This is a genomic window from Dawidia cretensis, from assembly GCF_018598175.1.
GTDB classification, from domain to species: Bacteria; Bacteroidota; Bacteroidia; order Cytophagales; family Cyclobacteriaceae; genus Ohtaekwangia; species Ohtaekwangia cretensis.
This window is the reverse complement of sequence record NZ_JAHESE010000036.1, coordinates 1-57,671: the sequence shown is the minus strand read 5'-3', so window position 1 is coordinate 57,671 and position 57,671 is coordinate 1. Positions and strand designations below refer to the sequence as shown.

Annotated in this window: 44 protein-coding genes (1 of these 44 running past the window's edge); 19 read left to right on the top strand and 25 right to left on the bottom strand. The window is 53.6% G+C overall.

Annotated elements, in window-relative coordinates:
- The 6 genes from KK062_RS25220 to KK062_RS25195 form a co-directional block, all read left to right on the top strand.
- Positions 1-113, top strand: the final stretch of a protein-coding gene (locus KK062_RS25220) for an ArsR/SmtB family transcription factor (RefSeq protein WP_254087149.1). 211 nt of this gene lie to the left of the window's left edge; the window shows 113 of its 324 coding nt (coding positions 212-324); its start codon lies off the left edge, out of view; the stop codon is at positions 111-113.
- Position 114: 1 nt separating this feature from the next.
- Positions 115-582 (top strand): SRPBCC family protein, encoded by a 468-nt coding sequence (locus KK062_RS25215; protein ID WP_254087148.1) that lies wholly within the window; start codon positions 115-117, stop codon positions 580-582.
- Positions 583-589: 7 nt separating this feature from the next.
- On the top strand, positions 590-994 hold the full coding sequence (locus tag KK062_RS25210; RefSeq protein WP_254087147.1) for a DoxX family protein: 405 nt from the start codon (positions 590-592) through the stop codon (positions 992-994).
- 4 nt (positions 995-998) lie between these two features.
- Positions 999-1,574 (top strand): YdeI/OmpD-associated family protein, encoded by a 576-nt coding sequence (locus tag KK062_RS25205; RefSeq protein ID WP_254087146.1) that lies wholly within the window; start codon positions 999-1,001, stop codon positions 1,572-1,574.
- 11 nt (positions 1,575-1,585) lie between these two features.
- Positions 1,586-2,167 carry a DUF4256 domain-containing protein gene (locus KK062_RS25200; protein ID WP_254087145.1) on the top strand — a complete coding sequence of 194 codons (582 nt, stop codon included), beginning with the start codon at positions 1,586-1,588 and terminating at the stop codon, positions 2,165-2,167.
- Positions 2,168-2,257: 90 nt separating this feature from the next.
- Complete coding sequence (locus KK062_RS25195) at positions 2,258-3,826, top strand: family 43 glycosylhydrolase (protein WP_254087144.1); 1,569 nt, start codon at positions 2,258-2,260, stop codon at positions 3,824-3,826.
- A gap of 170 nt (positions 3,827-3,996) precedes the next feature.
- Here the strand turns inward: KK062_RS25195 and katG are convergent, their stop codons facing one another.
- The 3 genes from katG to KK062_RS25180 form a co-directional block, all read right to left on the bottom strand.
- The gene (gene katG / locus KK062_RS25190) at positions 3,997-6,240 is read right to left on the bottom strand and encodes a catalase/peroxidase HPI (protein ID WP_254087143.1); all 2,244 of its coding nucleotides are present in this window, start codon (positions 6,238-6,240) and stop codon (positions 3,997-3,999) included.
- Positions 6,241-6,621: 381 nt separating this feature from the next.
- Positions 6,622-8,784 (bottom strand): xanthine dehydrogenase family protein molybdopterin-binding subunit, encoded by a 2,163-nt coding sequence (locus KK062_RS25185; protein WP_254087142.1) that lies wholly within the window; start codon positions 8,782-8,784, stop codon positions 6,622-6,624.
- A 259-nt stretch (positions 8,785-9,043) separates the two neighbouring features.
- Positions 9,044-9,253, bottom strand: a complete 210-nt coding sequence (locus tag KK062_RS25180; protein WP_254087141.1) for a hypothetical protein — start codon at positions 9,251-9,253, stop codon at positions 9,044-9,046.
- A gap of 49 nt (positions 9,254-9,302) precedes the next feature.
- Between KK062_RS25180 and KK062_RS25175 the strand changes: the two genes are divergently transcribed.
- Positions 9,303-10,943 carry a WD40/YVTN/BNR-like repeat-containing protein gene (locus KK062_RS25175; protein WP_254087140.1) on the top strand — a complete coding sequence of 547 codons (1,641 nt, stop codon included), beginning with the start codon at positions 9,303-9,305 and terminating at the stop codon, positions 10,941-10,943.
- A gap of 14 nt (positions 10,944-10,957) precedes the next feature.
- Here the strand turns inward: KK062_RS25175 and KK062_RS25170 are convergent, their stop codons facing one another.
- A complete protein-coding gene (locus KK062_RS25170; RefSeq protein WP_254087139.1) occupies positions 10,958-12,898 on the bottom strand; it encodes a tetratricopeptide repeat protein in 1,941 nt (646 codons plus the stop codon).
- 70 nt (positions 12,899-12,968) lie between these two features.
- A complete protein-coding gene (locus KK062_RS25165; RefSeq protein WP_254087138.1) occupies positions 12,969-13,271 on the bottom strand; it encodes a YciI family protein in 303 nt (100 codons plus the stop codon).
- A gap of 109 nt (positions 13,272-13,380) precedes the next feature.
- On the opposite strand from KK062_RS25165, the gene KK062_RS25160 reads away from it, so the two are divergent.
- On the top strand, positions 13,381-14,511 hold the full coding sequence (locus tag KK062_RS25160; RefSeq protein ID WP_254087137.1) for an MBL fold metallo-hydrolase: 1,131 nt from the start codon (positions 13,381-13,383) through the stop codon (positions 14,509-14,511).
- A 69-nt stretch (positions 14,512-14,580) separates the two neighbouring features.
- Here the strand turns inward: KK062_RS25160 and KK062_RS25155 are convergent, their stop codons facing one another.
- The 4 genes from KK062_RS25155 to KK062_RS25140 all read right to left on the bottom strand — a co-directional run bounded on the left by KK062_RS25155 (position 14,581) and on the right by KK062_RS25140 (position 20,935).
- On the bottom strand, positions 14,581-16,008 hold the full coding sequence (locus KK062_RS25155) for a TolC family protein (protein WP_254087136.1): 1,428 nt from the start codon (positions 16,006-16,008) through the stop codon (positions 14,581-14,583).
- A gap of 1 nt (position 16,009) precedes the next feature.
- On the bottom strand, positions 16,010-19,219 hold the full coding sequence (locus tag KK062_RS25150) for an efflux RND transporter permease subunit (protein WP_254087135.1): 3,210 nt from the start codon (positions 19,217-19,219) through the stop codon (positions 16,010-16,012).
- Positions 19,220-19,242: 23 nt separating this feature from the next.
- Positions 19,243-20,322: an efflux RND transporter periplasmic adaptor subunit gene (locus KK062_RS25145; protein WP_254087134.1), complete on the bottom strand. Its 1,080-nt coding sequence runs from the start codon at positions 20,320-20,322 to the stop codon at positions 19,243-19,245.
- Between the two features lie 172 nt (positions 20,323-20,494).
- A complete protein-coding gene (locus KK062_RS25140) occupies positions 20,495-20,935 on the bottom strand; it encodes a hypothetical protein (RefSeq protein ID WP_254087133.1) in 441 nt (146 codons plus the stop codon).
- 296 nt (positions 20,936-21,231) lie between these two features.
- Here KK062_RS25140 and KK062_RS25135 point away from each other — a divergent pair, with 296 nt between their 5' ends.
- Complete coding sequence (locus KK062_RS25135; protein ID WP_254087132.1) at positions 21,232-21,684, top strand: hypothetical protein; 453 nt, start codon at positions 21,232-21,234, stop codon at positions 21,682-21,684.
- A gap of 132 nt (positions 21,685-21,816) precedes the next feature.
- On the opposite strand, the gene KK062_RS25130 is transcribed toward KK062_RS25135, so the two are convergent.
- Together KK062_RS25130 and KK062_RS25125 are read right to left on the bottom strand one after the other, a co-directional pair.
- On the bottom strand, positions 21,817-22,518 hold the full coding sequence (locus KK062_RS25130) for a DNA-3-methyladenine glycosylase family protein (RefSeq protein WP_254087131.1): 702 nt from the start codon (positions 22,516-22,518) through the stop codon (positions 21,817-21,819).
- Positions 22,506-22,994: a methylated-DNA--[protein]-cysteine S-methyltransferase gene (locus KK062_RS25125; RefSeq protein WP_254087130.1), complete on the bottom strand. Its 489-nt coding sequence runs from the start codon at positions 22,992-22,994 to the stop codon at positions 22,506-22,508. Before KK062_RS25125 ends, KK062_RS25130 begins: the two co-directional genes overlap by 13 nt.
- A 159-nt stretch (positions 22,995-23,153) precedes the next feature.
- On the opposite strand from KK062_RS25125, the gene KK062_RS25120 reads away from it, so the two are divergent.
- From KK062_RS25120 to KK062_RS25105, 4 genes are all read left to right on the top strand, one after another.
- The gene (locus tag KK062_RS25120; protein ID WP_254087129.1) at positions 23,154-23,672 is read left to right on the top strand and encodes a DinB family protein; all 519 of its coding nucleotides are present in this window, start codon (positions 23,154-23,156) and stop codon (positions 23,670-23,672) included.
- 262 nt (positions 23,673-23,934) lie between these two features.
- Positions 23,935-24,639 carry a carbohydrate-binding family 9-like protein gene (locus tag KK062_RS25115; RefSeq protein WP_254087128.1) on the top strand — a complete coding sequence of 235 codons (705 nt, stop codon included), beginning with the start codon at positions 23,935-23,937 and terminating at the stop codon, positions 24,637-24,639.
- A 145-nt stretch (positions 24,640-24,784) separates the two neighbouring features.
- Entirely contained in the window at positions 24,785-25,909 is a 1,125-nt protein-coding gene (locus KK062_RS25110; protein ID WP_254087127.1) for a Gfo/Idh/MocA family protein, read from the top strand.
- Between the two features lie 229 nt (positions 25,910-26,138).
- Positions 26,139-27,935 (top strand): right-handed parallel beta-helix repeat-containing protein, encoded by a 1,797-nt coding sequence (locus KK062_RS25105; RefSeq protein ID WP_254087126.1) that lies wholly within the window; start codon positions 26,139-26,141, stop codon positions 27,933-27,935.
- On the opposite strand, the gene KK062_RS25100 is transcribed toward KK062_RS25105, so the two are convergent.
- The 5 genes from KK062_RS25100 to KK062_RS25080 form a co-directional block, all read right to left on the bottom strand.
- Positions 27,932-28,696 (bottom strand): LytR/AlgR family response regulator transcription factor, encoded by a 765-nt coding sequence (locus tag KK062_RS25100; protein ID WP_254087125.1) that lies wholly within the window; start codon positions 28,694-28,696, stop codon positions 27,932-27,934. The two genes, KK062_RS25105 and KK062_RS25100, sit on opposite strands and share 4 nt — an antisense overlap.
- Positions 28,693-29,703, bottom strand: a complete 1,011-nt coding sequence (locus KK062_RS25095; protein ID WP_254087124.1) for a sensor histidine kinase — start codon at positions 29,701-29,703, stop codon at positions 28,693-28,695. Before KK062_RS25095 ends, KK062_RS25100 begins: the two co-directional genes overlap by 4 nt.
- Positions 29,704-29,742: 39 nt before the next feature.
- Entirely contained in the window at positions 29,743-29,940 is a 198-nt protein-coding gene (locus KK062_RS25090) for a hypothetical protein (protein ID WP_254087123.1), read from the bottom strand.
- Between the two features lie 123 nt (positions 29,941-30,063).
- Positions 30,064-31,101 carry a glycerophosphodiester phosphodiesterase gene (locus tag KK062_RS25085; protein WP_254087122.1) on the bottom strand — a complete coding sequence of 346 codons (1,038 nt, stop codon included), beginning with the start codon at positions 31,099-31,101 and terminating at the stop codon, positions 30,064-30,066.
- 80 nt (positions 31,102-31,181) lie between these two features.
- Positions 31,182-33,260, bottom strand: a complete 2,079-nt coding sequence (locus tag KK062_RS25080) for a helix-turn-helix domain-containing protein (RefSeq protein WP_254087121.1) — start codon at positions 33,258-33,260, stop codon at positions 31,182-31,184.
- Positions 33,261-33,454: 194 nt separating this feature from the next.
- Here KK062_RS25080 and KK062_RS25075 point away from each other — a divergent pair, with 194 nt between their 5' ends.
- The 3 genes from KK062_RS25075 to KK062_RS25065 all read left to right on the top strand — a co-directional run bounded on the left by KK062_RS25075 (position 33,455) and on the right by KK062_RS25065 (position 37,325).
- Positions 33,455-34,045 carry an ankyrin repeat domain-containing protein gene (locus tag KK062_RS25075; protein ID WP_254087120.1) on the top strand — a complete coding sequence of 197 codons (591 nt, stop codon included), beginning with the start codon at positions 33,455-33,457 and terminating at the stop codon, positions 34,043-34,045.
- A 21-nt stretch (positions 34,046-34,066) separates the two neighbouring features.
- Positions 34,067-35,119, top strand: coding sequence for an acyltransferase family protein (locus tag KK062_RS25070; protein ID WP_254087119.1), 1,053 nt, complete (start codon positions 34,067-34,069; stop codon positions 35,117-35,119).
- 124 nt (positions 35,120-35,243) lie between these two features.
- On the top strand, positions 35,244-37,325 hold the full coding sequence (locus KK062_RS25065; RefSeq protein ID WP_254087118.1) for a TerD family protein: 2,082 nt from the start codon (positions 35,244-35,246) through the stop codon (positions 37,323-37,325).
- 143 nt (positions 37,326-37,468) lie between these two features.
- Here the strand turns inward: KK062_RS25065 and KK062_RS25060 are convergent, their stop codons facing one another.
- The 3 genes from KK062_RS25060 to KK062_RS25050 form a co-directional block, all read right to left on the bottom strand.
- Complete coding sequence (locus tag KK062_RS25060; protein WP_254087117.1) at positions 37,469-40,063, bottom strand: T9SS type A sorting domain-containing protein; 2,595 nt, start codon at positions 40,061-40,063, stop codon at positions 37,469-37,471.
- Positions 40,064-40,419: 356 nt separating this feature from the next.
- Positions 40,420-42,090, bottom strand: coding sequence for a M1 family metallopeptidase (locus tag KK062_RS25055; RefSeq protein ID WP_254087116.1), 1,671 nt, complete (start codon positions 42,088-42,090; stop codon positions 40,420-40,422).
- Between the two features lie 168 nt (positions 42,091-42,258).
- Positions 42,259-44,682, bottom strand: a complete 2,424-nt coding sequence (locus tag KK062_RS25050) for an alpha-L-arabinofuranosidase family protein (protein WP_254087115.1) — start codon at positions 44,680-44,682, stop codon at positions 42,259-42,261.
- 350 nt (positions 44,683-45,032) lie between these two features.
- Between KK062_RS25050 and KK062_RS25045 the strand changes: the two genes are divergently transcribed.
- On the top strand, positions 45,033-45,920 hold the full coding sequence (locus KK062_RS25045) for an AraC family transcriptional regulator (RefSeq protein ID WP_254087114.1): 888 nt from the start codon (positions 45,033-45,035) through the stop codon (positions 45,918-45,920).
- Between the two features lie 13 nt (positions 45,921-45,933).
- Here the strand turns inward: KK062_RS25045 and KK062_RS25040 are convergent, their stop codons facing one another.
- Together KK062_RS25040 and KK062_RS25035 are read right to left on the bottom strand one after the other, a co-directional pair.
- A complete protein-coding gene (locus KK062_RS25040; RefSeq protein WP_254087113.1) occupies positions 45,934-48,336 on the bottom strand; it encodes a glycoside hydrolase family 127 protein in 2,403 nt (800 codons plus the stop codon).
- A gap of 35 nt (positions 48,337-48,371) precedes the next feature.
- Positions 48,372-50,771: a glycoside hydrolase family 127 protein gene (locus KK062_RS25035; protein WP_254087112.1), complete on the bottom strand. Its 2,400-nt coding sequence runs from the start codon at positions 50,769-50,771 to the stop codon at positions 48,372-48,374.
- A gap of 242 nt (positions 50,772-51,013) precedes the next feature.
- Between KK062_RS25035 and KK062_RS25030 the strand changes: the two genes are divergently transcribed.
- Positions 51,014-51,619 carry a type IV toxin-antitoxin system AbiEi family antitoxin domain-containing protein gene (locus KK062_RS25030; RefSeq protein ID WP_254087111.1) on the top strand — a complete coding sequence of 202 codons (606 nt, stop codon included), beginning with the start codon at positions 51,014-51,016 and terminating at the stop codon, positions 51,617-51,619.
- Complete coding sequence (locus tag KK062_RS25025; protein ID WP_254087110.1) at positions 51,616-52,533, top strand: nucleotidyl transferase AbiEii/AbiGii toxin family protein; 918 nt, start codon at positions 51,616-51,618, stop codon at positions 52,531-52,533. The genes KK062_RS25030 and KK062_RS25025 overlap by 4 nt, the downstream gene beginning before the upstream one ends.
- Before the next feature lie 123 nt (positions 52,534-52,656).
- Here KK062_RS25025 and KK062_RS25020 read toward each other — a convergent pair whose 3' ends face one another.
- The 4 genes from KK062_RS25020 to KK062_RS25005 are packed head-to-tail and all read right to left on the bottom strand — an operon-like array spanning position 52,657 to position 57,365.
- The gene (locus KK062_RS25020) at positions 52,657-53,904 is read right to left on the bottom strand and encodes an NAD(P)/FAD-dependent oxidoreductase (RefSeq protein ID WP_254087109.1); all 1,248 of its coding nucleotides are present in this window, start codon (positions 53,902-53,904) and stop codon (positions 52,657-52,659) included.
- 17 nt (positions 53,905-53,921) lie between these two features.
- The gene (locus KK062_RS25015; protein ID WP_254087108.1) at positions 53,922-54,926 is read right to left on the bottom strand and encodes a 4-hydroxyproline epimerase; all 1,005 of its coding nucleotides are present in this window, start codon (positions 54,924-54,926) and stop codon (positions 53,922-53,924) included.
- Positions 54,927-54,954: 28 nt separating this feature from the next.
- Positions 54,955-56,433, bottom strand: coding sequence for an aldehyde dehydrogenase (NADP(+)) (locus KK062_RS25010; protein ID WP_254087107.1), 1,479 nt, complete (start codon positions 56,431-56,433; stop codon positions 54,955-54,957).
- Positions 56,430-57,365: a dihydrodipicolinate synthase family protein gene (locus KK062_RS25005; protein ID WP_254087158.1), complete on the bottom strand. Its 936-nt coding sequence runs from the start codon at positions 57,363-57,365 to the stop codon at positions 56,430-56,432. Before KK062_RS25005 ends, KK062_RS25010 begins: the two co-directional genes overlap by 4 nt.
- Between the last annotated feature and the right edge of the window lie 306 nt (positions 57,366-57,671).

The following is a 57,671-nucleotide window of genomic DNA, read 5'->3' as shown; positions in this document are numbered from 1 at the left end:
ATCCGAAAAAAATGAAAGAGATCGCAGCGTTCATCGAACCTTACCGCGACCTGTGGGAAGACCGATTTCAAAAACTCGAGTCCATCATGAAAAAATATAAACCCAAGAAATAATATGGAACGCAAAACACAGGTCCGGGCCGGAAACGGCCAGCAGGATATCATCATCACCCGCGAATTTGACTTGCCGGTTGCGTTGCTTTTTAAAGCCTATGAAGACCCGGAGATCGTTGCGCAGTGGATGGGCACGAAAGTAATCAAGCTGGAAAACAAAAAGCATGGCGGCTACCAGTTCGAGACGAGCGATCCGCAGGGCAACGTTGTATTCCGCGCCAACGGCGTTATTCATTCTTTTGTCCCGGACAAAAACATCACGCGCACGTTTGAAATGGAGAATGCGTCGTTTGGTGCGCAGCTGGAGTTCCTGGATTTTGAAGCGCTGACCGACGACACCAGCAAGCTGACGATACAAAGTATATTTCGTTCGAATACGGCGCGCGATGAGCAACTCAAACTGCCGTTTGCGTTCGGGCTGAACATGGCGCATGACCGATTACAAGAAATTGTCAGTATCCTAAAATAACATCCTTATGTCAAAACGAAACAAGATCATTTATTGGATTGCCACGCTCTGGCTTTGCCTGGGTATGGTGGCTACCGGCATTACACAATTGATGCAGATGCCCTCCGACGGCGCATTGTCACCACCCGGTGTGTATGGCATTACGCAATTAGGCTACCCGGTATATTTTCTGACGATCATCGGCGTTTGGAAAATTTTGGGTGTGATCGCCATGCTTGTTCCAAAATTTGCTTTACTGAAGGAATGGACTTATGCAGGTTTTGTTTTCCTGTTGACAGGCGCGCTATATTCACATATTGCCACAAGCCATGTACTGGCTGAGTTGTTCCCGTCGGCATTGTTGCTGGCCCTGACCGTACTGTCGTGGTACTTCCGACCGGCCAGTAGGAAGGTTATAACCGCTAACGCATAACGTTATGAATCCGAAGGTTGATTTCTTTTTTAGTAAAGGGCAATGGCAGGAAGAGACCCGGCTGTTGCGCGAGATCGCACTGAGCTGCGGACTGAACGAAGAGCTGAAGTGGGGTGTGCCGTGTTACACGCTGGAGAAAAAGAATGTCGTATTGATCCACTCCTTTAAAGAATACTGTGCGGTGCTGTTTTTTAAGGGTGCTTTGATGAAGGACCCAAAAAACATTCTGATTCAACAAACCGAAAACGTTCAGGCGGCGCGCCAGGCACGGTTTACCAACGCCAGCGAAATAACGAAGCTGAAAAGCGCGTTGAAAGCGTATATCAAGGAAGCCATAGCCCTGGAAAAATCCGGGCAGAAGGTGGAATTGAAAAAGACTACCGAGTTTACCATGCCGGAAGAATTCCGGTCAAAGCTTCAGGGCAGTCCGGGTCTCAAGAAAGCGTTTGCTGCCTTGACGCCGGGCCGGCAACGTGGCTACCTGCTCTACTTTTCGTCGGCCAAACAAGCCAAGACCCGCGAAGCCCGTGTGGAAAAATATATACCCAAGATTCTGGATGGATTCGGATTAGAAGATTAACATCATACGCCATGGCAAAAACAAAAAAACAAAGCAGCGAACAATCGCTTTCGGCGGAGCAAACGGAGGAGCTCATGGATGTGCTGCAAAAACGGTTTGAGAAAAACATGAAGCGCCACAAGGGCATTGCCTGGGCAGATGTGCAAGCACGGTTGGAGGCCCACCCCGCCAGGCTGTGGTCGCTGGATGAAATGGAGACTACGGGTGGGGAGCCTGACGTGGTGGGCTACGACAAAAAGACGGGCGAGTACATTTTTTACGATTGCTCGGCCGAGACCCCGAAAGGTCGCAGAAGCCTTTGTTACGATCGGGAAGCACTGGATTCCCGGAAGGAACACAAGCCCGCCAACAGCGCGCTGGACATGGCCGAAGAAATGGGCATTGAGATCCTGACGGAAGAGGAATACCGGGCATTGCAAAAACTGGGAGAGTTCGATTTGAAAACGTCCAGTTGGATTTACACGCCGGAGCCGATCCGGAAACTGAAGGGTGCGCTCTTTTGCGACCGCCGCTACGACCACGTTTTTGTGTACCACAACGGTGCCGAGTCATATTACGCGGCACGTGGTTTCCGGGGTCTGGTGCGGGTTTGACGCCGTTTACTCCATTCGTCGGGTGTTTTTGTCGTTTCAACGGTGCGTCAGGCATGATAATTATGTTATCTTCGCGAACTATCCATGGCCATGACCCCTGCACCCAGCACCTCATTCCCGACGGTATACATCGTATTGTTGTTGCTTTGCCTTGCCGTGCCTGTCATGGGCCAGCGCCTGGTCATGCCAGGGGATTTTCCCGATCCGTCGGTCGTTCAGATCGGCGACACCTATTGGGCTTCCACCTCGTCGGCAAACTGGGCGCCAGCATTTCCCCTGCTGGCATCCAAAGACCTGGAGTCGTGGGAATTCCGCGGACACATATTTCCGCAACTCCCGGAATGGGCCGATTCCTACTTTCAGGCACCCGAGATCACGTATGACAGCACGGGTGTTTATGTTTATTATACGGCCCGCAAACGCGGTGGCAACCTGTGTGTAGGCATTGCCCGCGCCGATAGTCCCGAAGGCCCATATCAGGACCTGGGTCCCATTATGTGCCAGGACGCCGGTTCGATCGACGCCTTTCCGGTACGCGACAACGACGGTACGTTGTACCTGGTCTGGAAGGAGCATGGTAACAGCATCGGCAAGCCCACTCCCATATGGGCCGCCAGGCTCACGCCTGAGCGCACCGGCATAGTCGGTGAGCCTTTCAAACTTTTTCAGAACGACGCTCCGTGGGAAAAAAGCCTGGTGGAAGGTGTGTCGATCACCCGCCATGGAAAATATCTCTATGCTTTCTATACGGCGGCTAATTGCCAGGGCCGCGATTGCGTGTATGCCACCGGCATTGCCCGCGCGCGAAACCTGCATGGACCGTGGCAAAAGTATCGCGCCAACCCAGTACTGGAAGCCGGCGCGCGTTGGAAGGGACCGGGGCACGGCACCCCCGTAGAACGCAACGGCCATTATTACTTTCTGCACGATGCACACGACGATGCCAACACCGCCTTTACAGGCCGCCAGGGTGTACTGTCGGAGTTTACCTATACCAACGACGGCTGGCTGCGCTTCGAATCGCAGGACGGCCGCGACGCTCCCATTCCTGCCCGCCTGGTGGACACGTTTGACGGTGGCAACCTGGCGCCGCAGTGGAGTTACTCCGCTTTTCAGAAACCACAATACAACGTGGGCGAAGGTACGCTGACGTTGAACAGCATCCCGTCGCCGTGTGGCGCCTACGTGGCTCAGAAACTTTATACCACGGACCTGGAAGCCGAGGTGACCATGAAGCCCACGGCCTGCACGGCCGAGTCGGGCATTGCGTTGGTCAGCGACGACCTCAACATGCTGCGCGCGACATTGGTGGGCAGTAAGGTGTCGTTGTGGAAGATCTCCAAAGGTCATCACCCTATATTGTTGGCCGAGAGGTTCATCCGTAAAACCGACAGCGTGATCGTACGCATCGTGGTGCGTGATGGCCGCGAAGCCATCGTTACCTATAGCACCAACGGCACTCAATTCCACAAGCTCAACACCGACCCTGCGTCGCTAACGTTCCTCCAAAGCCGCGATCGCGCCATCCGCGTGGCCCTCGTGGCCATTGGCGATACGGACCGCCGGGCGTGCTTCGAGCACTTTACGACGCGCGTGCGCAAGCCGGAGGACCAACAACACATCGCACGGTCAGGGCCGTTCCGCAGACGAGAGAGGTAAAAATTACCCATATCGGGTATTGCTATAAAACAGGAGAGGTTGCCATCGGGCGACCTCTCTTTTATTTTTATGTTAATCTTTTCCGCACCCCTCCATCAGACAGGCTACCGGTCAAATGAAAGAGGCCGCCTCATATATGAGCCGGCCTCTTTACATCTATACACTAAATCTTAGTCCTGCAGGTCGAAGCGATCAAGGTTCATAACCTTGGTCCAAACGGTAACGAAGTCCTGCACAAATTTGTCCTGGGCGTCCGCGCAAGCATATACCTCGGCGATGGCGCGCAGCTCGGAGTTAGAACCGAAGATGAGGTCGGCGCGGGTGCCGGTCCACTTTACGGCGCCAGTTCTGCGGTCGCGGCCTTCGAATACGTTTTGGGAATCGGAGGTCGCGCTCCACGTAGTGGCGAAGTCGATCAGGTTTACAAAGAAGTCGTTGGTGAGCGTCTCCGGAGCTTTGGTGAAGACGCCATGTTTCGACTTGTCGTAGTTGGTATTCAGTACACGCAGGCCACCGATGAGCACCGTCAACTCGGGTGCGGTCAGCGTCAACAGCTGGGCCCTGTCGACCAGCATGGCTTCGGCGGCCGCCGTGTGATGAGTCTTCAGATAATTGCGAAAGCCATCGGCCGCAGGCTCCATGATCTCAAATGACTCGACGTCGGTTTGCTCTTGCGAGGCGTCGACGCGGCCCGGCGTAAAGGGAACCTTCACATCGCGGCCACCATTCTTCGCAGCCTTCTCTACACCCACACTTCCCGCCAGCACGATGAGGTCGGCGAGCGATACACCTTTGCCACCGGACTGCGCGCCATTGAATTCTTTCTGTATACCTTCCAGTGCTTTCAGTACTTTGCTAAGTTGTGCAGGGTTGTTCACTTCCCAATCTTTCTGCGGCGCGAGACGAACACGTGCGCCGTTGGCACCACCGCGTTTGTCTGAACCGCGGAATGTCGAGGCAGACGCCCAGGCAGTTGATACCAACTCTGATACGGAAAGTCCTGAAGCGAGTATTTTACTCTTCAACGCGGCGATGTCGTTGTCGTCGATGAGCTTGTGTGTCACTTCCGGAAGAGGATCTTGCCAGAGCAATACTTCGGCAGGTACTTCTGCGCCAAGGTAACGTGCACGCGGGCCCATGTCGCGGTGGGTAAGTTTATACCAGGCGCGCGCGAAGGCATCGGCAAACGCATCGGGGTTTTCGAAGAAGCGCCGGGAGATCTTTTCGTAGATCGGATCAACGCGCAGCGCCAGGTCGGTCGTAAGCATGGTGGGCGCGTGGCGCAACGACTTATCGTGTGCGTCGGGTACGGAGCCGGCACCGCCGCCATTCTTCGGTTTCCACTGGTGTGCGCCGGCAGGGCTCTTGCTCAGCTCCCACTCGAAGCCAAAGAGATTCTCGAAAAAGTTGTTGCTCCACTTCGTCGGTGTTGTTGTCCAGGCACCTTCCAGGCCGCTGGTGATGGTGTGTACGCCATGGCCATTGCCGAAAGAGTTTTTCCAGCCCGTGCTTTGCTCTTCGATGGACGCACCGGCAGGCTCTGCTGCTACATATTTACCGGGATCGCTGGCGCCGTGCGTTTTGCCGAACGAGTGACCACCGGCAATGAGGGCAACAGTTTCTTCGTCGTTCATCGCCATGCGACCAAAGGTCTCGCGAATGTCGCGTGCAGATGCAAGCGGATCAGGATTGCCATTGGGACCCTCGGGGTTTACATAGATCAGACCCATTTGTACCGCGCCGAGCGGTGCTTCCAGCTCGCGGCTTTTGGTATAGCGCTCGTCGCCCAACCATTTGGTCTCCGAGCCCCAGTATACTTCTTCCTGAGGTTCCCATACATCTTCGCGTCCACCGGCATAGCCGAAGGTTTTGAAGCCCATCGACTCGAGCGCGCAGTTGCCCGCCAGGATCATGAGATCAGCCCAGGAGATCTTTTTGCCGTACTTCTGCTTAATAGGCCACAGCAGCAAACGCGCCTTGTCCAGGTTGGCGTTGTCGGGCCAGCTGTTGAGGGGAGCGAAGCGCTGTTGACCGGCACCCGCGCCACCACGGCCGTCGCCAACGCGATAGGTACCCGCACTGTGCCACGCCATGCGGATAAAAAACGGACCATAGTGACCGTAGTCGGCGGGCCACCAATCTTGTGACGTGGTCATCAAGTCAAAGATGTCTTTCTTGACAGCCTTCAGATCCAGAGACTTAAATTCTTTTGCATAGTCGAAGCTCTCCCCCATCGGGTTCGAAAGCGAGGAGTGCTGACGAAGGATGCTCAGCTTCAACTGATTGGGCCACCAGTCGCGGTTTCGCGTACCGCCCCCGGCAGTTTGTTTTAGTGCCCCATGGTGAAATGGACATGTTGCTTCACTGTCATTGACATTCAGTGACTTCTGTCCTGTTGCGGTGTTGTTTTCCATGTTTTATGGTTAATTGTTTGGTGATACACGTTTATGCTGTGGGCCAAAGGTTCATAGTTCGGCGACATAGATCAAATCGATTGTCTTTATCGATACATAGTCTGTGTCTATAACCCATGTTTTGTCTCTATTAAGCGGCTGATTGTCTTTACCCCAGGAAAATAACAGGAATGTGTGGCAAGTGTTATGATATGCGTCAGGGGTCGTGGGTCTGAGGCGGCGAAAAGGCCCCTGCGGGGCACTCGGCAGTCTAAGACTGCATACAGTTTACGTCACAAGTACCGCACCTCCGCTAACGCCCGGCGCTAATACCTTGCGCCAGCAATACAGATATCTGGCGAGCGTTAAGTATGCGCCAGACACGTACCGTGCACGTTATGATTATACTTCGTCGAGTTTGAACGGCAGTGTGCGTATCCGCTTTCCAGTGAGGTCAAAGATGGCATTGCACAACGCTGGCGCCAGGGCGGGTAAGGCGGGCTCTCCTACGCCGCCGGCCTTTTCGTCGTTCTCCATGATATGGACTTCGATGGCGGGGATTTCGCCGATGCGGGGCATGGGGTAGGTGTTAAAGTTCCTTTCGACCGCTTTGCCTTCTTTGAAGTGTGTGGCATGTGTGATGGCAGCGCCCAGGCCCATAATGATGCTGCCCTCTACCTGCGCGCGAATGATATCCGGGTTTACATACCAACCACAGTCGATCACGGCATACACTTTATCGATCTTTACTTTGTTGTCGGGCCGACGCGACACACGTACCACTTGCCCGACGATACCGGCAAAGGCATCTGTGATCGCCACACCCCAGCCTTCATTTTTATGCCGCATGTTCCACTGGCTGATGGCGGCCAATTTTTCCATCAACGCCCGGTAGCGCGGCGATACACAATGTTTTTGGCGGAACGCCAGGGGGTCTTGCGCTGCCAGGTGCGCCAGCTCATCTATAAAACTTTCGCCGGCGAAGGCGTCGACGTTGGCAATGGGCGCACGCCACCACATGGTGGGAATGGGCGACTTGATGGGTATACCTCCAAAGCTATAGTGCGGTATCGTTTTATAGTAATCGGTACTCAGGCCGGCGAGCCCGCCTGAGTTTGTAGAGACGGGTTGCGGCGTGGCAATGTTGTCTTCCCCCTGCCCGATATACTGCGATGACGAAACCACCTGAAGTGCAAAGATATTTTTCTGCGCGTCGATACCACCACGGCAACGATGCATGGCACCTGCGCGAAAAGGCCCGCCGGTCATGTCGTCTTCGCGGGTCCATACGACCTGTACGGGCGCCTTCACAGCGTGCGAAAGAAGCGCGGCTTCCATGGGGTAGTCGGGGAAGGCTTTTCGTCCAAACCCGCCGCCAAGGAAAGTCATATTGACCTTTACGTTTTCTTTTGGAATGTTCAGGCGGTCACTCAGGTCGGCTTGGATCCAGTTGGCTTCCTGTATAGGTCCCCAGATCTCGACACTGTTCGCTTTTACATCAGCCGTACAGTTGAGCGGCTCCATGCAGCTGTGCGATTGATAGGGCGTTTCATAGATGGCCTCGATGGACGCGGCGGCACCCTTCAACGCCGTCTCGAACGCCTCCGACGGCAGCGGCCGCGTAAGCTCGTCGCGCATACGGGCGGTGATCTGCTCGGAGTCGAGGTGGTCGAAGCCTTCATCGTTCCATTCTACCTTCAATTGCTTGCGGCCTTGCATGGCCGTCCATAACGAGTCGGCTATCACTGCGACACCTTCATATAGCAGTCCGAAGACCGCGCGCTGCACGGTGACTACATGCTTCACACCGGGTATTGCCCGCGTCGCGGTATCATCAAAGCTTTTTACTTTACCCCGGAACCGGGGACTGCGCTCAACCACGGCATAGAGCATGCCAGGCAGTTTTTTATCCAGGCCAAAGATCGCGCTTCCATTAACCTTGGCCGGTATATCTTTTCGCCGAAGCGATTTGCCAATGACGGTATAGTCTTTTCGATTTTTAAGCGTAAGCCGCTCCGGCGGCGACAGCTGTGCTGCGTCTTGTACGAGGGCACCGTAGCTCAGCTTTCTGCCCGTGGGGCGATGCACGACGGTGCCACCCTTAGCCTGGCACTCGCTGGCGGGTACCTTCCATTGTTTGGACGCGGCTTCTACCAGCATCTCGCGGGCGGAGGCGCCGACGCGTAATAGTTGCTCATACCATCCCCGGATGGAGAAGCTTCCCTCCTGCGGCTGGGGGCCATATTGCTGCGGATTGGCTTGTGCGTATTGAATCGTTACTTCGTCGAGGTTTACCTCCAATTCTTCTGCAACGATCTGCGGAATTGCCTGCCAGGTACCCTGCCCCATTTCAGAGCGATGGCAAAAGATTGTGACCTTGCCGGCGCCGTCTATTGAGATCCAGGCCATGAGCTGCGTAGACGCGGATGCCGCGCCTTCCAGGCGAACGACTTCCCGGGCGTTTCCGGCCGTAGTAGGCCAATAACAGCCGAGCGTCAACGCCGCGCCAGACAAGCCGGCTTGTCGTAGAAATGTTCTCCTGGAAATGTCGGTCCGTGGCTTCATGGCGCTCGAATCTTCTTTAATACTACAAAATAAAAGGCCCTTCTGAGTGCATTCAACACCGAAAGCCTGGTTCGACCTACAAAAAGTTAGGTTTGGCATATGAAATGCAGGCACTCTCTGCATCCTACTACCGGATTGTTTTATTTTACCTTCTGAAGCCGTCTATGAAGCACCTTGTCTACTTTTTTTTCTTCCTATCCATTCTATTGGAGATTCCTGCCCTTGCACAACAGTCAATGGCTCCGCTCAAGCTCGAAAGCTACGCCTTTACATAGGACGTAACCCCGGATGAAAAGTACATCATCGGCACGCGTGCGGGCGAAGTAGCCATCGCCGACTCGCTCACCGGCTGTTGGAGAAGCTGTCCACCAGCAGCCGTCGGCGGCATCCTGCCGTCGGCACGCATACACCAGATCAACTTCTTTACGGCCACTACCGGCATTCTTTCCGGGAACAATGACAACGTCATCTATCGCACCGCAGATGCCGGCAAAAGTTGGCAGAAAGTAGATTTTGGATTGAACGGCTGGGTGGACGGAACGTGGAGCCTCGACAACGGAGAAGCGTGGATGAGTGTGTCGGGGCAAGGCATTGTTTATACCGCCGATTACGGCATCACCTGGCAGCATTTACCTATTGTGGAAACCAAACAGCAGCGGTATTCAGCACTCTACTTCAATACAAAAAAAGAAGGCATCGTCGGTTCACTCTGGAACCTGATTGGCTATACCGACGACAACTGCCGCCACTGGCAACGTATGCCTACCCCGCTGGACCAGAAGGCTTATACCAAAACCAACCGAAGCGCCCGTCCGGAGATTAACGACATCGCGATCTTCCGGGACTACTTTCTGGTGACACAGGAGAGCATGGTCTTCTTCACACATCGTGACTCCATTTATTGGAAGGCACTGCCCGGGTATGTTGGCTTTAATACCGACGCCAACAACGATGTGCTTTATCTGATCAAGGATAATAACCGGGTCGTACGGGCGGATGATCACCTCGAAGCCATCCATCAATACCCGAAAGCATCGATTCCGCAGGCGCGTTTCTGCCGCAACGGAAGCCTGTTCACGACGAACGGCCGCGAGGTCGTGCAATACAAGAATGACAATAGCTTGCGGGTCGCGCCAATGACGTCCGATAAGCTGGCCCGTGTTGCCCCTGTTATCTTTGGCTACTATGAAATGGGACAGTTTGCCGTAGCGGAAAATAAAATCTACCAAGCACCCCTCTCCGCCGACGGACGGGAATCCAATGATTGGGAAGAAGTTCTGACGTTGCCCTTCACGGTAAAAGACCCTGAAAAACTGTCTTACCTATCTCCCGACGAGCTACTGTACCGCGTTTCCGACGATTCTTTGTGTTATTACAACATCAAGACCGAAACGGTAGACATAGCCTCGTTGTCTGCCCTGTTCGCGAAGCTGGAAACGAACGGCGTGACATCCATTACCTTCAGCCAGGGATCCCAGGGATGCTTTCATGGATATTCCCAGGATCTCGTATATACCCTACAGGGGACACAGTATATACTTACGGAACAAACATCGGATGACGAGGAGGTCAAGCCAATAAAGCCCGGCGCACGTGAGATTGACGCCGCCGTAGTAGATGCCTTGCTGCACCGCATCATCCGGCCAGATCCTAAACGGGTAACTGTCCATGACCTCGGATTTACCACTGCGGACTTCGTCCGCTGTAAAAAAGATATTCGCCACTATCAACAAGGAGAAACCTCCAAGAAGAAAAAGAAGAAGTCAAGCCGCTTTGAAGATACTGACGACCGTTTCTTTTTTAACAAAAATAAACTGGATTTCGACCGGCTTGTGGCATTGGTAGACAGCATACCTGTCGTTGACTCGCTCACGTTGGAGCATGCTTTGCTGGAACAAGCACGTCAATTTATCAGTACAACATCGAATTGGATCAAAATCGAGCTAAAAGACAATCAGAATAACATCCTGGAAATAACCCACCGCTACTACAGCGTAAACTCTTTCTGTCTGCCCTGGAAGCTTGAAATAAGAAACGCCACAACGACATCCATGGATCTGGAGATTACCCGGTTTATGCAAACCTATTGTCCCGGGTTAATACCCGGCAGCAACAAAGTGCCACTGCTACACTCACTCGTGAGAATGATGTATAAATAATTTTCGAAAGTAGATTATCGTACTATTGACGCCAGCAATTGCTGCGCTTGCTGATTGCCCAGCGCGGAGGCTTCTTTCAGATCGCTTTCAGCTTTGGAGATCTTGCCCATGGCCAGGTATATACGACCACGCTCCAGGTAGGCGAGATCATTTTTAAGATCGAACCTGATGGCTTCGTTGAGGGACTTGACAGCTTCGCTGGTGTCGCTGGAACGGGCCTGCAGCAGCGCGCTCATGGTCATGAGGTATGAACGTGTCGGCTTGGAAATATCACTGCGGGCATGGATGACGGCCAACGCCACCTCTGGCGATATCAGCGCCCACTCGTTGCGCGCCATGTGTATTTTAAATTTCTGTATATATCCTTCTGTAAATCCCGGCGCAGCCTTGATAAATGTATCGAGATAGAACAAGGCCTGGGCGGTATCTTTTACATGCAAAACAGAGTCGACTACCTTCTCCACCCTCGAAAAATTCACGGCATGAAGGTTACCGGATGCTGCAAAGTCGACGTATGCTTTCATCCACTGCTTTGACATCTGGTAGGCCATGCCCCGATTGCCGAGCACTTCGACGTTACTACTATCCTTCTTTAAGTAGGCGGTATAATCGGCAATGGCCTCGGGATAGCGATTCAGGTAATAATAGGAGACACCGCGTATGCGGTGGATAACATAGCCGTCGGGAAAGAGCTTGAGGTAGGCCGTAAAGTCTTCGACGGATTTATCCCATTGTTGCAGCTCCTGCCGGTAGATGCCGCGCTTTTTGTACGCTTCGGCAAGTTTGTCGTCCAGGCCAAGCACGATGCCATAGTATTGCAGCGCCTTGGGATGCTGCTTGTTGTGCTCATAAGCCACCGCTTTTAAATATACCACCGAGGGCTCCGTCGTACCGTTTGACATCTGTTCGAGCACGACAATGCTTTTACCACATTTATCGGCTAATAGCAAACAAAAGGCTTCTTTGATCCGGGCGGCGTCGGCATCGGACAATCCGTAGATTCGCCGCAGGATATAGGCTCCCACGTTTTGTAGGTTGATGATCCGATCGATGCCTGTTTGTTTGCCGTCGAATTGGTTGTCGCCAATGTCCATGTGGCTGATCACATTCTGAAAATCGTTGAATGCGTTTTCATAATCACCGAGGTCGGTCAGGAATAATCCATGGTAGTAGCGCGGCATGATATCGTTGGGGCGCAACCGGATCAGTATAGATAAATCTTTTACGGACCGGTGTATATCTCTGTCGCGGCCCAGCATACTTCGGAAAAGCAAGGCCGTTCGCTGCAGGGAGTCGTTTTGCAGTACTTTGTTCAGGTGCGCGAGAGCTTTGGTGATATCCCGCTTTTCAAAGACATCGAGCAGCGCCAGCTTGATGCGGGCATCGTGGAAAAGGCTGTCGGCCGCCAGGCAGTCGTTGTAGCTGTTGATGGCTTTCCGAAGCTCGTGCTGCGCGAGGTTGATATCGCCTTTCAAGTAATGGGCTGCTCCCCGTGAGCGGTCGAGGCGAATGGCTTTGTTGATAATCAGCTCGCTCACGGTTATCCCGCGACCGAGGTATTCAATTTTAGCCAGCTCTACCAGGCCCTCGTAGAAATAGTCGTGCAGCGCGAGCGCCTTCAACAGATCTCCGCGCGCGATGATAAGTTTCCGCAGCGCCTTACGGGCGGCAGCGCGGAAATAATAGGCCTGCCAGGCGGTAGAATCTTTTTCGATTACGGCGGTCAGGTTCGTTTCGGCCAGGGACGGATTGTCTTCCAGGAGGTTGTTCAACCCTTCATTGAAATCGGCCTGCAAGGCAGGGTTCATCTTCCAATCGACGGCGAGCGGCTCGGACTCCCAAAGCTGACTAGTGGAAAAATCACGAATGGCATCTTCCAACCATTCGAACTGTGCAAACGCCGGGCAAAACATAGCACCCCACAACACCAACGCGAGACAGGCCTTGATCCTCATAACAGACAGGTATAGATAACCTCTAAGATACAAAAAATAACAATTATGCTATTTCCGTATGTCCGGCGTGCTAACTGTTAAAGACCTCTTTGAGCAGCTTTTTAAAGGCCGGATGGGTCTGCGACGTCAGAAACTCCGTTACGGTAACTTCTGCCAGGCCGTTTGTACAAAACGGATCCTCCTGCATAATGTCTTCGATCTCCTCCTTCGAGCGGCCCACGGCAAGGATGATGCCGCCGGTGCGCGGCACCTTGCGGCCGGAGGCGATAAAGACCTCCTCCTTGTAATACTTTTGTAAAAACGCCACATGCTCTTTCATGTGGGCGTCCAGCTCGTCGAGCGGTACGATATAGTGCAGATTGATCACAAACATAGGTGTGCTTTTTATTTTCTAAGGTAACGTTTCAACAAAGCAACTTCAACCTTTTCACCAAAGTAAAAACTTGATGGATTGCGGAATTTTGCGTTGTCAAAATTCCTGCATGATGCGCGTCCCCAAGATTAAAAAGATTCTCCTCACATTCGTATTCGTCACAATAGTCCTGTTGATCCTTACGGTCTCTATATACCTGCAGCACCCGGTCTTCGGCCAGTCGCCGTCGGGTGCCCTGCAAGACCACATACAGCACACTTCCCACTACCAGGACGACAAGTTCCAAAACATCACCAAGACATCGACGTTCACCAACGGCCATACTTTTTGGGGTTCGCTGCGAAAAGCTCTCTTCGATAAAAACCCGGATCGCACCCCCGGGCGTCCCCTACCCTTTGTTAAAACAGATCTTCACCATCTCCCGATCGATAGCACGGTGGTCATCTGGTTCGGACATTCTTCGTGTTTTATCCAGGTGGGGAAAAAGCGAATACTCGTCGACCCGGTGTTCAGTACGAATGCTTCGCCGGTGCCGGGTTCGGTAAAAGCTTTCGCCGGCACGACCGCGTATACCCCTGTTGATATACCCGCGATCGATTATATTCTCATCTCGCACGACCATTACGACCACCTCGATTATGAAACGATGCGGGCCTTGAAAGACCAAACGTCCCACGTCATCTGCGGACTCGGTGTGGGAGCGCACCTGGAACGGTGGGGCTACCGCCCGGAGCAAATCCTGGAGAAGGACTGGCATGAACGCGAGGTGCTGGACACGGGCTTCTTTATTGCTGCCGAGCCTGCTCGCCATAAGTCCGGGCGCGGCCTGCATCAAAACAATACGCTGTGGCTTTCATTTGTCATTCAGTCGCCCCGTGCTTCACTCTACATCAGTGGCGACGGCGGCTATGACCGGCACTTTGCTGCCATCGGCGAAACATTTGGTCCCTTCGATCTGGCGATCGTCGAAAACGGGCAGTACGACAGTGCCTGGCAGCACATTCACCTGCTGCCGGAAGAAACACTCCAGGTCGCGCACGACGTTAAGGCGAGCATGTTATTGCCTGTACACCACTCCCGGTTTGCCCTGGCGCGTCATGCCTGGTATGAACCGTTAGAACATCTGACACGGATCGCGGCGACGCCGGGTCACCCCGTGGTCATTACGCCCATGATCGGCCAACCGGTATATCTTCATGCCCGCCAACGCTTCACCCGGTGGTGGGAAGCGTACAAGTGATGCCCTTAAAAAAAAGCTCCCCCGGCCGAAGCCAAAGGGAGCCCCCACATCTCAACGGAAGTTGATATTTTAGTTCCAGCCGCCGCCCAATGCCTGGTAGATATTGACCATGGCGTTGAGTTGCTGTTTTTTTGTTTCGATCAGCTCGAAGCGCGATTCCAGCGCGTCGCGTTGTGTGATCAACACCTCCATATAGTCGGCTCGCGCCGATTTAAAGAGGTTATCGGAGATCGTGATCGACACCGTGAGTGCCTGCACTTCTCTTTCTTTCAACACGTAACTCTGTTTCATGTTGTTGATCTTCGACAGCTGATTCACAACCTCGACGTACGCATTGAGGATTGTACGCTCGTAGTTATAGATCGCTTGTATTTGCCGCGCGTTGGCGCTGTAGTACGTCGCTTTAATGGCGTTCCGGTTCACCAGGGGTGCCACCAGGTCGCCGGCGAGCGAGTAGATCAGCGACTCGGGTGTGCGGATCAGGTACGACGGATTGAACGACTGGAAGCCGATGCCCGCGGAGATCCCCAGCGAAGGATAGAACTGTGCCCGAGCCGATTTTACATCCAGCTTGGCGGCCGCCAGATCCATTTCGGCCTGGCGAATGTCCGGCCGGTTGGCCAGCAGTTGTGCCGGCAGCCCAGTGTGAATGCTGTCAGGCACCAGGGTCATAAAGTTTTCGGCATTGCGTTGCACCGGCTGCGGGTAGCGCCCCAGCAGGAAGTTGATGCGGTTCTCCGCCTCGACGATGCTCTGCTGAATGAGAAACAGCTGACTTTTGGTATTCAGCACTTGTGCTTCAAACCGGCGCACGGCCAGCTCGGTCACCCGCGCAGCATCCTTCTGCATGCGTACGATCTGCAACACGTTGCTTTGAATCTCGATGTTCTGCTGGAGGATCGCCATCTGGTTGTCGAGTGCCAGCAGCTCGTAGTACGCGTTAGCGATTTCAGCGATCAGGTTGGTGACCATGAAGTTCCGGCCTTCTACCGAAGACAGGTAGCGGCTTACCGCAGCCTTCTTAGCATTGCGCAGCTTCTGCCAGATGTCCAGCTCCCAGTTTGCCACGGCGGCGACCATAAAGTCGGGCAGCGGATCGGGCGTTTCTTTACCAGGCTTGATGTCGGTCGTCGCTTCGCTGGCACCAATGTTGGTATAGCGGCCTACCTTTTCAAGCCCCGCGCCGGCGCGGATGCCGAGAAACGGCAGGTACTCTCCTTTGCGGGCGCGCACCTCGTTGCGGGCGATCTCGATCTCACGGATCGTGATGTTCAGCTCCTGGTTGTTCTTAAGCGCCGTATCGATCAATGCCACCAGGTTCGGATCGGTAAAGTATTGCCGCCATTTTATCTTCGCGGTATTCGTAGTATCCTGCGAGCCGTTGAAGCTCGCAGGAGTTGTTTTATTCTCTGATCGATGCACCAGAGAGGGTGGTACGCTACACGCTGTTACCAGGAAAAGGATACAGCCTATCGCTACTATGGAATTCAATTTCATCTTAGTGTCCATCATTATCGTCCGTTTCAGTGGATTGAGGAAAACTGTCTATCTGGTGAACCAGGCTGTCGGTCAGGGAATCTTCGTCTTCGTGTTTAATCAGGTGACGACCATCGGCCATCTTCGCGAATATGTAGTATAGGCCCGGAATGATGATTACACCGAAGATGGTACCGAACAACATCCCACCGAGGGCCGAGCCACCAATGGTACGGTTACCGATAGCACCGGCACCGTGCGCCAGGATCAGGGGTATGAGACCGGCTACGAAGGCGAACGACGTCATGAGGATCGGACGGAAACGTACGCGCGCGCCTTCAATCGCCGCATTGAAAATGGTTTCACCCTGCTGCCGTTTCTGCACGGCAAATTCGACGATAAGCACGGCGTTCTTACCCAGGAGGCCCACGAGCATGATCAATCCGATTTGCGCATAGATGTTGTTCTCCAGCCCCATAATCTGCAGCATGAGGAACGATCCGAACACCCCGACCGGCAGCGACAATACCACCGCCAACGGTATGATGAAGCTTTCGTACTGGGCGGCCAGTACAAAGTATACGAACAACAACACGACGAGGAATACATAGAGCGCTTCGTTACCGCGGATCGATTCGTCGTACGACAAACCTTCAAACGCGATGTCATATCCCTTCGGCAATGTTTCTTTTGCTACTTCACGTATGGCCTCGATGGCATCCGCCGTGGTATAGCCTTTGGCCGGAAGGCCCTGGATAGCCGACGAGTTGTACAGGTTGAAACGGGTAATTTCGTTGGGTCCCTGACCTTTCTTCAGTTTCATGAATGCCGAGTACGGCACCATTTCGCCGCGATCATTTTTCACAAACAGGTTTAGCAGGTCAGACGGCAGTCTTCTGAATTTTGGATCGGACTGCACATATACCTTAAAGAACTGGTTGAACTTGATGAAACCTTGCTCATAGGTGCTACCGATCAGGATGTTCAGGTTGTCCATCGCTTTTCCGATCGATACACCTTTTTGCATGGCCAGGTTATTGTCGATCTCCAGCTCGTATTGCGGATAGTTGGCCGCGAAGAACGTAAACAAGCCGGTAAGCTCCTTGCGTTTGCGCAGGTTATCCATGAACTGCTTATTGATCGCGTCAAATTCGTGGTAATCCGTGTCTGTCGTTTTATCCAACATACGCATCGAGAAACCACCCGAAGTACCGAAGCCCGGGATCGCCGGCGGTTCGAAGTATTCGACCACCGCACCGAGGCCTTTCGATTCTTCTTCCAGCTCTTCCATGATCTCTTTCACCGTATGGTGACGTTCCGACCAGGGCTTGAGGTTGATCAGACAGGTACCGGCGTTCGATCCACGACCTTCGGTCATGATCTCGTAACCGGCCAGCGACGATACGGACTCCACACCATCGATCTCTTCGCAGATCTTCTGCAGGCGTTGAGAAACCTGGTTCGTCTTTTCGAGTGTAGAACCGGGAGGTGTTTGGATGATCGCATAGATCGTACCCTGATCTTCGTTGGGAATAAAGCCCGACGGTACCGCCTGATTTTCATACCAGATCCCCGCGCAAAACGCTGCCAGGATGAGGAATGTTACCAGGCGCCGGTTGACGATCAGCTTCAACAAGCCTACATAACGGCCTGTCATTTTCTCAAAACCGCTGTTGAATTTATCAAGCGCCTTCGTCAGGAGGTTTTTCTTCCTGGCATGTCCATGGTGGTTTTTCAACAACATGGCACACAATACCGGCGTCAGCGTCAGGGCGATCAAGGCCGAGATTACGATCGAGCTCGCCATCGTAATCGAGAACTGACGATAGAACGTACCTACAGGGCCAGACATGAACGAGATCGGCACGAATACCGATACCATGACCATGGTGATGGCGATGATGGCACCGCTGATCTCACCCAATACTTTTCGAACGGCACTATAGGGCGTGAGGTGTGGCTCTTCCTCCATCTTCGCGTGCACTGCTTCCACCACCACAATCGCGTCGTCGACCACAATACCGATTGCCAACACCAACGCAAAGAGTGTTACCAGGTTGATGGAAAGTCCGAAGAACTGAATGACGAAGAACGCACCGATCAACGATACCGGCACCGCCAGGATGGGGATCAGGGTTGAACGCCAGTCGCCGAGGAACACAAACACCACGATGGCCACCAGGATAAAGGCGTCGCGCAGGGTGTGAATTACCTGTTCGATAGACGCGTCGAGGAATTGTGATACGTCGTAGCTGATCTTGTAGTCCATGCCGGGAGGGAAAGATTCTTTCATTACCTCCAGCTTGGCTTTTACTTCTGCGATAACGTCACTGGCGTTACTACCGTAGTTCTGCTTTAATACGATCGCGGCCGACGCATGCCCATCCAGGTTGGAATAGATGTCGAAGAATTCGCTTCCCAACTCTACTGTGGCAATATCACGTAAGTGAATGCTCTCCCCTTCCGAGTTTGCGCGGATGATGATACCTTCGTATTCTTCAGGCTTGTTGTACCGTCCTTTATAGGTGAGCACATACTCCAACGACTGCGCTGCAATACCCGAGCTTTGACCGATACGCCCGGGGCGACCGATGATACTTTGTTCGCCAATAGCGTCCATGACTTCTTCCACAGAGATCTTATAGGCACGCATGCGTTCCGGATTCAACCAAACGCGCATCGCATAACGACGGCTACCCAGGATCTGCGCACGGGCTACACCCTTGGTCCGTTGGATCTCGGGGATCATTTTAACCGTGGCATAGTTGAACAGGAACTTTTCATCCATGCTCTTTTCCTTGGAGTACAAATTGACGTACATCAACATACTCGGCTGGATGGGCGTGATGATTACGCCTTCGCGTTGCACCAGCTCGGGCAAGAGTGGCATAACCTGGTCGACGCGCGTCTTTACCCGGATCACGGCATCGTTTGGATCGGTGCCGGGCTCGAAGATGATACGAAGCGTTGCTTCCCCCGCACTGGTGGCGTCGGTGGCGATGTAACGCATATCCTGTACGCCGTTGATGGCTTGCTCCAATGTAATGAGCGTCGATTTTACCAACACGTCGGCACTCGAGCCTGGGTACGCGATGAATATATTGACGGTGGTCGGCGCAATGTCCGGAAACTGCGAGATGGGCAGTTTCTTAATGGCCAGTACCCCCACAAAGACTATTACGATCGATATGACAATCGCAAAGACTGGCCTACGTATGAACTTACTAAACATGTCGTTCGCTGGTTAGGATATGATTATTCGGCATACAGGTCTAAGTGCGCGATCACCGAGTCGGGTTTCGCTACCGTATAGTGGATCTTCTCGTTTTCGCGCACCTGACGCAATCCTTCCAGGAGGATTTTGTCGTCGTCTTTCAGACCGGCTTTCACCACAAAGATGTGTGGCAGCTCTGCCGCGATCGTAATCTCCCGTGAGCGTACGACGTTGTCTTTGTCTATTACATATACATATTTTTTCTCCAGCACTTCGAACGTGGCCTTCTGCGGAATGAGCATGGCATTGTTCAGTGGCGCTACCATCTGTATGTTACCGGTCTCGCCGTGACGCAGCAGGCCTTTGGGGTTCGGGAATGTAGCCCGGAATGCGATGTTACCCGTTTCGTTATTAAAGTCGGCTTCAATGGTCTCTACAATACCGGTGTGCGGGAATTTCTCGTTGTTGGCCATGATCAGGTTTACTTTCATGAGGCTGTCGCCTTTGGCCTTCGCCCGGAAGTCGAGGTATTCAGCTTCGGGCACGTTGAAATAAACCCACATCTTGCTGTTATCCGACAGCGTTGTCAGCAGGTCGCCTTCGTCCAGCAGACTCCCCAACCGTACCTGGAAGTGATCCATGATACCGTTGAAGGGCGCGCGGATTTCCGTAAAGCTCAAGTGTACTTGTGCCATGGCCATCTCGGCATTCGCTTTGTCGAGCTTTGCCTTGCCGAGCGCCAGCTCGTTTGGCGCGACGACATTGCTATCGGCCAGACGTTTGGTGTTTTGGTATTCGATCTCCGCAAATTTAGCTTCGGCCTGTGCTTTTTGCAGCTCTGCTTTATACATCAATGGCATGATCTGGAACATCATCTGGCCCTTCTTCACGGCCTGACCTTCGTCTACATAGATATCTTGCAGGTAGCCGCGTTCAAGCGCCCGCATTTCAATATGCTGGATAGCATGTATCTGACATACATACTCCCGGATGGCTACCGTGTCTTTACGCAGCGGGGTGGTAACTAAAAATTTTACTTCCTCCTCTTTCTCTTCCTTTTTTGAATGACAGCTTGAGAGGCACAACAAGGCCGACAAACCAATGAGCATTACTTGCTTCATGACAATAAATTAAATTTCGAGATGTGTTTTGTGAGTACTTCCGTAATCTAACGTGTATAAAAAACACGTTAGTGCAGCCAAAGCGTTGGGCGCTAAAGGCTAGTGTAGTAATTTAAAAATCCTTCTATTGAGGGTTCAAGGAAATGTATATTTCCCGAATGAGATGTACGGATCAGATCCGAATGACTAACAATACAAGATAACGATCTGAGGATGTAACGGAAAAGTGTTGCGAAAACAGAAACAGCTTCTGGCCGTTGTTAAAGAAGTAATGGAGGTCTTGTAGCGGAAAGGCGGCGGTATATTTACCACTTTCTACGTGCTTGCGAAGGGAGCTGGCATTGCTTTCGTGCTCATCCTCTTCACGTTCTTCCAATTCGGTAACCTCTGCCCGGAGGACCTCATGGTTCGCACCGGCATCGTAGGGACGATCTACCAGCAGTCGGCCTTGCACGGCGATGTCGGCATCCATCTGGGTTGTGGTACCGGGCATCCTGCGAACAACACGATGCGTGGTGTTCTTTTTATATACGGCGCATGTTGCCCCTTGAGCGAAGCTGCCGAAGAGGACAGCGCTCAATAGAAGAAGCAACGTAAGCCAGTATCTTTTCATTGGGCCGCTAATCTATAGAAAGATGAGTGTAATGGCAAGTATCCGAAGGGTGAGCGCATGTAACGAACGATTGCATTGGTGTATCTTTCCATAAATTCTTTGAAAGCGCTGTATGTAACCCAACCACTTGATAAAGAACGCCTTAAAAAAAGCTTAAACCTTCCTTAAGACTGGCTGAAACCGTTCAGTATATACGCTCGTCCGTCTGACGCGCTCGCGCTGTGAGAACGTAGTGATCGTAAAAGGGGTTGCCGTTACGCGGGCATAATTGTTTACGGATGTACTCTAAAAAAGCTATGTCACTGAAATCCGTCAAAGAACACAACCAGCGTGAAATCAAGAAGGCCGAAAAAGACGCGCCGAGCACGCTAGAATTATTGACCGAGGCCGAAAAGCTGATGCCTGAGCTCCGCACGCTGGCGTACTGCACGACTAAAGCCGTTGAACACGGTTACAAAGAAAACTTCCAGGCCACCCCCGAAGGGCTAAAGTCTCTCGAAACTTCAAAACAATACACCCCGGAGCAGGTTCACGTGATGAACTTCTACCGGTTTGAAGGGATTACCGATCCGGCCGATATGTCTGTGCTGTATGTTATTCGGACGGATGATGGCGCAAAGGGTACGTTGGTCGATGCGTATGGAACGTATTCGGACGAGAATGTTGCGAAAGTAATGCGCCAGGTTGAGGATATTGCGAAGCGGAATACGACTTCGGATAATAAGCAGTATAAATCGACGCAGAGCTAAAAGCGTGGGGGGTAATAAACGGGTTGCCCCCTGTGGGGGTTACCCGGCAGTCTGGAGAATGCATGCAGTTTCAGTCACAAGTTCCGCACCTACGTTAACCTGGTGCTTAAACTTGCGCCAGCCACTACGTTATTATAGCACGATTGCTTTTTCAATCTTATCGGTGGTAGGTGTCTTCTTCGTCCGTACCGAGAGGTAATAGTGCCACAGAATCATCGTCGCTACGGTGCGATAGGGCGCCCAGCGCGCGGTGATGGTGGCGAGCTTTTCTTTTGATACATCCTTCGGTAACTTCTTGATCTCTTTCAGGGCATTTACGGCGGCCAGGTCGCCCGGTGGAAATAGATCGGCACGGCGCAGTACAAACATCAGGTAAATATCGGCGCTCCAATTGCCCAGTCCTTTTAGCGCGACGATCTTCTCGCGCACGGCGTCATCGGATAATTTCTCCATCGCTGTAAGGCTAAGCTGTTTGCTTTCGATGGCTTCGGCGAGGTGTCGCGCGTAAACGGTCTTCTGCCTGCTAAAATAACAGGCTTTTAGCTCTTCATCGGTCAGGGCCAGGAGATTGGCCGGCGTAATCTTGCTCAGTCGCTCGCGCAGCTTGTTTAGTGCGGCGAGCGCCGAGGCTAATGACACCTGTTGCTCGAGAATGATGTGAATGAGGCTTTCGAACGTGTTGGGACGCGTCCACATCGGCGGATAGTCGTACGCTTTTAGAATGGCTTTCAGGTCCTTGTCGCGTGCGGCTACGTGGTCGCAGAGGGTTTGAAAGTTCCCGGTAGAGAATGTCGGGGCCACCGGAGGTGTTGTAGTTTTGACTATACGCCCCATAGTGACGGATTTCTTTTTTCGTGCTCGAGCTTGAGCAGATACGCTTTGTTTTCGAGGCCGCCGGCAAATCCTACCAGTTTCCCCGTGGCGCCAATCACCCGGTGACAAGGGGCAATGATCGAAATGGGATTTTTGTTGACGGCACCGCCAATGGCGCGGCCGCCGCATTGACTGCCGACTTGCCGGGCCATTTCACCATACGTGCGCGTTTCGCCAAATGGAATGGTTAACAATGCCTGCCACACCTGCTGCTGGAAAGGCGTACCTGCAAAAGACAGTGTGAGGGTAAACTTTTCGCGTTCACCGCGGAAGTATTCGGACAATTGCAATTCGACCTCCCCCAGCACAGGGTGATCCTCCTGCAGAATAGCCACATCGTCGCCCTGGGCCCGCCCGGGTGTGTCGTGTTCCCACAATACCGCCGCCAGGCCATCGTCCTGGGCGATCAGCCTCAGCACGCCGACCGGAGAGGACATTCGTTTGTAATAATATTCCATTGTAACTTCCGTACTCTACGTAAACACGCCGCACGCGGGCAAAGTTTTTGAAAAAAGTTTGTCCTGGCTGCGGCATGCTGACATAGGGCTGACACAGCCCATACGTTTCTTTGCTTAACAATTATAAATTCTCACGGTATGGAAAACAAGACATTCCCCCAATCACCCGCTGTTGCGGAAACGACGGTGCTGACCTCACAAATTTTTCTAAACCACTGGCAAGGCCACCGGGGACTGACCCGACGTGTAATCGAAGCATTTCCGGAAGATAAGCTCTTTACCTATTCTATCGGTGGCATGCGCCCTTTCGGGCAATTGGTCATTGAGATGTTGACCATGGCGGGCCCGGGCGTACGCGGCCTTGCACACGGCAAATGGGATTCTTTTGAAGATGTTGAAAAGAAACTACGGGGTGCGACAACCAAGGCTGCGTTGCTGAAGTTATGGGACGAGTCGACCGACGAGATCAATGAATACTGGCCTCAGATCACTTCAGAGCGTTTCCAGGAAATAGAAAAAGTATTTGGCCAATATGAAGGTCCCGTATACTGGGCGGCTATGTATTTTATGGATAACGAGATTCATCACCGCGGTCAGGGGTATGTATACCTGCGCGGGCTCGGCATCGAGCCGCCGCCGTTCTGGGACAGACATTAATCAGTGTGAGTGTGAGAGAGCGGAGAATAAAGAGTGGCGGCTCTCACACTCACGCTGTGCTGGTGTGTGCGTTTATGCACACACGCTGGCTTGCGAAGGGGATCGCGCGTTCATATAAGCCCTATGCATTTTATCACAATTTCTATTCGAACGACCGGAATTTTAGCTATCATCAACAGGCTGTACCGTACCAACCACGGAATAACGCCGGAAGCACTTTGTCAACCCCTAAACACCTACTGCTATCAGACACTATCTGATCATGCTCTTTTTCATCGGGTCCTTCCGGTTGGCGGCCCAACAGGCGGTGGCGACACCGGACACGTCACGTCTATTCATTGTTAAAACTTCCGACTTTACTATTACCGGCGACGGTCGCGCCGCCGCCTGGAATAAAACCGATTGGGTAACGTTACCCGTACAGGAAGTATCGGGTGAACCGCCCCTGACGCGCATCAAAGCACTCTATTCGGACAAGGGTCTATATTTCCTGTTTGACTGCGTTGATCAAAAGCTGAGCACTACCTACGACAAAGATTTTCAACCGCTGTTTAAGCAAGACGCTATCGAAGTTTTTCTGTGGCCGGATACCTCGCAGGTGATGTACTTTGAGTACGAGCTGTCACCCCTCAACTACGAGTGGCCGCTGCTGATGATTCACCTCAACGGCCGGTCCGGGGGCTGGGCGCCGATGCACTACGAGGGCGAAAAAAAGGTACAACACGCCACCTCTATAGAAGGTGGTGCCAAAAAAAGCATGGCCACTGTCACCCGCTGGCGGGGCGAGTTCTTTATACCTTACCGGGTGCTGCATCCGCTTATCGGCAAACCACCACAAGCAGGCACTCAATGGCGCGGCAACTTCTACCGCCTGGACTACGACCAGGGGTATACCACGTGGACGTGGAAGAAGACCGGGCCGAGCTTTCATACCTATCAGAAATTTGGAACCCTGGTGTTCCGCTAATCCAACGCGGAGATTGCTCCGCGCCACTGTACCGCTGGTACCGGCTGTCACCAATACCGGTACTATACCGGAAAAAACATGGATGCTCTTCTTCGCTGCGGTCTAAATCGCTAACTTTTCCTAACCAAGTTAAACCCGCATGCTTATGAAAACCCGTAGAGACTTTTTACAAAAGCTCGCTGCTGCCGGCCTGGCGCTTCCTGTTATTTCATCGATGGCCAAAGGCAACACGACTCCCCTTCTCCATTCCTCCACGCCGTACCAGGGTCCCGTGCTCAAAGTAGCCATCATGGGCCTCGGCAGTTATGGCAACCGTGTAGCCGAAGCGATGCAAGATTGCAAGAAAGCAAAGATTACCGGTGTAATCAGTGGTACGCCGTCCAAGATCAAAGACTGGCAAAAGAAGTACGCCATCCCCGAAAAGAATTGCTACAACTATACCAACTTCGATGCCATTAAAGACAATCCCGACATTGACGCCGTGTATGTCATTACCCCCAATGCGCTGCACCGCGAGCAGGTTATTCGTGTAGCCAAAGCCGGTAAACATGCGATCTGTGAAAAGCCTATGGCGCTGAACGCCGCCGAAGGACAGGAAATGGTAGATGCCTGTAAAAAAGCCAATGTAAAATTGCTGATTGGCTACCGCATGCACCTCGAGCCCAAGACCTTGGAGATCATCCGCCAGCGCAAAGAGGGAAAGTTTGGCAAGATCCTTTTCTTCCAGGGGTTGTCGGGCTTCCGCATTGGCGATCCGGGCCAGTGGCGCCTGAACAAGCAGCTGGCGGGTGGCGGCTCGATGATGGACATCGGTATATATTCCGTGAATGGCTCCCGCTATATGGTCGGCGAAGAGCCGGTATGGGTTACGGCGCAGGAGACCAAGACCGATCCGGTAAAGTTTAAAGAAGGCGTTGACGAAACGATCCAGTTCCAGTTGGGCTTCCCGTCGGGGGCCGTGGCCTCCTGCCTGTCTACCTACTCGATGAATAATCTCGACAGCTTCTTTCTCGACGGCGAGAAGGGCTTCGCCGAGTTAAAGCCTGCCACCGGCTATGGGCCGATCGAAGGCCGTACCAGTGCTGGCGAATTGAACTTTCCCCATGTCACCCATCAGACAGTACAAATGGAGGAAATGGCCGAGATGATCTTAAACGGAAAACAGCCCGTGGTATCGATGGACGGCGTAGAAGGTCTTAAAGACATGAAGATTGTCGACGCCATTTACCAGGCAGTTAAGACGGGTAAAAAAGTACCATTATCACTATAACAATTATACCCGGATATATCCGGGATGTTTTACGGTAACTGTTGCAACATTCTTTCTCCGTGTATCGTGGGTGTGTTCATCACGCCCACGCTATACTTCCTCCCGACCCTGAAAAGAGCGAACCTGCCGACGCCTGTATACCCTGAAAGATCGATTCTTCAGAAAGGGTTAGATTTGCCATTCCTTCGCCCCGTTGCTATGCGCTTTTGTACATTAAAATTTTTACCCTATGAACGTTATTACGACAAACCTGTTCCGACTCGCAGTCTGCCTGGTACTGCAACTTTCCTTTATCCAGGCCTTTTCCCAGACAGTATATTATGTCGATGGCACCAACGGCAACAACAGTAACAATGGTCTTACACCCGGCGCTGCCTGGAAAACCATTCAGAAAGCCGGCGACAACGCAACGCGCAATAGTACCGTACTGATCCGCGGGGGCACGTACAAGGAAAACGTCACGATCAACGTGAGCGGCGCCGCCAATGAGCCCATTGTCTTCAAGGCCTATCCGCAGGAGTCGGTGTTCCTCGACGGTACCGGCACGTCGGGCACAACCTTGCTGACGATTGTGAACCAAAGCTACCTGACCTTCGAGGGCATTACCCTGCAAAACCTCACCAAAAACAACGCCCAGGGTATACTCGTCGAGTGTGAAGCAGGGGCTACTATGACCACCCTTGCCTTTCGCAAGCTGACCGTTCGAAACATCCGCTGGACCACCAGCAAGACGGCCATTCCGGGTGATAATGACAACGCACAGCCATTTATTGTCTACGGCCGCGGCACCACCGCGCAACGCGCGATCACCAACCTGGTGGTCGACAGCTGCGAGTTCTACGACAACATTCCCGGTTATAGCGAAGTACTCTCGATCGACGCCAACGTCGATGGGTTTACCATCACCAACAACCGCGTACACGACAACATCAACATTGGCATTTATGCCGGCGGCAACTACGGCGAATGTACCGTGCCCGCACTGGACCACGCCCGCAACGGCCTGATCGAAAAAAATACCTGCTATCGTAACACGGCGCTCTACGCCACCAGCGGCGGCATCTATGTCGACGGCGCAATGGATGTTATCGTCCGCCGAAATACGTGCTATGAAAACGGCTACGGCATTGAAGTAGGCGCCGAAGAGGACGGTACAACCGAGCGCATCACGGTGATCAACAATCTTTTTTACAACAACGAGGACGCGGGCATCGCGGTCGGCGGGTATACCACCGAAACAACGGGCCAGGTGCTGAGCAGTATTTTCAGGAACAACACATTGCTTAAAAATGATTCCAAGAAGAACGGCTCCGGCGAATTCTACGTCACCAAAGCTTCGCAGTGTGTCTTTCAGAATAACATCGTGTTCGCGGGCAGTGAAAACACGCTGCTGTCGCTCGAGAACATCTCACCACAGACCGGCAACACCTTTAACTACAACGTTTATTATACTGCTCTGGGTAAATCGGATGACATCAACGTCAACTGGCGTACGAAAGAATATAGCGACTTTGGCAAATACAAAACCGGTACATCACAGGATGCAAACTCCCGGTTCATCGCGCCCGGTCTGATCTCCGCTACGTTGCCGACACCCAACCTGCAGCTCAACGCGGGCAGCGCCGCCATCGACATGGGCAACCCGGCCACTACGCTGCTCACCAACGAAACGGATTTCGGTGGGCAACCTCGCCTGCTGAACAGCCGCATCGATATTGGCGCCTATGAAGGCCTCAGCACCAGTGGTACTGTTACAACTTCGGGTGGTAACGATATCGCCATCATTAAGCTGAATGCCTTTCCCAACCCGGCGCAACGGCAAATTACCATTCAAACCACGGAGGTGCCCGGCGACCGCATCTTTATACTCTACAATGTTCGCGGCGAGGAGCAGCGGCGTGCGCAAACACGCGACACGGAAATAACCTGGGATATAAACACCTTACCGGGTGGTGTCTACCTGGTGCGGGTACTGTATGGCGCCGCGCAACAAACAACGCGGGTGGTCGTTGCCAACCGTCCTTAAGCTTCAAACCAACGTTTGAACGCCGCGGCTTTCTCTTTGCTCACGGCCGGCGTTTCTGATACATCGATCTTCAGGGTAAGCAACAGCTTGCCCTGAAGATCGGTTTTATACCCCCCGATGACACGCCGGTGTACCACCAGCTGCCGGTTGGCCCGAAAGTAGCGCGCGGGGTCTAAAACCTCCTCTACCTCGTCCAATGACCGGTACTCCGTTACCAGCACGCGACGGTCCAGCGTCTGAAGGAAGATCAGATCGCGTTTGATAAAACACGCAATATCTTTTTCTTCGATGCGCTGTGCCTGCGGTCCGCTGTGAATGATAACGTTCTCTTTATAGCGCAGGGGCACGGACTTTCCTTCCAGGAAGCGTGCAAGCTCTTCCAGCGAGAGTCGGCTACTCCCCTGCTGCCGTAGCTCGCGAAATTTGTCGAGCGCCGCCTGGAGCTCGTCGTATTGGACCGGCTTCAGCAAATAGTCGATGCTGTTTACCTTAAAGGCACGGATGGCATATTGGTCGTAGGCGGTGGTAAAGATGATGGGGCTGGCCGGCTTCAGGGCCACGAGCAGGTCTATACTAATTCCATCCGACAGCTGCACGTCGGCTAAAATCAAATCGGGTTCCGGGTGTTTCTGAAACCACGCCCGTGCCTCTTGTACACTCGCCAGCGGTCCGGCCAATGTAGCATGCGGTGCCAATTGGTGGATATGCCCCATCAACTGCTCGGCTACCAGTGGCTCGTCTTCCAGGATCAGGATGTTCATAGCAAAGGGATTTCAACCATAAACGTGGCATCGGTGCCGGTGATCTTCACGGGCCGGTCACTCAGGTAGCCGTATAGCTCCACCAACTGTCGCAAGCCCTGCCGCGTGGACGGTTCCAGTAAGGCTTTGGATTGTACATTGTTCGTTACGACAAGGAAGCCGCTGCGATCATGGATTCGGATTGTGAGCGGCCGTGCGGGATGAATTTCGTTGTGTTTGATGGCGTTGTCGATCAACATCTGCAATGTCACCAACACGATCTTTTTCTCGCCGGCCTCCGGCGAAAGCGCAATGTCTACCGTCAGGGCCTCGCGAAAACGGATTCGCTGCAGCGCGATGTAGTGTTGAATAAAGCCCAGCTCCAACGCCAGACCCACCACTTCGCGCTCTTCGTGGTCCAGCACATAGCGGTATACTTTCGAGAGATGGTTGATGTAATGCGATGCCAGCGCAGGATCGCTCTTGACCAGGGCATCCAGCGACGTCAGCGCGTTGAAAAGAAAGTGCGGGTTTACCTGGTTCTTTAAATGATGGTATTGGAGCTGTGCCTTTTCTTTTTCGATCCGTGCCACCCGCAGCAACTCTTCTTTCCACTGCTGGATAAAGTGCGCACTGATAAAGATCATGTTGATGGCAATGGCAATGACGATGTGGGCAATCAACATCACGGTCACTACGTCGTCGCTGAAGACTGCCGGGAAGCGATGTTGCAACGGATACATCATCGCCCACCGCAGCACCAGCATGATCGCCACACCAGAGGCCAGCTGAACAATAATGCGTCCGTACAGGTATCGCGAGAATGGCATCCAACGGTTTAGCGCCCGGTGCACGCGCTCATAGATTTCCCACACGATCTGAATAAACACGATGAAGGCGATCGTTGCCACGATGTGCTGAAATAGTTTCATGCCGGGCATCAGCGCCTGGCGTACAAACCAGCCCACCGCCGCGACGACCGCGGTGATGCCGATGCGCTGCACATATTTATTTTCGATCCAGTTCATGCTGTTACAAATTCGATATTTCGCAGTGCATTTCCATACTTACCGGAACAGCCGTTTTATCCAGGGGCCTTTCCATAACCAAAATCCAGAGAGCGCCACCGCGGGCAGGATCCCCCAACGCACGGCGATGACGGCTTCGGGGATGGTGGACACGGGGCCGTAAACATAGCCGATGATGGGAATGCTCGCCACGATGTGTAGCCAGCGGATGATTTTTCGTTCCAGTGCTGCGTTCATGTGATTTGTTTTTTAGGCAAGAACGCGGCCTGATGAGAAATGGACGGCGATTACCGGCCTCGATGCACGGAGGCGGAAGGATTTTACACGGAGACGGAAAACAACGCGCGTGTGAGCGCGAAATTATTTCACCAACGACAACAGCAGCTCCGGCTCGTTTGTGGTAATGAAGTCGACTTGTTGACGCAGCAAGTCTTCCAACAGCCCCTTATCGTTTGCTGTCCAGACATTGACAATAAGCTTATGTTGTTTGGCGCTTGTCACCCAATCCGCGTTCTTTTGCAACACATTGAAGTGGTAATCCAATCCAAAGAAATGATCGGCGGCCAGCTCAGCGGGAGTCTTATCGCCTTTCAGATAGGCAACACGCGCATATGGCGCCAGCTTCATCACTTCCAAACACACGTCATAATCAAAGCTGATATAGTCTACCCACGCCTGCGCTTGTAAGTCTTCCACCAGGGCTACAATCTTTCGTGTAAGGGCTATAGAATGTTCTTTGCCTAATTCAGATGCTTTGATTTCGAGAATGAGCTTTGTCTTCTGTTGCTCAAGGCCTGCTTTCAAATACTGTTCGAGCGTTGGCATCGGCTCGCCGTTGGAAAGTTTCAGCGCCAGCAACTCGCGTGACGGCGTTTTGGCAATGGAGATATTTTGTATCGAGGCGTCGTGGTTGATAACCGGCAATGAATCCGTCGACATGTGTACGTCGAACTCGCTGCCTTCGCAACCCAACGTTACGGCATGGCGCAGCGCAGCGATGGAGTTCTCGGGGGCACCTGTGTTTTTCCAGGCTCCGCGGTGGGCAATGACTTTATTGCGAATAAAATTGTCATCCAAAAGCGTAAATGCCTTTGTGATGGTCTGTCCGGAGGTGGTGGTCGCCGTCACGGTGAGGGAATAGCGGCCCGCTTTGTTGCGTTTGCCTTTTTTGACCGACAGCCGGTTTTCTTTGTCGATCGTGAACGCCGCGGCGTCGGAGCCGCTCAGCACTACGGTACGGATAGCTGCTTCCGGTATGAGCTTCACCTGCCCGACGACATCATCTTTCGCGAGGGTGTAGTTTGTCAGAAACAGACGTGCGTTGGGGTCCGATTGTGCATGGCCCGAAAATACCGACATCAACAGGAAGCATCCCAGCATGATAAGTGATTTTTTCATTGTTCAAACGTTCGAGGCCAAGTTAACGATCACCCGCACATCTCACCAGCCCTGGACTTTTCGAAATTGTTATGTTTTTATCAGAGCAGCCCCTTCTCTTCTAACGTGGCGCGTACCTTTTTGTGATTTTCCCAGAAGCGGTCGCGCACCTGCTGCATGGCTTTCCTGAACTCCGGCAGGTCTTTGACCGAATCGGCAATCGGGTCGACAGTGAAAAAGAGGATCCAGTATTGGTAGTCCTGTTCTTTGGCAAACAATTTCATGTGCTCGATTGCCTTTGGAGCATTGCCGAGGTAAGAATAGTAGGCGGCCAGACTGGCGTGGCGGTAGATCGAGCTATCTGTTTCTACATACCGCGTGAAGGCATCGATGTATGCGCGGCCTTTCTCCTCCTGTCCTACGTGTTGCAGCACGATGCCGATCTTCAGGTTTTCGTGTTTGAAGATGTCGAGCTGTTTCTCTTCGGCAATGGCAATGTAACGCTTATAGTACTTGTACGCCTCGGCATAGTTGCGCATGAAGTAATACATCTTGCCAATTTCCTGGAGCATGATAAAATTCGTGGTGTCTTTCTTTAGCTCCTTCACCAGGGCAGTGCACGTTCCGGGCAGGTCTTCGTTGCGGGCGTATAGAATGTAGATGCGCAGATAGCCGGAGAACGGGTTATCGGGCTTATAGGCCAGCGACTTGTCTATATACTCCAGGGCCTCGTCGAGAAAGCCCGCCTGCATCAGCGCGTTGCTCAGGTGCAGGTATTTATAGCTGACGGTAGAGGAATCGCCCGAGCCGCCATCGATCCGCACGCCCAATAGCGCATACTCAATATACTTGGCTGCATTGGGCAAATAGCCGTTGTACAGCTCCGATAGGAAATGCGCCACGACGCCGGAGTTAGGGTTGTACTCGAGTGCCTTTTCCAGGTAGGGTGCTGCATCTTTGTATTCTTTTTTGTGCATGAAGTACAGCGCTTTGGCGATTAAGCTCTCGGCCGACTTCTCGTCGTACAGCAGGGCCTTGTCGGCGTATTCGCTGATCTCCTTCCCGTACTTTTTGTTGATCTGAAACAAGTCGAGGTAGTAATAGGCGATCGCCGCCGCGGCGTAGGCTTTTGCAAAGCGCGGATCGCGCTGGATGGCGTTTTGAAAAAAGGCGATCGATTTTTGCAGCGACTCCGTTGATCCTTCGTACAACAGCTCGCCCCCCTTCATATATTGATCATAGGCTTCCAGGTCTTCGGTCGGAATCTTTTCGATCTGTTCGGCTTCTTCGGGCGTGATGAACACTTGAATCTCTTTGGCAATGCTGTGCGCAATTTCTTGCTGCAAGGCAAAGATGTCTTTGGCCTCGCGTTTATACTGTCGCGACCAAAGGTGTTTATCGGTCGTACCCTCGATCAGCTGGATGTTCAACAGGATCTGGTCGCCGACCTTCTGACCGCTGCCTTCGATAAAATACTGGACGTTCAGCTCGCGGGCCATTTCGGGAATGGACTTTGCCATGTGCCGGTATTTTTCCGTGGAGGTACGGCTGATCACCCGCAGGTCGCGGATCTTCTGCAAATTGTTGAGCGTCGACTCCATCAGGCCGTTGATGAGGTATAGGTTGGTGGAGTCGCCGCTGTCGTTTTTAAAGGGTAATACAGCAATGGATTTTTCGTACGAAGGCTTCGCCGCGGATCCGCGCCATACATAATATCTCATCAACACCAACGCGATGACGACGATGAGCGCCAGCCCGCCCCAGCGGAGCCGTGAAGACCAGCTTCCGGGCGCATGTTCCAGCGGCACCGGCGGGACCACTACGGCGGCGTCAGTGTCGGCCGCCCGTTTTCCCGCCTCCCCCGGCGGATAGCCATAGTACTCCCGAAAACATTTGATGAAATACGACACACTGCCAAAGCCCACCTGGTCCGATACCTCGGACACATTCAGGGCCGTGGTCCGAAGCAGCTCCATGCCCCGCTGTAACCGCACCTCGCGGATGAGCTGGTTTACGGGCGAGTCGGTATGTTTCTTAACCTTGCGTAACAGGTTTGACCGGCTCATGTTCATTTTCCCGGCTAATTCCGATACTCCGAACTGCTCGTCGGCAATGTTCTCTTCGATCAGCGCGGTGATCTCGCGTAGAAAGTCGTTGTCGGAAACGGGCATAGGCGACATGGGCGGCTATTGGGTTTTTCACATACAATTTACCCTTTGCACCATCATTTGCATCAAATTTTATATCGATTCGCCATAATTTATACTGGTTCCCGCAAACTTGACGGTTTTGGCTGCAAGCGTGTTTAGCCTGCGGCGGCGATCCGGCCCACCTTTACAGCATAGAAACATACAAATCCGAAACCGTCAAACACATGAAAAAAAACCGCTTTAACATCGCATGTCTCGCTGCCGCCCTGTTCGCGGCAGGCGCTCTGTCGACCCTGCAGTCGTGCAAAGGTCCTACCGAAAAGGCTCAGGCTGACAGCACGACCACCACGGACGTAGCCGCGCCATCGGTCGACATCCACACGGCAGTCCTGACCGAAAACCTGGGTGCCTTGCAACAGCACATCCAGGCCGGTAGCAATCTGAACGAAAAAGATCCCTTTGGCGGGTCGAGCCCGCTTATCACAGCCTCGGTCTTTGGCAAGACCGAAATGGCCAGTACGCTGATCGAAGCCGGCGCCGACCTCAACTTTACCAACAACGACGGCTCCACGGCCCTGCACACGGCGGCCTTCTTCTGCCGCCCGGAGATCGTCCGCATGCTGCTCGATAAAGGCGCCGACAAGACCATCAAAAACAAGTATGGCGCGACACCCTACGAGTCGGTAGCCGGCCCGTTTGCCGAGGTCAAGGATGCCTATGACATGATGGGCAAGATGCTTGCGCCCATGGGCCTGAAGCTGGACTACGCCTCTATCGAAAAGACGCGTCCGGTCATTGCTGACATGTTGAAATAACCACACCAACCCTTCCGCCAGATGTTACCGACGAGCAGACGTTACGATATCGATTGGATCAGGGTGATCGCAATCGGCCTTCTCCTGATCTACCACATAGCCATTGCCTTTCAATCGTGGGGCATTATGCTGAGTTTTATTACCGCCCCTACCCCGTGGCCTGCGCTTTGGTTGCCGATGGGCATGCTCAACATCTGGCGGATACCCTTATTATTTTTTGTCTCGGGCATGGGGGTATACTTTGCCCTGCAGAACCGCACGGCGGGGCAGCTGCTCTGGGAGCGTGCGCGCCGCATTCTGGTGCCGTTCCTCGTGGGGGTCGTACTGATTGTACCAGCCCATATATACTTGTGGCAGCATTACAATGGGTTTAAAGAATCGTATGCCCCCAACCCTGGCCACCTGTGGTTTCTCGGCAACATCTTTGTTTACATCGTGGTGTTGCTGCCGGTGGTGTATTACCTGCAACGTCATGAAGCCGGCCGCGTAGCTGGCGCGATACGGAAGCTGTTCAGCACACCGCCGGGCTTGCTGGTGATGGCGGGAGCTTTTATCCTGGAGGCCTGGTTGACCGATGCTCATCCGTATGAGCTATATGCGCTGACATGGCATGGATTCTTTCTGGGGATGCTTGCCTTTTTCTTCGGATTCTGTTTTATACTGAGCGGGGAGCCGTTTTGGAAGATGTTGCTACGGTGGCGCTGGATGTTTCTGGCGTTGGCCGTGACGCTCTTTGTTGTTCGGCTGGTGAAGTATAATATGATGGCGCCGGCATATCTATTGGTGCCGGAATCACATGGATGGATTTTATCGGTCTTTGCGTTTGGCTACAAGTATTTGAACCAGCCGGGCAATCGCTTGCGTTATTTGAGCGAGGCGGCGTATCCCGTGTATGTTCTGCACATGGTTTTTCTGTCGCTGGGTTCGTTGCTCATCTTTCGGCTGGAGGTTCCTGCACCTGTGCAGTTTGTGCTATTGGTGCTGTTTACGGTTGCGGGCTGTTTTGCTTTTTATGAAGGCGTGGTGCGACGGATTAATGTGGTGCGGGTGTTGTTTGGTTTGAAAAGAAAGTAGCCCGGGAATAACCACATTTTTTTCACTGCGCAAATAGGCTGCGCAGGCGTGGTTCAGCTTTGTAGCGCGATCAGGGAGATTTTAAAAGTCCTGATTTCTTTGTTACTTCCGGCTAAATCGCTTCATGAATCACGAGATCTACATCGCGCGCAAACGCAAGGTTTTTTTGCCGCTGGGTACTGCGACCCAACCCGATCACTATGTGCAGAGCTTGCTGGAGAACATTTGGGGCCTGGGCTTTACATTTTCGAAGGCGCTGGCGGAACGTGTAGCCACCCTGTCGCTGGAGGAGCTTGAAGCATTTTACAAGGCGCTCATGCCGGTCCTGAAAACCGCCGTAGGAGCACATGTCGTCCACACCCCAATGTATCCGAATTTTCCGTGGCAGGTGATGGAAGCCTCTCAAGCCGAGCTTTGCACCAACGCCTGGCTGCACTACCTGGGCGATACGTTGGACATGCGCATCTTGCCGGAATACGATACGGAGGAACGTGCACCGTTACGTGGCACGCCACCCCTTAAAATCATCGACCTCGGTACGCTGGAAGAATTTGAAAGCATCTTCACAGACCTCGCAGGCTCCAAGGTATCTACCTCCAATGCCGATAAACACACCCTGCTCTGGTTTGCACAACACTACCAGAACGACATCGGGCGCCTGGTGCCCGATGTCATGCCGCACAAAGAAAATATGGCCTTCGTGGGCGCGCTGCTATTGTTGTATACCACGGCGGCCGACCGCCTGCTGACACGTCACTGCAAAACGGCAACAGACGTGCTGCGTTTGGTGGTAGCCTACTTTAATGGCGACGTGAGCCTGGCGGAAAAGACCCGCTTTCACAAGCTGAGCCGTCCGCGACGAAAGATGCTGCTGCATCTGCTGGAGCAGTCCACGTGCTCGCTGGACGACATGTTGAAATACCGCGAGGTGTGGAAGCGGTTGGGCGAAAAGCTGCATCCGTCGGAGTATACGAAGCAATTCCCGCGCAGCGCGCAGGCCTTTGAGACCCTGCGAAACGACAAGCACTATCGCACATTCTACAGCAATGTAGAGATGGCCCTGAAACAACACGATATACCGGCGGCCACCACGCTATTGGCTACACGCCCCGGCGAGCTGGCGCGGCGACTGGATCGCCTGCTGAGAAATGCTGCGGATCCACACGCTGTCGTGAATGCGTTCGACGCCGTAGCCGAACGCGTGTCAACGTCTGTATTACTGCAAGTGCTCACGCACTTTGAATACCGCCTCACACCAAACGATTTGCGGGTGTTCTTTCCCAAAGGCGAGGCCAGCAAGGCGTTTGCTATTCCGTACAACCTGCCGGCGTTATCACCCGAAACCTGTCAGGCGGTTAAAGATGTTTGCCGCAAGCATTTAATCAATCGCTTTGCAACGTTGCCGCCACTTGGCAAAGTTTTCCTGGACGAAGCCCTGCATAACTTCACGGTGCCGTTCACCTTGCGCTCTGCGTCGAAAGCGTTGCGCACAGTCTCGCGCGGCAGCAAGCTGCCGTTGCCGCAGGGCAACATTATCCGGTTCTTTATCTGGTGGCGGGAAGGCCGCTCGCGCGCGGATATTGACCTGAGCGCGGTGGCCATTACCGGCGAGCACCAACTGGTAGACGAGTTAGCGTACTACAACCTGACAACACTGGGCGGCTATCACAGCGGCGACATTACCTCTGCCCCGGACGGCGCCTCGGAGTTCATCGACATCGACGTCAGCAAGTTGCGCGAAAAAGGCGCACGGTATATCATCATGTGCCTGAATGCCTTCACGGAGCAACCCTTCTACGACCTGCCCGAATGCTTCGCCGGTGTGATGATCCGCCAGGAGGCCAACAGTGGCGAGATCTACGAGCCCCGTACGGTAGAAAACAAAGTGGATATCACGGCCAACGCCCGGGGATGTATTCCCATGATCCTCGACCTGGCCGACCAGCAAATTCTTTGGACCGACCTCTCGCTAAGCAGAATGCCCCCCTTCGCGCTCAACAACGCTGGTACGAACATGCCCGCCATGATGGTCCTGACGCGTGCCATGACCTCGCTGGTGAAAACATCGCTCTACGATTTATTTTCATTACACATCGAAGCCCGCGGGGAACGCGTCTTGGAAAAAGAAAAAGCAGACACTATCTTTGCCGTAGACGCGGGGATTACCCCGTTTGACACACCCGTCATTGCCGCGAAGTTCTTATAAAGAAACTGCAGAGGGCTATTGGATCACTTCCTTCTATTCCATTTAGTGATCAAGCTTCCCCTCTGCTTTTTTTATTTCTTTAGTATATAAAAACCCGGGACGAGTGGTCGTCCCGGGTTTTTTATTGATGACGCGACGGCCTCCTACTGAACAATCAACGTCTGTGTCGTACTGGTCTTGCTATTGGTGATCTTCACTATGTAGGACCCCTTCCGCAAGTTCTTCGGCTCCACTACGTAGTGCTTATCTGTCGTTACCGTCTCAAACACCTTCCGTCCCTGCGTTGTCAAAATGGCAATGGCCGTCTCCTCTCCTTCTGCGTTTGCAAACTCCAACGTCAGGTTGCTGCTCTCGGCCACGGGATTCGGATACATTTGAAAAGTATTCGGATTAATAATCTTCTGCACCTCTGCCACTTCCTGCGTATGCTGATACGAGTGCGTACAATACTTCGACATATCAATCCCTACCTCGGCTCCTGCCGTGCGGGCGCCGGCCAGTGATACCGATGTAAACCACTTGGTAGTGACACTCGCCGTACCCGTAACGCCCGTGACTAACTGCAACCGATAGTCATAATGCGCTGTGCGCGTACTCTCGCCATTGTAAATATAGTCGGTGTTTGTAATCACGGCGATGACTACATTGTTCGCTGCCGGCAAATCCAGTCGCAGGCTTACGTTGCCACTCGATACAAAATTGCTGTAGACCGGCACGCCGGTAGTAGAGCGGTATACTAACTGACACGTCATATTCGCACCAATGGGTTGAAAGTTTACCGTCACCATATTGCCGGTTACCAGCAGCGGGATCTGGTTGGCACCCGACCAGCCTGGCAGTGTGCGGGCCTCCGGGGTCAGCACACCGTTGTTGTTCGTGGTCTGCACATAGGGCGTCGCATTCCACACGGCCGGATTCAGCCACGACGGCTGCCACTCGGCTTGTATCGCCTGACCGAAGTGTGCGTTCATCAGCGCCAGGATGGCGTTGTTCCACGGACCGAAGTCGATCAGCGCTTGTTTGGCACGATACTCCGTAATCAACCGCCGCATCTGCGCGGCGCCGATGCCCGACGCGATGCCCGCCAGCACGCGGTTAGGGGCGTTGCGCCAGATCCAGGGTACGGAAGCATCGCCCAGGGTGTTGCCCAGGAAGGTCGGGAACGAGCTGCTATACTGGTGACCGCCGAGGTAGGTGCGCCACGTGCAGATCTGCTGGTTGCCGTTGAACATGTTTACCCCTTCAGCCGACGGACCGCCAAAGCTGCCATCTTGCAGCCAGCCGGAATAACATTCGATGGGCATGAACGGTGCGATGAAGTCGGTGCCGTTCAAGTCGCCCATGCTGCCAAAGTTGTTGGTGCGCCGGGCGTCGGCTGTCTGTTGCAGCCATACGTTACCGCCTTCGTGGAACCACGCCGATTGTTTAACACCGGGCAAGTCGGCCAGGAGTGCGTGGATACCTTCGTGCACCATAGCCCCTTGCTGCGCCAAGCGGTCACTGTACGTCGAGGCCGGATCGAAGCTATAGATGGGGTAATAAGAGGCCAGCACCATCGGCCAGCTTACGCCGTTGTAGGTAATCGCACTCTGCCAGCCGCCCAACGCAGTATTGGACGCATTATCGGTGCACAACCCCGAACCATACAGGTATACCGCGCTGCGATACCCGTTCTTGGCGCGCAGGTCGGGTGGCCAGCCCATCTCGTCGCGGAAATACGCGAAGTCGGTATTCATGCGCGCCAGCATGGGTGTTACGGCAGCGCTCGTCACGAGGGCGTTGGCGGTGGGCCCTTTGCGGAAGCACCACCAGTTGGACGACTGCGTTGACACCACCTGCGGACAATCGTTCAATACTTGTGTCGGCGTGCTCAGGGCGGGAAACTCGTCGCGGAAGTTATAGGCAATGGTGGGCGAGTACGCAGGCCATGTATAAGGATTGCCCGTGCCGCTACCGCTCAGAGTGATGGTAAAGTTTTGTGTGGTCTGCGTACCACAACTGTTGGTATACCGGGCCACGTATGTGCCGGCCTGCGCGCCCTGCACACTGCTGATCAGGATCTCACGGGTGGTCGCGGTGAAACCATTCGGACCCGTCCAGCTCCAGGCGCCGCCGGAAGAGGGTGTCGGGCCAAAACGTACGGAGCCGCCCGCGGCGATTGTAGCCGATGCGGTCTGCGTCCAGCCGCCGCCGTTGATTTGTGTTTGGGGCACGATGGTGGTGCCGGGACAGTTGGTTACGGGCGTACCGAGTACACGCCATTCCAGGATACCCGTCGATTGGGTGGTGTTCAGCATCGACACGCGAATGCGGCTCAACGCTACCGGGGAGAATGACGCCACGTTGAAGGTATTGATCACCTTTGGAATGGCCGCGATGGTCACCCACGTGGCGCCGTTCCAGTACTCGACGTTGGCCGTCGTGGGCACGCGCACTCCGCCGCCATCGTCAAACCAGTATACCTCGATCGAGGTGACCTGGTATGATTGAGTCCAATCGTATTGTACCCATTGTGTGGAGTTTGGATTGTTCCAGTTGCCGTACGCGCCGTGCGACTTGTCATTTGAATTCGCGGGGGTAAAACCGTCGTTTACGGCGGCCAGGGTTTCCCAGGACGACACGAACGAAGTGGATGACGTGGCTGTTAACGCCACGTTGGTTTGCGCTGCCGCGTGTTGCACCCATGCGCAACATGCCAGCAGCCATACTGCTACTTTCAGCCGAGTAGATTTTCTCATAACGAAACTATTTTAAAGGTTGAAAAGAACTATATATCGAATACTACCAACTATATAACAGTCTCTGGTGCCAGTCTTTATGCTGGCGTGTCATTTCGACTGACGTCAAGCCTATAACCTGATGTTACGACGCGGCCAGGAACCTCGGGAGTCTGAAGACTCCCATCATGCTGGGTCCAAGTCGCCCTCCCTTCGGTCGGAAGACTTGAACCAGTCGTCGACCAGTTGTCGTAATATCATGGCCTTGCGATGCTATCCATAGCACACACGGCTTCGCAAAGCACAAATGAAATTACACAGCGAAGCAGGGGGTCTGCTTCGCTGATCTTAGCTGATGGTAATAGGATATTAGCCGGTTATTGAGCAGTATCGCGTACTGTGATATAGTACATGCGCTCGAGGTATTTGGCGTCGATCGGCTTATCGATGATGGGTTCTTGTGATTGCCACTGGGCCGTGGGGTATAATACAATAGCGCCGGCGCCATCCGATAGCCGAACGGGCAAGTCAAAGCCCGGCACTACGTTGGACCAGCGGTAGAATAGTTTATTCCCTGCGTAATAGTAGTCGAATTGGGGAATCTTTACCGACCGGAGGTATTGATCAAATACTTTGGAGTAGTCGCGTCCGGCGCGTTTTGAGATATAACCTTCGATCTGCTCCGTGCGCACCGTTTGATGGTAGAAGGTTTTGTTCATGCCGCGGAGGATGTCGCGGAACAATACGTCGTTGCCAATGCTATGCCGGATGGTGTGGATCATGTTGCCACCCTTGGGATACATGTCGCCAGAGCCGCCTTTGTTGACATTGTAGACACCGATGATCGGCATGCTGTTCTGGATGCCGCGCCGGGTGCCGACCACATAGTCCGTGGCGGCTTCCTTGCCAAAGTAATACTCGGTGTACAGACCTTCGGAGTAGTTTGTAAAAGATTCGTGGATCCACATATCGGCTATGTCCTGATAGGTGATGTTGTTGGCATACCATTCGTGCCCGGACTCGTGGATGATGATGAAGTCCCATTTCAACCCGTATCCCGTGCCCGACAGGTCGCGGCCACGGTACCCGTTGCTATAGCCGTTGCCATAGGTTACCGAGCTTTGATGCTCCATGCCCAGGTAGGGCGCTTCTACCAATTTGTAGCCGTCCTTATAGAACGGGTACGGACCAAACCAATGCTCAAAAGCTTTTAGCATCAGCTTGGCTTGTTTGAACTGTACTTTCGCTTTCTCCAAATTCTCAGGCAGCACATAGAAATCCAGATCCAGGGTGCCCGCTTCGCCGTGCAGTGTGTCGGCAAAGTGCGCGTACTTAGCAATGTTGAGGTTTACGCCGTAGTTGTTGATGGGATTGCCGACAAACCAGTGATAGGTTTTTGTTCTGGACTTTTTGTTTTCGACTACACTGCGCAGCCGGCCGTTGGAAACATCCGTCAGGTCTTCCGGCACCGTGATGCTCATGAGCATGCTATCGGGCTCGTCGTACATGTGATCTTTGCACGGCCACCACACGCTGGCCCCAAGGCCCTGACACGAGGTCGCGATGAAGGGCGAGCCGTCGGTGGCTTTAGCCCACTGAATGCCACCCTGCCACGGTGGGTTCCTGGCTACCACCGGGCTGCCGTTGTAATACACATCCAACGATTGGATGGCGTCTTTGGCAGGAGCCTGCAGCAGCTTGATCTTATAGGCATTACTGCCGTCGCGCGTGAACGTAAGCTTCTTCTTTCCCATCAACACCTGGGTGATCACCAGGGGCTGTTGCAGATCGATCTGTAACACCGTATAGGGCTCCAGTACTTTGTACTGCACCGTCACTTTGCCCGACAATTGCTTCTTTGCCGGATCGACGTTGATATCGAGATGATAATACAACAAATCCCACCACGCACGCTCGCGGGTGATGGTGCCGCGCAGGGTATCGTCGTGCGTAAACACGGGCGCCTGTGCTTGCAGGCAACCCGGAACAAAGGTGAATATCAGGAAGATCGCGCAGGCGATCCGGCCAGTGTAGGACGAAGACAGCATAGGACTAAAGTTAAAGATCGGTACATCCGATGAATGAATGGTAAATTAGTAAATCCTGATAGGATCTTAACCGCCTTCTATCAAAAAGCCCCGTCCGGACAGACGGGGCTCACCCAAACCAAATAACTCCACTCGGCGTTATTCGATGGCGTTACCGCGTTGCCGCGGTCAGGGTCGTTTGATCCGCGCCCGCAACACCGTTACGGACCAGGGTTTCACTACATACTCAAAACGTTTTGCGATGCCATGCACCGGCTCCGTCTGCGGCACGAACCGCTGCGGCGACTCGAAGGAGTTTTCGTCATCCGGCGAGTCAGCTGCCAGCACCACGGCGGTGCCTGCCGGCTCCAGGGCGAGATCGTTTACTACGATCGACACCGGTCGGGCACGCCCGACGGCGTTCACGACTTTGATCACCACCTCCCCTGTCTTATCGTCGCGGCCGGCGATCGCAAAAAGATCGGCCGGAGTGTGATACGTCATTAACCGCTTGCCGTCCAGGTAACAATCAACCGTAGTGGTGTTGACACGCAGCTCGATGGCATACCACCGGTTCAGCTCCACGGGCTGTTCCAATCGCACCGGCTGCGACACGATCGCGTCGGCGCCCGTCGTGACGGTCTCAAACGCTGCCACCTTGTTGAGCCAGGCGCCCAGGTGCACGCGCATGTATTGCTGATCGTCGCGGAACGCAAAGGGTATCATGAACGCATTGTAGCCGCCCGTCTTGCGAGCCTTCAGCTTCAAGGTATAGGTGTCGAATGATTTCGTATTCAGTAATGCCAGCGGCCAGGCACCCGCTTTCGTCTGGGCGAGGACACTGTCGCGTACCTCCCACTGCCCGCCCGTTAGACGCCAATCTTCCTTCCGGATCAAGCCAGAGTGGTATACTACCTTGCCGTCCTGGATCACTTCCACATCTTTATATTCCGTCTGTGTGTCCCACGTACTGAGGCCAATCTTGCCGGCAAACGCCGGCGTTACGGTATCTATCGGCGCGGATACCTGCGTCGCCAGGTTTACCGACGCTTTATGCTCGTTCAGCATTTTGATGGCGTAGTAGGATATGCGGGCAAAGCTTCGGCCGGCATCGAACCGGATCAGGTTTACCGGCCAGTCGGTGTCGTGTATATTCTCCAGCAAGGGCGCATAGCTGCTCATCGTCACCAGGTCGGAGTTTCGTTCCATGCCCAGGATGAAGGTGGCGTCGTTCAGCGCCGCCGCTATGTTGCCCGCACCGACACCCGCATTGCAGGCGTACTCGCCCACATAGAGCCGCCAGTCTTTTCTCGGATACTTGTCGTACCAATCCGCATACGTCATTGCCCACCCCGCAGCTTTGTACGCATGCTCGTCGGCGATGTCCATCTTCCCGACCGCGCGGATCGTGGGTTGGCTGAGGTGGGCTATACCCATCGCCGCCAATATTTCGAGCTGTGGGTACTTTTCTTTAATGGCTTTATAAAAGATGTTAAAACGTTTTGCATACCGCTCGCCCACCTGCTCGTTGCCTACCTCCACGTAACGCAAGGGAAACGGTTCCGGATGGCCTTGCTTCGCCCGAACCTTGCCCCAACGGGACTCCTGCGGGCCAATGGCATATTCGATCGCCTCGAGCACGCTGGCCACAAGAGTGTCGACGTGCGCATCTTCCAAGTATACACCGCTGCGCATCTCGCACGACACGCCGCAGTTAAACACATACAGCGCGTCGGCACCGATGTCTTCACAGAATTGCAGGAACTCGTGGTACCCCAGTCCATCGCTGGACCAATAGCCCCACGGACTGTACGTGCCGGGGCGCCGTTCGACGGGGCCGAGTGATTTTTTCCAGTTCGGTGCGCTCTGGGGACTGATGCCCTCCACAAAACACCCGCCGGGCCATCGCACAAACGCCGGCTTCAGATCGGCCAGGTATTGCGCCAGGTCCGGTCGCAGGCCGTTGGGCCGGTTACGAAACGTCTGTACCGGAAACAACGAAACAAAGTCCAGCCACACGGTGCCCGGGCGGGACAATACTAATTGAAACGTAGCCTGTGCATCGCTCGCATGGGCGCGTAGCGTGGCCGTATACTTCTTCCAGCCGCTTCCCTGCACACGTTCGAAAACATGCTCCGCCAATGTTTTGCCGTCAGCGCTCACCAGGCGTGCCGTCATGACACCGTTATACTTTTCCGTGCGACTATGGAAGGTCAGGGTATAGGCAGCGCCCTGCTGTACGGAGATTCCCCAAAATCCTTCGTTGATCACGGCAACGTTCGCGGTCCGCGGCATCGATGCTATATCAATTCTCAACGAACGCGGCGTCTCGGGGTATAACGGTTGCGAAAGGTCTAATGCCAGGCGCGCGACGGCGCCACCCGTTGTTGCAAGCGACCAGGCGGGATAATCGTTCTTCGCTTCAAACGGCATCTTCCAGTCCACGACCCGGCCCGCGCTATAATGCGGGGTGCGCGGAGGAACCAGGAAACCCGAATCCAGCGTACAGCCTTCCGGTATTTTACTTTCCTCAAAGCCCCGGTTTTGAATCAGCTCTCCATACAACCCGCCCTCGCCGCCGTGACTGATCTCTTCGAAAAAGATCCCGTGCAAATCACGGGATACCGTGGCACCCATTGTCGCACCGGATATCGAAATCTGAGCCGGCTGGGCTATTGCCAGGTACACGCTCCCGCAAAAAACTATACTTAAACAAAAACGCTTCATATGCAGGTATGAAATTACGCCCACCGCCCCGGAACGCGTTTCACAGATATTGCCGCCCGCCGATACAATTTTACCTAAAAAACACGCCCCACCGCGTTTGCGCAAACAATCGAATAACGTGAATAAAGTAGTATTATGCATTAGCAAAATTGAAGCGTGAATACAATTTCGTTAATTGTAAACTTCACAATTAATAATAAATTTATTATATTTATTATTGTAATCATACTATCCTTATGAAGATTCTACCCTTTAAAATTCCGAAGACATCGCAGGAATCTTTTCGGCTGCAGGAAGACCATGAGGTTCACTTTTACGACAACCTCCACCAGCATCCGGAAATACAACTTACGCTGATCCTTGAAAGCGACGGTAAAGTGATCGTCGGCGACTTTATCGGAGCCTTCAAACCCGGTGATATATTTTTGATCGGCCCGAACCTGCCCCACGTCTTCCGCAACGACCGGAAATATTACGACGACCAACGGGAGGGGCAAGCGCACTCGCTCTCGCTCTTCTTCGAATGGAAAACATTTGGAGAAACATTTCTCTCCATGCCGGAGATGGCGCACCTGAACGAGCTCGCCAAAAGCAGTGAGCGCGGCCTGCTTATTCAGGAACCCATCAAAAGCCGCGTGGCGCAGCTCATCAAACACCTGTTCAAAAAGACGGGCATGGACCGCATCATCGTGCTGCTGAAGATCCTTAGCATCCTGTCATCGAACAAAAGCATGGAGCCGCTGGCGTCCTCCGGCGTATACAGTGACTTTGATGAGCAGGACGGCCGCAAGCTGGCCGACATCTACCGCTTTACGATGAACGAGTTCCACCGCAAGATCTCGCTGGACGAAGTGGCCTACCTGGCGCACATGACCACCAACTCGTTTTGCCGCTACTTTAAAAAACGCACGCGCAAGTCGTATGTCGATTTCCTGACGGAGATCCGCATTGGCCACGCGCGCAAGCTACTGCAACAAAACGACCTGAGCATTTCGCAAATATCCATGGAGGTGGGCTTTAACAATCTTTCGAACTTCAACCGGAAATTCCGTTCGGTGTGCTCGATCACCCCTACGGAATTCCGGAAGCTACAGGAGAATAAAATGGACGTCGTGTTACGTTGACGTGCTGTTGCGGCTATTGTGATTCTTTTACGAGCCGCACGCCATAAACAGGTCCGGCCTGATTCTTCGCCTTCGCCTGGAACGTGACCTTTACGCTGGTCTTGTCTGCGACAAGGTGCGAGGGGATTCTATACGCAATGTCGTAAAACTTACTTTCCTTAAACTTGTTCAGATCGACGCTGGCGATCTTTTCGCCGTCCACGAGGATATCGAAGTTCCGTCCGCGGTTGTCCATGCCCCAATACGTGCCGACCAGGTTGTACGAGAAGCCGGGTATCACCTTCAGGGTGAAGCTGAAATGCCCACCGTCGTTCGCCACGCGGAACTTGCGTGTATGCAGCTCGCCTGTTTCCAATTTATCGCCCGTGAAGTTGTGGTCGCGCTCGGGCTGCATCTCTCCTATTCGTAAGATATCGACCGTACTCTTCTCCAGGGCGTAGACCTCCCGCTTACGCGCCTCGTAGCGCTGCTGCTCTTCTTTCCAGGCGGTGGGTGTAAAGACGTCCCAATAGACCGAATAATATTCGTCGTCTAGGTTATAAAAAGGCTGCAGCGTAACATCGGCCGGTGCACCGATGCGGCGGGTACGGAAGGTCAACGAATCGCCAGGGAGTTTCTCCAGCATCTTATCTGCATTCTGCTCCGCCGCGACCAATACCGGTATACCGGTAGAAGGATCAGGCTCGTGCTTACCGAGGTTGCCCGCCAGCAATACAGGCCCATAAAAGAAGGCTTGCCGTGCGGCATTGTCGGGCATAGCGACAGTATAGAGGGACGACTCCACGTCCATCTCCACCACGTCATTGTTTTTCCATGTACGACGCAGGGTCAGATAACCATCCGCATCCAGCGGCGCCTGCACCGCTTTGCCATTCACGCGAACGGTCACGGTCGCGGGCGCCCATTGCGGCTTCCGGAAGCGCAGGGTGCGTTCCTGTGCTTTGCCCGTGCCGATGGTGAGCGTAACCGTTTTGCCCTGCGGTATGCGGCTGTTCAGCGTGATGTGAAAGTCTTTCGCTTTCCAATGCAACACCGACGGGATGAACAGATTGACATATATACTACCATCCTTACCGCGGAAGTAAATGCTCTCGCCATACTTTACGTGGTTTTCGATGCCTGATCCCACACAGCATGTAAACGTATTAAACTCATCGCTGAACTCTTTAATCGTGCCCATTCGCAACGGCACGAAGTAACACATCATGCCGGTCTTATGATGCTGCGACGCCAGGATGTGGTTGTACAACGCCCGCTCGTAAAAGTCCATCAGGCCGGCCGACGGCTGCAGGGCAAACAGGTGCCGCGTGAGCTTGAGCATGTTGTAGGTATTGCACGTCTCCATGGTATTGTCCGTCAGCTTGTCGTTTAGCTTGTCGCGATCGCCCAGGTATTCGTAGTTGCTGTTGCCGCCCGGTGCGTAGGAATGATGCTGTACGACCGTCTTCCAGAAAAAGTCACCCGTTACCAGGTCACTGCGGTTGCCCGTCAACTGATAGCGTCGCACGGTACCAATCACTTTGGGAATTTGGGTGTTGGAATGCCGCCCCGGGAGGATGTCTACCTGGTGCGCCAACGAGTCGAGCACTACCCGGTCGTGAAATTTATACGACAGATCCAGATACTTTTTGTCGCCGGTAAAGGCATAGGTATTCACGAGCATTTCATTCATGCCGCCATATTCACACAACAACATCTTTTGAATCTGCGCGTCGTTCAGGTCTTTTAATACCTGCCCCGTCCAGTCGGCGATGCCTTTCTCTACTTGTAACGCCCGGTCGTTGTGGCAATACAGGTATGCATCGAGCAGCCCGGCCATGACTTTGTGAATGGTATACCACGGCGACCAGCTGCCATTCAGGTCGAAGCCGCGCGAACGGATGTCGCCTTGTGATACTTCCAGGAACACCGAGTCCTCCCGTGGAATAGCGCCCACATAGCCTGTCTTGCGCGCAACCTGGCACGCATACAGCTCGTCGACGATATAGTTGACGCGCTTAAGCATTTCGGGATTACCGGACGCCGCATAGTCCAACGCGCAGGCTGACAGGTAGTGGCCCAATGTGTGCCCCGCCAGACCGTCGCTCTCCCATCCGCCATATTTATCAGCCCTGGGCGTTAGCCCCGCGTGTGATCGGAACTGCGACAGCAGGCGGTCCGGCTCGATCTTCAACAGGTACTGCCGGTCGGCGTCCCGCGCCTCGGTAAATACACTCGGCAACAAGCTCACCTCCTGCAAGGAGAAGGGATAGACCGCCACCGGCATCTTATCAGCAACCTTTACCCGCGGGTTTGCCTCCTCCGGAATATACGACTGCGCACTGACACACCAGGCAGACAGTACGCTGATGGATAACGTCACACTGCGGCGGACGAGGGCCGCTACACAGGGAAAACGGTTCAGATAAAAGAACATAGGTTTTGGGTAATGGGTATAGATAAACAAAAAGATCATTGCACAGACCACTCCAGGATGCCGGCAGAGTGTTCTTTGGGCAACGTCACCTCCAGGCGCAATGCATCGGTCGTCACCGTCTCGAACGACACGCCCGAGTAGCGGTCTTTATCCACGCCGTACGGTGCGGTATTTTTTACCGGTAGCCATTGCTCGCCCTGGTGGTATAACAGTCGCCACCCCAACGGCAGGCGACAGTCGCCAAACGGGCTATCGTCAAACCAATATACCTGCGACCCGCCGACACGCGCCGGTTTCTCAAAATCGTATTGCACCCACTGCACGGTGTCTTTCAGCGGCCACCAGTGATAAAAGATAATGCTCTGGTCGTTGGAGCTGCGGGGCACCATCTGATCGTTCAGGGCCATCAGCGTACGCGCTTTGTGAGAAGCAGAAAGCTTACTCTTCGAAGCGATCGTAGGCGCCGGCGTAGGTTGCGCTGCCCCGGCCTTGTCCGGAATCCACACGGTCATCTCTCCCGCCCCGCGGTGGGCCCAGGCAAAATAAGGTATGAGCGTTACATCTACCGGTTGCGTCTTAATCTCCGTTTCAGAAGCCCGGGCCGTGGTCTGGCCTTTTGTCTGGAGTAGGTACACGCCGTTAAACAGGTCGGGGGTATAAACAGCTTGTACCTTGGCGTCGTCGGGAACGACGATGTTCAGTACTTTCTTTTCCGCATAGTCGGGCCATTCGGCACAGTATACCAGCGGACCACGTTGGTAGGCATATTTATCCTCGTCGGCTGCAATGTGTGTATTACCCACTACGCGTCGTACAGGCATGGGTAGCGCGATACGGATGACATCGCCTTTCTTCCACTTGCGGTTTAGCACTGCATAGCCCTTGTCGGTCGTTAACGGCACGGCCTTGCCGTTTACCGATACCTGCGGTTGCGCGGTAGCTTTGTCGCGGAAGCTGTAGAGGTCACCCGCCATAGGCGTGTCTTGTGCCCAGCCGGGAATACGCACACGAATATCAAACATCGCGGCCTGGGCGGGTGTCACCTCGATTTGTATATCACCCTCCCACGGGTAGTTTGTTTTTTGTTTCAGCGTGACCGGGGTCTTGCCCACCGTAAAGTCGGCGGTGCTTTCGCCGTATAGATTTACATAAAGCGACTGATCTTTCTGTGCGTAGAAGTAGCCACCTATCGAGGGCACAAAACGCGTCACATTGCTGGGACAGCATGCACAGCTAAACCAGGGGCTGCGCTGGTGCTGCCCGTGCGACTCCAACGGGTTCGGATAAAAGAACCGGTCGCCCGTTAGCGATACGCCCGACAGGAAAGCATTGTATAACGTACGTTCCAGGACGTCGTAATATTTAGCGTCGCCGTGCAGGAGGAACAGGCGGTAGTTCCAATATACATTGGCAATGGACGCGCACGTCTCGTTATACGCCGACATGTTGGGCAGCTCATATGCCGCGCCAAAAGCCTCGCCGTTACCCGTCGAGCCGATGCCGCCGGTGACATACATTTTTTTATACACAGCATCTTCCCAGATATCGTCGATCGCTTTGATATATCGCGCATCGGATGTCAGGGCCGCGATGTCGGCCATGCCCGCATACATATAAGCCGCCCGCACGGCGTGGCCTACAGCCTCGTGTTGATCCACCACGCTTTTGTGAGCCTGGTTGTAGGCATCGCCGCCCGGTCCACGGACGTCGAGCAGGAACTTACCCATCTCCAGGTATTTCTTGTCACCCGTTACTTTATACAGCTTGGCCATGGCCAGCTCGATGATCTGATGACCGGAGTAGGTATGCAGTTTATCCGGACCGAAGTCGGCGCATACGCGGTCGGCGGCTTTGATGGAGATCTCGAGCAACGCCCGTTTGCCGGTGGCATGGTAATGCGCGACACCCGCTTCGATAAGGTGGCCGATGTTGTACAGCTCGTGACTAAGGTCAGCTTCTTTCTCCCACCGTTTGGTGCCGGCCCATTCATGGCCTTTGGCGCCCATGATAGTGCGGTTGGTATAGATATAACCGTCGGGCTCCTGGGCGTTGCCGATCAGCTCGACGAGCGTATCGACTTTCGCTTCCAGGGCAGGATCTCTGAAAATCTGCAGCGAATAACTCGCGCCCTCGATGATCTTGTAAACATCGGTGTCGTCGAAAGGGAACTCCGTACCAAAGACGCCGGTCTTTCGCCCCGCGGCGATCTCGAAGTTTTTGATCCGTCCCGTCGACTCGCATTTCCCCAGGGTAAAGGGGATGGTCACTTCATGATTGGTTTTAATGCGCGGTGCCCAGAAATGATCTTGTAGCTTTACCGCGTTGAACAGCACGGGCTGGATGGGATAATCGCCCGCTTGTAAGGGGGCTGTTTGCGCACCTGCCATTCGCGCGCCGAGCCATAGTAGTATGGCGAGTATATTTCTGCCTGTCATTGTATAATAACGCATAGGTCCGTTCGATGGTATTCCAAACTTACCCCGAATCCCGACATCGGTTTTGGTCGATATTATCAACTGCCGGTAGGATTTTACCCCTCCGACAGGGGTTGCGCTATTTTCCGGGATAAAATGTTCTCGAGGTGAGTAACAGGTATTAGAAATTCTAGTGGAGTATTCAAAGTCATTTTGATGTATTTTGCTTACATTTATAAATAAGTGTTAACATTTTAAATCACATGAAAGACGTAACTGCAGAAAGGGCACTTGCTATTATCCGGCAAGGAGGAGGCACGATTCGAGCGAAAGAGGCGATAGCCTCCGGTATCCAATCACGCACCCTTAGCGAACTGATCCTGGAAGGTAAGCTGGAGCTTACCTCGCGGGGCATCTATCGTCTTACAGATAATGAGCCGCTTTCTAGCCCAGATTTTTTCACCGTTGCCACGCGAGTCCCGAAGGCCGTGATCTGCCTGATCTCAGCGCTTTCATTTCATGACATTACAACACAAATACCTCATAAAATATACATCGCCATTGAGCGATCAGCCAGAGCTCCCATGCTGGAATATCCACCGCTGGCCATATATCGATTTTCAGGCAAGGCTTTTCACGATGGAATCGAATCGCATACGATAGACGGTATTGAGACTAAAATATACAGTGCTGAAAAAACACTGGCAGATTGTTTTAAATTTCGCAATCAAATAGGTATGGATGTTGCCCTGGAAGCACTAAAGCTATACCGTTCAAAGAAGAAAATGAATATGAAAGCGATTACATACTATGCTGATGTCTGCCGTGTCACAAACGTTATGAGACCGTATATCGAATCCTTGGCATGAGCAACAAACCTATCAAAAATATAGCCGCTTCAGTCCGTGAGCGATTGATGCTGCAAGCTCGCAAGGATAAACGGCCTTTCGATGAACTATTGCAATATGCTGCCATGGATCGTTTCTTGTATCGTTGGTCGAAATCCAATAGCGCAAGCTATTTTATCCTGAAAGGAGCACTGATGCTTCGCGTATGGAGTATTAACGAGCAACGTGCAACCCGGGACATCGATATGCTGGCAAAAGACACCAGAAACGATTTAGAATCCATTACGACCATTATTCAAGAAGTGATGGCCCTGGACGTAGAGCCTGATGGATTTGTTTTTTCGCCCGAAACAGTTACCATGGAACGAATCACGGAAGACGCCGACTATCAGGGTGTGCGCGTGAAATTCATTGGGAAATTGGATGGCGCGAAGGTCTCCATGCAAATAGATATCGGTTTCGGGGACATCGTCTATCCGGCACCTATGAAAAGTAGATTACCGGAAACCCTTAATTTCCCACCTGGCGAAATGCTTTGTTATAGCAGGGAGAGTGCCATCGCTGAAAAACTGCAAGCATTGGTCTACCTCGGCGATGCAAACAGCCGGATGAAAGACTTTTACGACATTTATTTCCTCTCTAGAGCTTCTAACTTCATCGGCAGCAACCTGGCAAACGCGATCCGCCTGACTTTTGAAAATCGAGATACAGAAATACCAGCAACGATCAGTTCTTTCAGTAGAGAATTCATCGCTTTTAAGCAAATCCAGTGGCAGGCTTTCCGGAAGAAGCTCGATCAGAAATACATTCCCGAATCCTTTGAAGAAATTGTTACAAGCATTGAAAAATTCATCATGCCCATCATTAACATAATTTTGACCAACGATAAGACCGACTATATCTGGACTGCTCCGGGGCCATGGCTCGAAAATTGAGCAATTATTTTAGGCCCCTGGAATAGAATTCAAGAACCCCAAAGATTCGCTTCTCAAGGGCACTTGACAAGAAAAGTCTGCAATCATCAAAATTCAAAGATTTTACATTAGTCGCCGACAAGTTCAATCGAACCGTTCCGGATCAAAGGCTGTAATGTCCATGCTTGTTGGCGCATTGTCTACGATCTCACTGACAAGCTTGCCCGTAGCCGGCGCCAGACTGATGCCCATCATGGAGTGGCCGGTGGCCAATACCAGGTTTTTATACCGCCGCGAGCGGCCGATATAGGGCAACCCATCGGGTGAGCACGGACGCAGGCCGCTCCACACCGTTTTGACATCCGGTATACCGACGTTCATGTCGGGGTAGTATTTCGGAATCGTTTCTACAATGCCCTGCACACGGTTCATGTTCACCGATCGGTCGGTGCCGGCAATTTCCATGGTTCCACCAAAGCGCAGCGTGTTGCCCATGGGGGTTACGGCTACGCGGCCTTCCAGCAACAGTGTAGGAATGCGAATGTTTTTGGGGACATCTTGCAAGGTAAAGCTATAGCCTTTGCCCGATTGCATGGGCAGGCCCAGGTTGAGCTGCGCGCATACTTCGCCGGACCACGCGCCCGCAGCGATGATATACTCGTCAAAATCTTGTGGCACACCTCCTGTTACAATGTGTACAATGCGGTCATTCTCCGTGCGGATCGTTTCAACACCCTGGTTGGTGTGGATTGTTACACCGTTTTGACGAAGATGGGCCGCCAGGCCGCCGACCAACTGCTGTGGTATCAACTGCGCATCGCCGGGAAAGTATACTCCGCCGCGGGCTGTTACGCGTACGTCGGGTTCCAGTTTCTGCACATCGGCCAGGGTCAGTATTTCTGCTTTCACACCGTGGCGGTTGGCCAGGTGGGCAGCTTCGATCTCCTCCCTTTCCGTTTCAGCCGTCTGGAACAACATCAGCAAGCCGCGCTCTTCGTAACCGAAGTCAAATTCTCCGGCTTGCTTCAGTTGGCGGAACAGGTCTTTGCTCATCAGGCTAATTTCCTTCAGCAACGGTGCAGAACGGTGTACGTGCTCGGCGTTGGCGTGATTATAAAACTTCAGGCCCCACTTGATCAGGTCGCCGCGCAGGCGCGGGCGTACATAGAAAGGGCTCCTGGCATTAAACATCCACCGGATGCCTTTGGCAATCATGCCCGGCGCGGCCAGCGGCACGATGTGACTGGGCACGACCATACCGGCATTGCCGATGGAGCAGGTCTCGTCGAGCCTGCCTTTCTCAAAGACGGTAACACGATGCCCCGCCTGTTGTAAATAATATGCGGTGCTGAGTCCGATTACACCACCGCCGATTACTGCTATATGTTTCATGCCGCTCTGTCGCGCTGTTAAATTACCTGGAAGCCGTGTTTATAGGGATCGTTGTCGTCCATGATGATGGTATTATACCCGGTCACCACGGCCCACCCTTCGATGCTGGGCACAATCGCCGGTTTGCCATCCAGCGTAGTGCCTTCTTCTACCCTGCCGATAAACTTCGACCCGATAATGCTTTCGTGGATAAAGGGCTCGCCTGGTTTTAATTTCCCTTTGGCATACCATTGCGCCAGGCGTGCCGAGGTGCCGGTGCCACACGGCGAGCGGTCGATGGCTTTGTCGCCGTAGAACACCGCATTGCGTGCCGTGGATGCAGGGTCGATCACCTGTCCCGCCCACAGGATGTGGCTGCAGCCGTTGATGGTAGGATTCTCGGGATGAACGAAAGTATACTTCGCGTTGATGTTCTTGCGCAGCTCGCGGCTCCAGCCGATGAGCTGCTCGGCGCGGAAATGTTCCAGGCCCGGGAAGTTCTCCTGCACGTCGACGATGGCGTAGAAGTTCCCACCGTATGATACGTCGAGCCGCAGCTCGCCGAGGTCCGGGCATTCGGCGGTGAGATTCTCCGCCGCCAGGAAGGATTTGATGTTCCGGATTTTAACCGACGTTACTTTATTGTCGCTTTCGCGCTGGGTATATTCAATACGGATCAGTCCGGCGGGTACCTCGACATTCAGCACGCCCGGTTGTTTGGGTACCACAAGTCCCTCTTCGATGGCGATCGTTACCGTGCCGATGGTACCGTGTCCGCACATCGGCAAACAGCCGCTGGTCTCAATGAACAGTACGGCCACATCGTTCTGCGGGTCGCACGGCGGATACAGTATACTGCCGCTCATCATGTCGTGACCGCGTGGCTCGAACATCAATCCTTTGCGAATCCAGTCGTATTCGCGCAGGAAGTGCTGCCGCTTCTCGCTCATGTTTTTGCCTTCCAGGGTCGGTCCGCCGCCGGCCACCAACCGCACCGGGTTGCCGCAGGTGTGGGCATCGATACAAAAAAATGTCTTCTTCATGGTCGCTTCTACAAGATAAGGATCAGGTTCATGCCAGGACCGATTCAGTAGTCCATTTATTGTCTATACATCGAAGGATCCGCTGCGGATTATCGTTGCGCAGCTCCGGCGGCAACAGAGCTTCCGGCGCATCCTGGTAACTGAACGGCCGCACAAAGCGGTAGAGCGCATCCGTACCCACGGATGTAAACCGCGCATCGGTGGTCGCCGGAAACGGCCCGCCGTGCTGCATGGCTTTGCAAACCTCTACGCCCGTGGGCACACCGTTAAAGATCATTCGTCCACACCGTTTTTGTAACGCCGCCACCAGGCCTGCCTGTTGTCCCAACTCTGCGGTTGTTCCAAACAGCGACGTCGTGAGCTGCCCCGGCAAGGCTGCCAGCGCTTCTCGCAGCTCGTCTATACTATCACAGGTGATCACGAGGGAGAAAGGTCCAAAAACTTCTTCGTGCAGTGCCGGATTACGGATAAAATCACGCGCATGTACACGTGCCACCGTCGGTACGCCCTGGGTGTCGTCGTGTGCATTCATCGCGGTACCGAGGACTTCTACACCGGCCTGTGCCGTGGCATTCGCCTTTTTTATACTATAGTTTTTAGCAATGCCGGTGTGGAGCATCGTGCCCGGCGCACTGTTGTGAATGGCATCGCCCAGCGCCGTCAGAAAACCACCCAGCCCGTCGCCACGTAAAATAAACAGCAACCCGGGGTTGGTACAAAACTGTCCGACGCCCTGTACGATGGATGCGGCCAGTATAGTCGGCAATGCCGTGTTAGTCTTTATTATCTCCGGCAATACGACGACGGGATTGACACTGCCCATTTCGGCAAACACCGGGATTGGATCAGGCCGTTGCGCGGCGAGACGATACAACGCCATGCCGCCTTGCTGTGAGCCAGTAAAGGCCACGGCCTGTGTCACGGGGTGTGTTACAAGTTGTTGCCCTACCTCGATGCTGGAGTCTTCGATGTGTTGGAATACATCGGCCGGCATACCGGTCGCCCGGGCCACCGTGGTGATTACCGCCGCCACCCGTGCGGACGTGCGCGGATGCGCCGGGTGACTCTTTACAATCACGGAACATCCCGCTGCCAGGGCCGACGCAGTATCGCCCCCCGCCGTGGAAAAGGCAAAGGGGAAATTGCTCGCGCCAAAGACCACCACCGGTCCGAGCGGCACCAGCATTTTGCGCAGGTCGGGCTTCGCCAGGGGCTTGCGCTCCGGCCGCGCGGTGTCGATCGTTGCCTGCACCCAATGTCCTTCGGCCACCAACGCGGCAAAAGCACGTAGCTGGCCCGTCGTGCGCCCGATCTCGCCGCGTAGACGTGCTTCGGGCAAGTGTGTCTCCGCTTGCGCCAGGGGCACCAGCTCGTCGGTAATCGCTTCTATACCGGCGGCAATCGCTTCCAGGAATGCAGCCTTGCGGGCGCCACCCACCACACGGTACACATCAAACGCCTGCGCAGCCTGCTGCAGTACGTTGTCGAGCTGTTCCGGGCCCATCATTGGGTGATCGCGGTAGGTCTAACGGACTGGCCATTGCTGCGCGGCAGCACGGGTCGTTTCTTCAGCGCCTCGCGGATGATCGTTAATACCTCCGTACGCTCCTCGCCCGCCAATATCAGTCGCGGTGCACGCACCGTCTCCGTGCCCAGGCCCACTTCGGCTTCCGCCAGCTTAATATACTGCACCAGTTTGGCAAACGTATCCAGCTCCAGCAGCGGCATAAACCAGCGGTTGATCTCCACGGCCTCCTGAATACGGCCTTCCTTCACCAGGTTATAAATCGCTACTGTCTCTTCGGGAAAGGCGCACACCAGCCCGGCTACCCAGCCATTGGCGCCCACGACCAGGCTCTCCATCGCCAGTGTATCCACACCGCTCATGATGCTGAAGCGATCGCCAAAGCGATTCACCATGCGCGTGATATTTACTACGTCGCGCGTCGATTCCTTTACGGCATCGATGTTTTTGCTTTCGGCCAGGTCTTCGAACATATCCAGCGTCACGTCTACTTTGTAGTCGACGGGATTGTTATAGATCATGATCTGCAGGTCGGTGGCCCCGGCAATGGTCTTAAAATAGGTGACGGTCTCGCGGTGGTCGGATTTATACCGCATGGGAGGCAACAGCATGAGGCCGTCCAGGCCGTTCTTCTGCGCGCGCTCGGCAATCTGCACGGCGTCGCGTGTCGCGCCTTCTGCGATGTTGAGGACAACGGGCACCCGTCCACCCACGGTTTGCACCGTGAACTTCAACAGCTCCTGCTTTTCTGCCGGCGACAGCACACTGGACTCTCCCAACGTTCCGCCAATGATGATGCCGTGCACGCCGGCCTTCAATTGCGCCTCTACATTTTTCTCAAACGTCTTAAAATCCAGTTTGTCATCTGCCGTAAACTTCGTCGTTACCGCAGGAAACACTCCCTTCCATGTGATCATGATGAATATAGTTAAAATACCTATAGACAAAAATAGGGCACGAACACCCCCCTGGATTGTACGCCATTACCTACTACTAATACGATTTATTCCCAAATGGCTCTATTTTCTACAATTAGAAGAATATCTGGTATCGATCCCAGGGGGGTGTTACAGGCCCAATCTTAGTAATTGCAGGGCCACTGGCGCGAGCCTTGCACCCGCGCCAGAAATCCCCATCACTCACTGGTAAGTAAACCCAGGCATTTCAGCCTGAGATTCTCGTAAAACGCAACGTGAAGCTCTCGCTTCATTGCGCTTCCA

Coding starts and splice junctions, on each gene's coding strand:
- KK062_RS25040 (WP_254087113.1), bottom strand. CDS start 48,336: ATGTTCTTTTATCTGAACCGTTTTCCCTGTGTAGCGGCCCTCGTCCGC.
- KK062_RS25145 (WP_254087134.1), bottom strand. CDS start 20,322: ATGAAGCAAGTAATGCTCATTGGTTTGTCGGCCTTGTTGTGCCTCTCA.
- KK062_RS25030 (WP_254087111.1), top strand. CDS start 51,014: ATGAAAGACGTAACTGCAGAAAGGGCACTTGCTATTATCCGGCAAGGA.
- KK062_RS25070 (WP_254087119.1), top strand. CDS start 34,067: ATGTTACCGACGAGCAGACGTTACGATATCGATTGGATCAGGGTGATC.
- KK062_RS25060 (WP_254087117.1), bottom strand. CDS start 40,063: ATGAGAAAATCTACTCGGCTGAAAGTAGCAGTATGGCTGCTGGCATGT.
- KK062_RS25015 (WP_254087108.1), bottom strand. CDS start 54,926: ATGAAGAAGACATTTTTTTGTATCGATGCCCACACCTGCGGCAACCCG.
- KK062_RS25135 (WP_254087132.1), top strand. CDS start 21,232: ATGTCACTGAAATCCGTCAAAGAACACAACCAGCGTGAAATCAAGAAG.
- katG (WP_254087143.1), bottom strand. CDS start 6,240: ATGGAAAACAACACCGCAACAGGACAGAAGTCACTGAATGTCAATGAC.
- KK062_RS25020 (WP_254087109.1), bottom strand. CDS start 53,904: ATGAAACATATAGCAGTAATCGGCGGTGGTGTAATCGGACTCAGCACC.
- KK062_RS25200 (WP_254087145.1), top strand. CDS start 1,586: ATGGCAAAAACAAAAAAACAAAGCAGCGAACAATCGCTTTCGGCGGAG.
- KK062_RS25080 (WP_254087121.1), bottom strand. CDS start 33,260: ATGTCGCCTATGCCCGTTTCCGACAACGACTTTCTACGCGAGATCACC.
- KK062_RS25065 (WP_254087118.1), top strand. CDS start 35,244: ATGAATCACGAGATCTACATCGCGCGCAAACGCAAGGTTTTTTTGCCG.
- KK062_RS25045 (WP_254087114.1), top strand. CDS start 45,033: ATGAAGATTCTACCCTTTAAAATTCCGAAGACATCGCAGGAATCTTTT.
- KK062_RS25095 (WP_254087124.1), bottom strand. CDS start 29,703: ATGAACTGGATCGAAAATAAATATGTGCAGCGCATCGGCATCACCGCG.
- KK062_RS25090 (WP_254087123.1), bottom strand. CDS start 29,940: ATGAACGCAGCACTGGAACGAAAAATCATCCGCTGGCTACACATCGTG.
- KK062_RS25055 (WP_254087116.1), bottom strand. CDS start 42,090: ATGCTGTCTTCGTCCTACACTGGCCGGATCGCCTGCGCGATCTTCCTG.
- KK062_RS25035 (WP_254087112.1), bottom strand. CDS start 50,771: ATGACAGGCAGAAATATACTCGCCATACTACTATGGCTCGGCGCGCGA.
- KK062_RS25105 (WP_254087126.1), top strand. CDS start 26,139: ATGAACGTTATTACGACAAACCTGTTCCGACTCGCAGTCTGCCTGGTA.
- KK062_RS25165 (WP_254087138.1), bottom strand. CDS start 13,271: ATGTTTGTGATCAATCTGCACTATATCGTACCGCTCGACGAGCTGGAC.
- KK062_RS25100 (WP_254087125.1), bottom strand. CDS start 28,696: ATGAACATCCTGATCCTGGAAGACGAGCCACTGGTAGCCGAGCAGTTG.
- KK062_RS25155 (WP_254087136.1), bottom strand. CDS start 16,008: ATGAAATTGAATTCCATAGTAGCGATAGGCTGTATCCTTTTCCTGGTA.
- KK062_RS25205 (WP_254087146.1), top strand. CDS start 999: ATGAATCCGAAGGTTGATTTCTTTTTTAGTAAAGGGCAATGGCAGGAA.
- KK062_RS25085 (WP_254087122.1), bottom strand. CDS start 31,101: ATGAAAAAATCACTTATCATGCTGGGATGCTTCCTGTTGATGTCGGTA.
- KK062_RS25170 (WP_254087139.1), bottom strand. CDS start 12,898: ATGAGGATCAAGGCCTGTCTCGCGTTGGTGTTGTGGGGTGCTATGTTT.
- KK062_RS25150 (WP_254087135.1), bottom strand. CDS start 19,219: ATGTTTAGTAAGTTCATACGTAGGCCAGTCTTTGCGATTGTCATATCG.
- KK062_RS25075 (WP_254087120.1), top strand. CDS start 33,455: ATGAAAAAAAACCGCTTTAACATCGCATGTCTCGCTGCCGCCCTGTTC.
- KK062_RS25010 (WP_254087107.1), bottom strand. CDS start 56,433: ATGATGGGCCCGGAACAGCTCGACAACGTACTGCAGCAGGCTGCGCAG.
- KK062_RS25140 (WP_254087133.1), bottom strand. CDS start 20,935: ATGAAAAGATACTGGCTTACGTTGCTTCTTCTATTGAGCGCTGTCCTC.
- KK062_RS25195 (WP_254087144.1), top strand. CDS start 2,258: ATGACCCCTGCACCCAGCACCTCATTCCCGACGGTATACATCGTATTG.
- KK062_RS25025 (WP_254087110.1), top strand. CDS start 51,616: ATGAGCAACAAACCTATCAAAAATATAGCCGCTTCAGTCCGTGAGCGA.
- KK062_RS25180 (WP_254087141.1), bottom strand. CDS start 9,253: ATGACGTTGTCATTGTTCCCGGAAAGAATGCCGGTAGTGGCCGTAAAG.
- KK062_RS25110 (WP_254087127.1), top strand. CDS start 24,785: ATGAAAACCCGTAGAGACTTTTTACAAAAGCTCGCTGCTGCCGGCCTG.
- KK062_RS25120 (WP_254087129.1), top strand. CDS start 23,154: ATGGAAAACAAGACATTCCCCCAATCACCCGCTGTTGCGGAAACGACG.
- KK062_RS25125 (WP_254087130.1), bottom strand. CDS start 22,994: ATGTCCTCTCCGGTCGGCGTGCTGAGGCTGATCGCCCAGGACGATGGC.
- KK062_RS25215 (WP_254087148.1), top strand. CDS start 115: ATGGAACGCAAAACACAGGTCCGGGCCGGAAACGGCCAGCAGGATATC.
- KK062_RS25185 (WP_254087142.1), bottom strand. CDS start 8,784: ATGAAGCCACGGACCGACATTTCCAGGAGAACATTTCTACGACAAGCC.
- KK062_RS25130 (WP_254087131.1), bottom strand. CDS start 22,518: ATGGGGCGTATAGTCAAAACTACAACACCTCCGGTGGCCCCGACATTC.
- KK062_RS25210 (WP_254087147.1), top strand. CDS start 590: ATGTCAAAACGAAACAAGATCATTTATTGGATTGCCACGCTCTGGCTT.
- KK062_RS25115 (WP_254087128.1), top strand. CDS start 23,935: ATGCTCTTTTTCATCGGGTCCTTCCGGTTGGCGGCCCAACAGGCGGTG.
- KK062_RS25160 (WP_254087137.1), top strand. CDS start 13,381: ATGATGCGCGTCCCCAAGATTAAAAAGATTCTCCTCACATTCGTATTC.